This is a genomic window from bacterium, from assembly GCA_023150945.1.
Lineage (GTDB): Bacteria > Zhuqueibacterota > Zhuqueibacteria > Zhuqueibacterales > Zhuqueibacteraceae > Coneutiohabitans.
In genome coordinates this window covers 230686-288356 of record JAKLJX010000006.1, presented here as the reverse complement: position 1 = coordinate 288356, position 57671 = coordinate 230686, and the positions used below count along the sequence as shown (strand labels likewise).

The 57671-nt window shown below is 58.6% G+C and carries 43 protein-coding genes and 2 pseudogenes (2 of these 45 only partly in view); 32 read left to right on the top strand and 13 right to left on the bottom strand.

The genetic code is table 11. The annotated features are described in order from the left end of the window. Window positions 1-227, bottom strand: the beginning of a protein-coding gene (locus L6R21_10710) for a SpoIIE family protein phosphatase (GenBank protein MCK6559657.1). 1417 nt of this gene lie to the left of the window's left edge; the window shows 227 of its 1644 coding nt (coding positions 1-227); its start codon is at window positions 225-227; the stop codon falls past the left edge of the window. Between the two features lie 420 nt (window positions 228-647). On the opposite strand from L6R21_10710, the gene dgt reads away from it, so the two are divergent. Then, window positions 648-2552, top strand: a complete 1905-nt coding sequence (dgt, locus tag L6R21_10705) for a dNTP triphosphohydrolase (GenBank protein MCK6559656.1) — start codon at window positions 648-650, stop codon at window positions 2550-2552. 341 nt (window positions 2553-2893) lie between these two features. Then, window positions 2894-4366, top strand: coding sequence for a tetratricopeptide repeat protein (locus tag L6R21_10700; protein MCK6559655.1), 1473 nt, complete (start codon window positions 2894-2896; stop codon window positions 4364-4366). Window positions 4367-4534: 168 nt separating this feature from the next. Here the strand turns inward: L6R21_10700 and L6R21_10695 are convergent, their stop codons facing one another. After that, window positions 4535-5134 (bottom strand): transposase, encoded by a 600-nt coding sequence (locus L6R21_10695; GenBank protein ID MCK6559654.1) that lies wholly within the window; start codon window positions 5132-5134, stop codon window positions 4535-4537. Between the two features lie 349 nt (window positions 5135-5483). Between L6R21_10695 and L6R21_10690 the strand changes: the two are divergent. The 7 genes and pseudogenes from L6R21_10690 (at window position 5484) to L6R21_10660 (ending at window position 13967) form a co-directional block, all read left to right on the top strand. Next, window positions 5484-5525: pseudogene (locus tag L6R21_10690) on the top strand (hypothetical protein). 1311 nt (window positions 5526-6836) lie between these two features. Next, window positions 6837-7097, top strand: a pseudogene (locus L6R21_10685) (amidohydrolase family protein). A gap of 336 nt (window positions 7098-7433) precedes the next feature. Then, window positions 7434-8438 carry a dTDP-glucose 4,6-dehydratase gene (gene rfbB / locus L6R21_10680; GenBank protein MCK6559653.1) on the top strand — a complete coding sequence of 335 codons (1005 nt, stop codon included), beginning with the start codon at window positions 7434-7436 and terminating at the stop codon, window positions 8436-8438. A 154-nt stretch (window positions 8439-8592) separates the two neighbouring features. Continuing rightward, window positions 8593-9960, top strand: coding sequence for a nucleotide sugar dehydrogenase (locus L6R21_10675; GenBank protein ID MCK6559652.1), 1368 nt, complete (start codon window positions 8593-8595; stop codon window positions 9958-9960). Window positions 9961-10085: 125 nt separating this feature from the next. After that, window positions 10086-12521 (top strand): exopolysaccharide biosynthesis polyprenyl glycosylphosphotransferase, encoded by a 2436-nt coding sequence (locus L6R21_10670; protein MCK6559651.1) that lies wholly within the window; start codon window positions 10086-10088, stop codon window positions 12519-12521. 99 nt (window positions 12522-12620) lie between these two features. Continuing rightward, window positions 12621-13235, top strand: a complete 615-nt coding sequence (locus L6R21_10665; GenBank protein MCK6559650.1) for a Uma2 family endonuclease — start codon at window positions 12621-12623, stop codon at window positions 13233-13235. Between the two features lie 63 nt (window positions 13236-13298). After that, window positions 13299-13967, top strand: a complete 669-nt coding sequence (locus tag L6R21_10660; protein ID MCK6559649.1) for a Uma2 family endonuclease — start codon at window positions 13299-13301, stop codon at window positions 13965-13967. Between the two features lie 90 nt (window positions 13968-14057). On the opposite strand, the gene L6R21_10655 is transcribed toward L6R21_10660, so the two are convergent. From L6R21_10655 to serS, 11 genes are all read right to left on the bottom strand, one after another. Next, window positions 14058-15437, bottom strand: coding sequence for a sugar transferase (locus tag L6R21_10655; GenBank protein ID MCK6559648.1), 1380 nt, complete (start codon window positions 15435-15437; stop codon window positions 14058-14060). 7 nt (window positions 15438-15444) lie between these two features. Then, window positions 15445-16638: a glycosyltransferase family 2 protein gene (locus L6R21_10650; protein ID MCK6559647.1), complete on the bottom strand. Its 1194-nt coding sequence runs from the start codon at window positions 16636-16638 to the stop codon at window positions 15445-15447. Between the two features lie 27 nt (window positions 16639-16665). After that, the gene (locus L6R21_10645) at window positions 16666-17895 is read right to left on the bottom strand and encodes a hypothetical protein (GenBank protein MCK6559646.1); all 1230 of its coding nucleotides are present in this window, start codon (window positions 17893-17895) and stop codon (window positions 16666-16668) included. 20 nt (window positions 17896-17915) lie between these two features. After that, window positions 17916-19016 carry a glycosyltransferase family 4 protein gene (locus L6R21_10640; GenBank protein ID MCK6559645.1) on the bottom strand — a complete coding sequence of 367 codons (1101 nt, stop codon included), beginning with the start codon at window positions 19014-19016 and terminating at the stop codon, window positions 17916-17918. 51 nt (window positions 19017-19067) lie between these two features. Beyond that, window positions 19068-20498 carry an O-antigen ligase family protein gene (locus tag L6R21_10635; GenBank protein MCK6559644.1) on the bottom strand — a complete coding sequence of 477 codons (1431 nt, stop codon included), beginning with the start codon at window positions 20496-20498 and terminating at the stop codon, window positions 19068-19070. After that, window positions 20495-21709, bottom strand: a complete 1215-nt coding sequence (locus L6R21_10630; GenBank protein ID MCK6559643.1) for a Wzz/FepE/Etk N-terminal domain-containing protein — start codon at window positions 21707-21709, stop codon at window positions 20495-20497. Before L6R21_10630 ends, L6R21_10635 begins: the two co-directional genes overlap by 4 nt. Window positions 21710-21717: 8 nt before the next feature. Then, on the bottom strand, window positions 21718-23160 hold the full coding sequence (locus tag L6R21_10625; protein MCK6559642.1) for a polysaccharide export protein: 1443 nt from the start codon (window positions 23158-23160) through the stop codon (window positions 21718-21720). Window positions 23161-23275: 115 nt separating this feature from the next. Further along, window positions 23276-24466 carry a glycosyltransferase family 4 protein gene (locus L6R21_10620; GenBank protein ID MCK6559641.1) on the bottom strand — a complete coding sequence of 397 codons (1191 nt, stop codon included), beginning with the start codon at window positions 24464-24466 and terminating at the stop codon, window positions 23276-23278. Window positions 24467-24474: 8 nt separating this feature from the next. Further along, on the bottom strand, window positions 24475-25614 hold the full coding sequence (wecB, locus tag L6R21_10615) for a UDP-N-acetylglucosamine 2-epimerase (non-hydrolyzing) (GenBank protein ID MCK6559640.1): 1140 nt from the start codon (window positions 25612-25614) through the stop codon (window positions 24475-24477). Between the two features lie 109 nt (window positions 25615-25723). Beyond that, window positions 25724-26683, bottom strand: a complete 960-nt coding sequence (locus L6R21_10610) for a glycosyltransferase family 2 protein (GenBank protein MCK6559639.1) — start codon at window positions 26681-26683, stop codon at window positions 25724-25726. Between the two features lie 46 nt (window positions 26684-26729). Next, window positions 26730-27998 carry a serine--tRNA ligase gene (serS, locus tag L6R21_10605; GenBank protein ID MCK6559638.1) on the bottom strand — a complete coding sequence of 423 codons (1269 nt, stop codon included), beginning with the start codon at window positions 27996-27998 and terminating at the stop codon, window positions 26730-26732. Window positions 27999-28000: 2 nt separating this feature from the next. On the opposite strand from serS, the gene L6R21_10600 reads away from it, so the two are divergent. The 23 genes from L6R21_10600 to dnaN form a co-directional block, all read left to right on the top strand. Continuing rightward, window positions 28001-28336 carry a hypothetical protein gene (locus L6R21_10600; protein MCK6559637.1) on the top strand — a complete coding sequence of 112 codons (336 nt, stop codon included), beginning with the start codon at window positions 28001-28003 and terminating at the stop codon, window positions 28334-28336. A gap of 87 nt (window positions 28337-28423) precedes the next feature. Beyond that, window positions 28424-28567 carry a 50S ribosomal protein L34 gene (rpmH, locus tag L6R21_10595; protein MCK6559636.1) on the top strand — a complete coding sequence of 48 codons (144 nt, stop codon included), beginning with the start codon at window positions 28424-28426 and terminating at the stop codon, window positions 28565-28567. A gap of 64 nt (window positions 28568-28631) precedes the next feature. Next, window positions 28632-28919, top strand: a complete 288-nt coding sequence (gene rnpA, locus L6R21_10590; protein ID MCK6559635.1) for a ribonuclease P protein component — start codon at window positions 28632-28634, stop codon at window positions 28917-28919. 42 nt (window positions 28920-28961) lie between these two features. Beyond that, window positions 28962-29171, top strand: coding sequence for a membrane protein insertion efficiency factor YidD (gene yidD / locus L6R21_10585; GenBank protein ID MCK6559634.1), 210 nt, complete (start codon window positions 28962-28964; stop codon window positions 29169-29171). 60 nt (window positions 29172-29231) lie between these two features. Beyond that, window positions 29232-31025, top strand: coding sequence for a membrane protein insertase YidC (gene yidC / locus L6R21_10580; protein ID MCK6559633.1), 1794 nt, complete (start codon window positions 29232-29234; stop codon window positions 31023-31025). A 141-nt stretch (window positions 31026-31166) separates the two neighbouring features. After that, window positions 31167-32564, top strand: coding sequence for a tRNA uridine-5-carboxymethylaminomethyl(34) synthesis GTPase MnmE (gene mnmE / locus L6R21_10575; GenBank protein MCK6559632.1), 1398 nt, complete (start codon window positions 31167-31169; stop codon window positions 32562-32564). A 490-nt stretch (window positions 32565-33054) separates the two neighbouring features. Continuing rightward, a complete protein-coding gene (locus L6R21_10570; GenBank protein ID MCK6559631.1) occupies window positions 33055-33495 on the top strand; it encodes a hypothetical protein in 441 nt (146 codons plus the stop codon). Between the two features lie 33 nt (window positions 33496-33528). Then, window positions 33529-35454 (top strand): tRNA uridine-5-carboxymethylaminomethyl(34) synthesis enzyme MnmG, encoded by a 1926-nt coding sequence (mnmG, locus tag L6R21_10565; GenBank protein ID MCK6559630.1) that lies wholly within the window; start codon window positions 33529-33531, stop codon window positions 35452-35454. 511 nt (window positions 35455-35965) lie between these two features. Then, the gene (gene rsmG / locus L6R21_10560) at window positions 35966-36607 is read left to right on the top strand and encodes a 16S rRNA (guanine(527)-N(7))-methyltransferase RsmG (protein MCK6559629.1); all 642 of its coding nucleotides are present in this window, start codon (window positions 35966-35968) and stop codon (window positions 36605-36607) included. A 90-nt stretch (window positions 36608-36697) separates the two neighbouring features. Next, a complete protein-coding gene (murQ, locus tag L6R21_10555; protein MCK6559628.1) occupies window positions 36698-37606 on the top strand; it encodes an N-acetylmuramic acid 6-phosphate etherase in 909 nt (302 codons plus the stop codon). A gap of 183 nt (window positions 37607-37789) precedes the next feature. Then, a complete protein-coding gene (mfd, locus tag L6R21_10550; protein ID MCK6559627.1) occupies window positions 37790-41191 on the top strand; it encodes a transcription-repair coupling factor in 3402 nt (1133 codons plus the stop codon). A gap of 137 nt (window positions 41192-41328) precedes the next feature. Next, window positions 41329-42228, top strand: a complete 900-nt coding sequence (locus L6R21_10545) for a peptidyl-prolyl cis-trans isomerase (protein ID MCK6559626.1) — start codon at window positions 41329-41331, stop codon at window positions 42226-42228. 11 nt (window positions 42229-42239) lie between these two features. Beyond that, a complete protein-coding gene (locus L6R21_10540) occupies window positions 42240-43532 on the top strand; it encodes a peptidylprolyl isomerase (protein ID MCK6559625.1) in 1293 nt (430 codons plus the stop codon). Between the two features lie 13 nt (window positions 43533-43545). Beyond that, window positions 43546-44301, top strand: coding sequence for a DUF4159 domain-containing protein (locus L6R21_10535; protein MCK6559624.1), 756 nt, complete (start codon window positions 43546-43548; stop codon window positions 44299-44301). Between the two features lie 149 nt (window positions 44302-44450). Next, window positions 44451-47828: a DUF4175 domain-containing protein gene (locus L6R21_10530; protein ID MCK6559623.1), complete on the top strand. Its 3378-nt coding sequence runs from the start codon at window positions 44451-44453 to the stop codon at window positions 47826-47828. A gap of 119 nt (window positions 47829-47947) precedes the next feature. Next, window positions 47948-49822: a tetratricopeptide repeat protein gene (locus L6R21_10525; GenBank protein MCK6559622.1), complete on the top strand. Its 1875-nt coding sequence runs from the start codon at window positions 47948-47950 to the stop codon at window positions 49820-49822. Window positions 49823-50257: 435 nt separating this feature from the next. Next, window positions 50258-51520 carry an asparagine synthetase B gene (locus tag L6R21_10520; protein ID MCK6559621.1) on the top strand — a complete coding sequence of 421 codons (1263 nt, stop codon included), beginning with the start codon at window positions 50258-50260 and terminating at the stop codon, window positions 51518-51520. Window positions 51521-51612: 92 nt separating this feature from the next. Next, window positions 51613-52659: a 4-hydroxythreonine-4-phosphate dehydrogenase PdxA gene (gene pdxA / locus L6R21_10515; GenBank protein ID MCK6559620.1), complete on the top strand. Its 1047-nt coding sequence runs from the start codon at window positions 51613-51615 to the stop codon at window positions 52657-52659. After that, window positions 52613-53467 carry a class I SAM-dependent methyltransferase gene (locus L6R21_10510; GenBank protein ID MCK6559619.1) on the top strand — a complete coding sequence of 285 codons (855 nt, stop codon included), beginning with the start codon at window positions 52613-52615 and terminating at the stop codon, window positions 53465-53467. The genes pdxA and L6R21_10510 overlap by 47 nt, the downstream gene beginning before the upstream one ends. Beyond that, a complete protein-coding gene (ftsE, locus tag L6R21_10505; protein MCK6559618.1) occupies window positions 53464-54120 on the top strand; it encodes a cell division ATP-binding protein FtsE in 657 nt (218 codons plus the stop codon). The genes L6R21_10510 and ftsE overlap by 4 nt, the downstream gene beginning before the upstream one ends. Further along, on the top strand, window positions 54117-54968 hold the full coding sequence (locus tag L6R21_10500) for an ABC transporter permease (protein ID MCK6559617.1): 852 nt from the start codon (window positions 54117-54119) through the stop codon (window positions 54966-54968). Before ftsE ends, L6R21_10500 begins: the two co-directional genes overlap by 4 nt. Before the next feature lie 596 nt (window positions 54969-55564). Next, window positions 55565-56926: a chromosomal replication initiator protein DnaA gene (gene dnaA / locus L6R21_10495; protein ID MCK6559616.1), complete on the top strand. Its 1362-nt coding sequence runs from the start codon at window positions 55565-55567 to the stop codon at window positions 56924-56926. 527 nt (window positions 56927-57453) lie between these two features. Further along, window positions 57454-57671 carry the beginning of a DNA polymerase III subunit beta gene (dnaN, locus tag L6R21_10490; GenBank protein ID MCK6559615.1) on the top strand. It continues 898 nt past the right edge of the window, so only the first 218 of its 1116 coding nucleotides appear in the window; it begins with the start codon at window positions 57454-57456; its stop codon lies beyond the right edge, outside the window.

The following is a 57671-nucleotide window of genomic DNA, read 5'->3' as shown; positions in this document are numbered from 1 at the left end:
CGCTCGACTTTGCTGTCGTTCACCAGCACGCCATTGCTGCTGCCCAGGTCTTGAATGAAGAACCGGCCGGCACTGAACTCCAGGCGCGCATGGGAGCGCGAAACCGAGGGATCGAGCAGGACGATGGTATTCTCGTAGTGGCGGCCGAGCGTGGCCCCTTCAGCAAAAATGTAGTAGGTGGCGGCCTCCTCCTGCTCCCCGACTTCCTTGAGGGCGGCAAGAAACAACGGCGCCCCGCAGTTGCCGCAATGATGAAACTGAGTTGGGTTTTCGGTTTGACAGTGACTGCAGCGCATGGCATGGCCCTGGTGATTTCGTTGGCAGCGGCTGGGGCATATAAGATAGCCGCGAATTCCAAATCCACAAGATGATTTTCAGGGCGAGGCCGCCGGCTCCAGATTGCACGTGTTTCTGACGGCGGCCTGGTGCGCCCGTCTGCCACAATCCTGAGCGGGGGCCGGCGCTGGTCTGTTCTTTTGAATTTGCCGCAACCAGTTTTCGCGCGCCAGCTTTGTCAGCCTTGCCATACTAAAGCTGGTGTTGTGCGTTTCGTCTGAATCCCGCGAGGCGGTTGGGCCCGATACCGCATGCGAACATCGCGAAGCGGCCACACCTCATTTCTCACCACCACAGGAAGGAGGCCGGCCATGCCGAATTCACAGAAACTGCTGTTGGACTATCGCGAAGGCCGCGAGCAATGGGAATGGGAGAATCTTGCCCCCTATGCCAGCCACAGCTCGGATCATTCTCTGAGCTGGCGGCGATCCGAGGCTGATCCGCACGTGCGCCGCGGCGACACGGTCTTTCCCGCGCGGCCAGCCCTGGTCTTTCCGGGAAGCACCATGAAAGTGTCACGCAGCGGCGATCTCGCCGGCACGCTCAGCCGTTTCAAGACCGCCTTTCAAATCGACATCGAGCGCATCTCCAGCTCCAACGCCTTCCGCCGCTTGGAATATAAGACCCAGGTTTTCGTTACCCACGTCGGCGATCACTTTCGCACCCGCCTGACCCACGTCATCGAGGTGAGTGAAACCGCCCGCATCATCGGCCAGGTTTTGCGCTTGAATGAGGATCTGGTCGAGGCCATTGCTCTCGGGCATGATCTCGGGCATACGCCTTTCGGCCACGTGGGCGAGGAAGCCATCGCGAGAATGTTCATGGAATGCTGGCCCAAGCAGGAACCCTTCCTGCAAAGCAAGTGGGGCGAGTTTGGCCCGGCCTTCTATCACAATGTGCAGAGTGTGCGGGTGGTGGACAAGCTCGAAAGCGGGTACGAGTGGGATCGCCGGCCAGTCTCGGAGGCCGCGGCTTTTGATCCGCCCGACAGCCGCCGCGGGTGGGGAATGGATTTGACCTGGGCGGTGCGCGAGGGTATTCTCAAGCACAGCTCGCGCGGATTGAAAGCAGGGCAATTGCGCATGTACGGCTCACAGTACGTCATGGACGAACTCGAGCCGTTCTCTCCCGCAACCTTGGAGGGCCAGGTGGTCGAATTTGCCGACGAGCTGACTTCCATCATGCACGATCTCGAAGACGGGCTGCGCTATCGCTTGTTCACGCTCGATGAGTTACAGGAGACGCTGCTGCCTCACATCACCGAGAAGAATCTCACCGACTTGCTCGGCCTCTCGCCCCGTTTCGGCATGAGCCTGGATGAAGAATCCCGTTCCCGCCTCGGAAAACTCACGGAAATGTTGCACACGATCGAGAGCCGCAAAGACCGCACGGTCGGCACGCTGCTGGCCCTGCTGCGCACCATCCTGCTTTCCAATTTGATCGAGACCACCTCTCTGCGTTTGACCCAGGCGATGAGTGAAGCCCTGGTCAGCAGCGGGCTGCCGGAACTCACCGCCGAGCCGGCACGCCCCGAGCAGTTTCTGCTCGCTGAAATTCAACTAGGCGCGCCGGAAGCACCCACACCGACTGCTACCAGCTACTGCGCTGAGGCTTGGGATCCGGCGGCGCGTCCACAGGTGACCATGAAGCTGCAGCATTGTCAGCGCAACGCCGACCACAGCTACACGCTGATGCGAGAGGAGCACGGCGAAGACTGGCAGTTGTTCTGGCTGCCGCATGCCGGCCGGCCGGAAGATCGCCGACAGGTGCTGGTGTTGCGCGGTGGCCGGCCGCTCAAAGCGTATCCCCTCGGCCAGATTTGCCTTCGATTCCGCGGCTGCAAGCTGGTGGGCTACAGCCCGGCGGTGTGGGCGCTGCGCAACAGCCTGCGCGAGAAATTCATTCCCGAATACATTCATCACGCTGCCACCGTGGTGCGCATGAACGACAAGGGCAGCAAATACCTGCAGAAGGTCTTCGCCCATTTTGTGGCGTCACCGCACAGCATGCACAGCCACTCGCTGCGGCGCTTTGGGTTGCGACACCCGAATGCGAATGATCCCAAGTTCATTCTGCGCATCGTGGAGCATTTGCAGGGCATGACCGACCGCTATCTGGAACAGGTTTACAGCCATTTGTTTCTGCCGGGCGGGCATCATGTCGAAATGGATGAAGTCTCGCTCGTCGATGATGATCGTCCGTCTTCACGCGCCTGAGCCCAAGACGCAAGTGCAACGAAAGCAATTCGCGCAACCGCGATTCGCCGAATTGCTTGCTTGATGAGATTGCTTTGTCGCGCGCTCGCCAAAGCCGCAAGTGCAGTCCGGAATCGCCGCGCTCGCGTGAGTTGCCGTTCTTGTTCCTCCACTCGTCGGCAAAACTTGAACGATTTGTAGAACCGCCGGGTCACCGTCTATGGTGTTGTTGGGAAACTCTTGCGCACAGAGTAACCCGGCTGGCACCGTGTCGCGATGCGGCATGACCTGCCGCGCTGCCGGCCGTGACAATGCCTCATTTTCCCGTCTCTCTTCACTCATTCATCAAGCTCAGGGAGTTCATGATGAAGCTGCGTTTCTTTCTCCGCACTGCGCGAAGGCTGGCGCTTTCCGCCCTGCTGCTCGCGCTCACCGCCTACGCCTCCGGCAACGGCACCAAAATTCCAATCACCACTTCCTCCGAGGAGGCGCGGCAAGCCTTTCTCAAAGGCCGCGATCTGTTCGAGCGGCTGCAGGGACAGGAGTCGCTGCAACACTTCGATCAGGCCATTGCCAAAGATCCGGACTTCGCCATGGCGTATCTCTACTCCTCCTTCAGCCAGCCGACGGCCAAAGGCTTCTTTGAGCAAATGAACAAGGCCGTGGCTTTGGCCGACAAAGTCTCAGCGGGAGAACGGCTGTGGATTCTGGGTTTTCAGGCGGGGGTGAATGGCGCGCCCATGCAACAGAAGGAACACTATCAGAAACTGGTGGAAGCCTTTCCGCAGGACGAGCGTGCCCACAATCTGCTCGGCGGCTACTATTTCGGCCAGCAGGATTGGGCCGCAGCCATCGCCGAATATCAAAAGGCCACGGCGCTGGCGCCGAACTTCACTCAGCCATACAACCAACTGGGTTATGCCCACCGCTTCATGGAAAACTACGCTGAAGCGGAAAAGGCTTTCAAGAAGTATATCGAACTGATTCCCAATGACCCGAATCCGCGCGATTCCTATGCGGAATTGCTGCAGAAGATGGGCAGGTTCGAAGAGTCGATCAAGCATTATCAGGAGGCGCTGGCGCGCAATCCCAATTTTGCTGCCTCGCACATCGGCATTGCCACCGATCTCAACCTGCTCGGCCGGCATCAAGAGGCGCGGGCCCAGCTTCAGAAGCTCCACGGCATGGCGCGCAACGACGGCGAACGCCGCGCCGCGCTCTTCGCCATGACGGTTTCGTACGTGGATGCCGGCGACTGGAGCAGCGCGCTGAAGGAAATGGACAAGCAGTATGCGATGGGCGAGAAGATCAACGACGCGGCGGCCATGGCCGGCGATTTGGGTGCGATGGGCAACATTCTGTTCGAGGCCGGGAAATATCAGGACGCGCTGGCAACATTCGACAAGTCCCTGCAGGTGATGGCGGCCTCCAGCCTTGCGCCCGAGGTCAAAGAGAATGCGCGACGCATACATCTCTACAACGTGGCGCGGGTGGCGGTGGCGACCGGAGATCTCAAAACAGCGCGGGCCAAATCAGAGGAGTTCCGCACGCAGGCCGAGGGCGCGAAGAATACGTTTCAGATTTGGCTGGCGCATGAGCTGGCCGGGACTATTGCACTTGCGGAGAACGATCCCGGCAAAGCCATTGCGGAGTTCCAGCTCGCCAATCAGCAGAATCCTTACACGCATTTCCGGCTGGCGCAGGCTTACGCCGCGCAGGGCGACAAGGTGAAAGCCAAAGCAGCGTATGCGAAGGCCGCCAATTTCAACGCGTTGAACAACATGAACTACGCCTTCATTCGCACCCAGGCCAAACAGCGGCTGGCGGTGAACTAGGGAAGGAAAGGCGTGTAGTCGCTTGTAGTGATGCCTTCAGGCGTGCGGCTTGAAGTAGCGCCTTCAGGCGTTTGGCTTGGAGCCAGGAGCATGCCTCTCAGAAGGCGTAGCACTTCCTCGTGCCCAAGGCACTATGCCTGAAGGCATTACTACGAACGCTGACAAGCACTAAAAAGTATCCCACTTTTTGCCGTAGTTCCTGAGAGGGTATTTCCTCCAAATCTCCACCAATCGATCACGCCCCATTTCCTCGAGATACCAGCCAAAGCTTGACCACTCCCACGCGTCCATCCGTTTCGTGTAGCCGTGCCGCACCGGATTGTAGTGAATGTAATTCAGAGTCGTGAAGAAGTGCGCTTCCCCGCGGATCATGCGATCATTGAACTTGTACCACACCGTGCGGCCGATTTGGCCGTCTTCCTGGTTCCACCTGCGGGAGGTGGCGCCGTGCAGCCCGTTGAATAGAAAAGACAGCTTCGGGAACATCGGCACATAGGCCAGCAGGTGATAGTGATTCGGCAAAAAGACCCACGCCGCGATTTCAATTCCACTCTCTTGAAGTTTATCCAAAACCCGTTTTTGAAATTCCGTGCGGCGGGCGAGGCTTGCCATGATGGGCCGGTGTTCAAAATTGGCAGCCGAGAGCAGATAGTAGGCTCTTTCCTTGAGCGGATGCGGCGGGGCGTGCAGGGGATACCCTTTGGCGGCGCGCGAACGTACAACTGCTTCACGCTGTTCCGGCGTCATACGGCGGTATTCGTAAGGCATTGCGGTGCTCCCGGGTTTGTAGTAACGCAATGGCTTGTAGTAACGCCTTTAGGCGTCGCGCTTGAGGTCTCGAGTTGGACTCATGGAAAACAGAGAGTCTTTGCGTCATGAGCGCTGAATGCCTGAAGGCATCACTACAAACAAAGCCTTTGCGTCATGAGCGCTGAATGCCTGAAGGCATTACTACAAACAAAGCCTTCACGTCATGAACGCTGAATGCCTGAAGGCATTACTACAAACGCTCAAGATAACAGAGTTTTGGCCACAGGCAACCGCGATTCTGCCAGAAATGCCCTTGCTTCTCCAGCGAGGCGCGGCTATATTGCGCCAATTTCATCACGGAGGAGAGATGGCCAAACAGTATTCCCGGCGGGATTTTTTGAAAACCGGCCTGGCCGGCGCGCTGGCGACTGCGCCGCTGCTCGGCGCGGCCTGCGCTTCCTGGTACGAATTCGATCTGCTGCTGATCGGCGGGCTGCTTTATGACGGCAGCGGCCAAGCCGGCATTCTCAGCGACCTGGGCGTGAAGGACGGCCGCATCGCCGCTTTCGGCGATTTACGCGAGCGCAAAGCCAAACGCTCGCTCGAGGTCACCGGCCTGGCGGTTGCGCCGGGCTTCATCGACTTTCACAGTCACAGCGACGAAGAGTTGCTGCTCGGCGGTGAGGCACAGTCCAAAATCCGGCAGGGCGTCACCACTGAAATTCTCGGGCAGGACGGCGACTCCCTGGCACCGTTGAATGAAAAAATGCGCGCCGAGCTGCACGAAGATCTGAGCAAGCGCTTCGGTCTCGCGGTCGAATGGCGGGATTTCACCGGCTATTTTCGGCGCCTCGAAGCCGGCGGCATGATCACCAACGCCGCCAGCATGGTGGGGCAGGGCACGCTGCGCCAGCTCGCGGTCGGCCTGGAAGGTCGCCCCGCGGCTGCGGAGGAAATCGCGCAGATGCAGGCGCTGCTGCGCACGGCATTGCAGCAGGGCGCCTGCGGCATTTCTTCGGGATTGGAATACACGCCGGGCAGCTTTGCCAGCACCGAGGAAATCATTGCGCTGTGCAAGGCCGCAGCCGGCAGGACGATTTACTCCACCCACATGCGCAACGAAGACGACACCTTGCTGGAGGCGGTGGCGGAGGCAATTCGCATTGCGCAGGATGCGGGCGTCGCGCTCAACATTTCTCACATCAAAGCATCCGGCCACAACAACTGGCACAAGCAGCCGGAGATGCTGGCGAGACTGGCGGCCGCGCGCCAAGCCGGCCTGCGCGTGACCTGCGATCGCTATCCCTACACCGCCTATGCCACCGGACTGGCTTCGTTGTTTCCGTTGTGGAGTCGCGCCGGCGGCAACGAAGCGTTCGTGCAACGTCTGCAAGACGTGCAGGTGCGCACGCAACTGCGGCCGCTCGTGCAATACGAGGCCGACAAGATCGGCGGCTGGCAATCCGTGATGATCTCCAGCCTGCCCAACCATCCGCGCCGCAAGGAGTATGAAGGTATGAATCTTGCCGAATTGGCGCAGGCGGGCGCTGATCCCTTTGACCTGTTGGTGCAGTTCCTCTTCATCGAAAAGGGCGGGGGCGGCATGGTGGGATTCGCCATGCGCGAAGAAGACACGGCCGGGCTTCTGGCCGATTCCTACTGCATGCCCGCCAGCGACGGTTCGGCGTTGGCGGAGCAGGGCGTGTTGCGCAGCGGCAATCCGCATCCGCGCTCGTTCGGCACTTTTCCGCGGGTGTTGGGAAAGTATGTGCGCGAACAGGGCCTCATGACGCTGGGCGAGGCGGTGCGCAAGATGACCGCGCTGCCCGCGCAGACTTTGGGCATGCGTGAACGCGGCGTGCTGAAGCTCGGTTGCTGGGCGGATGTGGTTGTCTTTGATCCCAAGACCGTTGCCGATCGCGCCACGTGGTCAGAACCGCATCAGTATCCGGTTGGCATTCCTTTTGTTATCGTGAACGGCCAACTCGTCATTGACCAGGAAAAATTCACCGGCACGCTGGCGGGAAAAGTGCTGCGTGCGCCGGCTTAACTCGATGATGATAAGAGACCTACAAATCCGGCCGGCAAGCCGCAATTGCGCTTGCCAGGGTTAGCCGGCATGAGACAGTTTCTCATGCTGAAACGGTGAAGCAGCGCCAAGTCATTGACTTTCAGTCGAGTGAATTCCGCAGCCCGGCAGCAAGAGGCCATTGTTGACTTTCGGAACGGCTATGTTTAAATTCGCCATCTTTTTTTCGAGCGCGGCAGCGGGATCGATACCGCAACTTGTGTGGCGAACTCAACCAAGGAAGGGACCATGCGAAAAATCCTCGTGACCGGCGGCGCCGGCTTCATCGGCAGCAATTTCGTCCACTACTTGTTGCGCCGGCATGACGACGTGGAGGTGATCAATCTCGACAAACTCACTTATGCCGGGAATCTCGAGAATCTGCGCGACATCAAAGGCCATCCCAACTATCGCTTCGTGAAGGGCGATATTTGCGACGCCGGCTTGGTGGATGAGCTGATGGACGGCGTCGAGGTGGTGGTGAATTTTGCGGCGGAAAGCCACGTGGACCGCTCCATCGGCGGCCCGGATGCGTTCATTCGCACCGATGTGTTTGGCGCTTTTGTCCTGTTGGACGCCAGCCGCCGGCACGGCGTCAGCAAGTTCATTCAAATTTCCACGGACGAAGTCTACGGCAGCATCGAAAACGGTTCGTTCAAAGAGACCGACGCGTTGATGCCCTCGAGTCCCTACTCGGCCTCGAAAGCGGGCGCCGACCGGCTGGCCTATTCCTACTTTGTCACCTACGGCCTGCCGGTGATCATCACGCGCTGCTCGAACAATTTCGGACCCTATCAATATCCCGAAAAGCTGATCTCGCTGTTCGTCACCAATGCCATCGAGGACAAGCCGCTGCCGATCTACGGCGACGGCAAGAACGTGCGCGATTGGATCTATGTGGAAGATCATTGCGACGCCATTCACTTCTTGCTGGCGCAGGGCCAGCCCGGCGAAGTGTACAACATCGGCGGCGGCAACGAACGCACGAATTTGGAAATCACCGATTTCATTCTGGCCCGGCTGAACAAGCCCGCGACGCTCAAGACTTTTGTCACCGACCGGCTCGGCCATGACCGCCGCTATTCCGTGGACTGCGGCAAGATTGCCGGCCTGGGCTGGCGGCCGCAACACACGCTGGAAGCGGCGCTGGAACATACGATCGATTGGTATGCGCAAAATCGCTGGTGGTGGGAGAAACTGAAAAGCGGCGAATATCTCGAGTTTTACCGAAAAAACTATGGCAAATCATTGTAAGGTTGATTTCGTCCCTGCCTGTTTACACCCCTCGCCCGAGGCACGACTTTATTCCTCCGGATTAAGTTTAACCTGAGCGATGCTTTTATCATTTCCCAAAGCCGCCTGTGGGTAGGCTCGTACTTTGAGGATAACCATTGGAAGGAGTGCACCTGTGACGCTGGAACAGAAGATTGAAAACGGAAGCGCGAAGATCGCCGTCATCGGCTTGGGCTACGTCGGCCTGCCTCTGGCCGTCGAATATGCCGCCGCCGGCTATGACACCGTGGGAATCGATTTGGATGAGCGCAAGATCACCAAGCTCAACAAGGGCCAGAATTACATCGATGACGTGGACAAAGACAAGCTGGCGGAATTGGTGAAGGCCGGCAAGCTGGAAGGCCAGACCGATTTCAAAGGCATCGGCAAGGCGGATGTCATCTTCATCTGCGTGCCCACCCCCTTCACCAACAACAAAGAGCCGGATGTCTCCTACATCGTGAGCGCGGCCAACGGCATCGCCTCCGGCTTGCGCAAGGATCAATTGATCATCCTGAAATCCACCACCTATCCCGAAACCACGGAGAAAGTGGTGCAGCCGATTCTGGAAGCGCAGAAGCTCACCGTGGGCAAGGACTTCTATCTGGCGTTCTCGCCCGAGCGCATCGATCCCGGCAACAAGAGATTCACCACTGCGACCACGCCGGTGGTGGTGGGCGGCGTAACCAAGAAGTGCACGAAGCTGGCGGCAGCGGTTTCGCGCAAGATTGTGACCGACGTGCACGAGCTTTCCAATCCCAAAGCCGCGGAAATGACCAAGTTGCTGGAGAACATCTTCCGCTCGGTCAACATCGCGCTGGTGAACGAGCTGGCGCAGCTCTGCGACCGCATGGAAGGCGTGGACATTTGGGAAGTGGTGCAGGCGGCTTCGACCAAGCCCTTCGGCTTCATGCCCTTCTGGCCCGGACCCGGCATCGGCGGCCATTGCATTCTGGTCGATCCCTACTATCTGAGTTGGAAGGCGCGCGAGTATGACTTTCACACCAGTTTCATCGAGCTGGCGGCGCAGACCAACGAGAACATGCCCTATTACGTGCTGGATTTGATCATCCGCTCGCTCTCGCATCATGGCGTGGCCATCCGCGACGCCAGGATTCTGGTGCTGGGCGCGGCCTTCAAAAAGAATGTGGATGACACGCGCAATTCGCCGGCGGTGAAGTTGATGGAGCTGCTCTACAATCGCGGCGGCCGCCGGATGGAATACAACGATCCCTGGGTGCCCACGCTCAAAGTCAACGGCAAGCTCTATCGCTCGCGCCGGCTCACCGCCAAGCTGATTCAAAGCGCGGATTGCGTGGTGATTGCAACCAACCACGATGCCTATGATTACGACATGATCGTCAAGAATGCCAGGCTGGTGGTGGACACGCGCAATGCCACCAACGGCGCGGTGAACGGCAAGAACTACAAGCGCAAAGTCGTGAAGCTCGGCTGCGGCACCAACTCGATCCCCGATGTGATGCGCCATCACGAGGACCATTGAGAACTGCGGGCCGGCCACCGGCGCAGACGGCTGTACTTCAGCATTGAAAATGAACCACGAATTTCACAGATTGTCGCCGTTCTTTTGGTGAAATTCGTGGTTTTCTTTTTCGGAGTGCGAAGCGCATGGCCTTGCCCAGCCCCAGCCAGCCGTCTGCAGCAGTGCCTGCCCGTGAGGAGGTGCTTCCCCAGGTCGCCATCGTGATCCCCTTGCGGGGCGCCACGCAGTATCTGCCGGCGTGTCTCGCTTCCCTCGCGCGTCAAACCTACCCGCTGCCTCTCATCGAAATCCTGATCATCGCCGAAGCGCCGGACGAGCCGACGCAGAAAGCGATCCGCGCTTTTGCCCGGGCCAATCCGGCGCTGCGCGTGCGCCGCAGCTATGCCAAAACGCGCAAAACCCTGTCCCGCCGCGCCGCTGCCAATTCCCAGGATGTTGTCATTCCGGTCGCGCCCAATGCCGTGCTCGCTGATGATTTCATCGCGCAAAGCGTTGCCGCACTGCAGGCCAGCGGCAGCGCGGGCGTGGGTGGCCGCCTGCACTATCGCGGCGCCGGCCGGCTGCAACAGGCGGCCAGCATTGCCCTGGGTTCGAAATGGGTTTTGCCCACCGGCACGCAGGAGGAAGCACACAGCGGCGTGCGCCGTGAGGCCTTGCTCCATGGCGCCTATCGCCGCGCGGCCTTGAGCGCCGCGGGCGTGCTCGAACACGAAATGCCCGGCCATGAGTACGACACCGCGACGCGCATGGAACAACACGGCTATTCACTCTATTTCTCCCCGCGCATTCAATCGGCCCTCACCATGCGCGCAGACCTTTTCGATTTGCTGGGATGGGCCGGCGTGCACGGCCATGCCTGGGCGATTCGCGCCAAGAAGACCGGCGCGCAATTGCGCGTGCGCTTTCTGCTGCCGGCGCTGCTGCTCCTGGCAGTGGCCACTCTGGCGCTGCTCACGCCGGCCACGGCCTGGGCGGCGGTGGGCGTGCTTGCCCTCGGCGCGGTCTACGCCGCGGCCAATGTCACACTGGCAACGGTGTTGGCGCTGCGCAGCCGGCTGCGGCATCTGCCGGCCTTGCTGCCGGTGCTGGCCGTCATTCATCTCGGCTTTGGCGTCGGTTCGCTGGTGGGATTGATCGCCAGCAAACGCTGGGGCGCCGCCATTCCCAAATGGGTGGAAAAGTCAGCGGTGATCTTGAGCGACTATACCGCCATCACCGCGGCCTTTTTCGCATGGGCGCATCTGCGCTCCGAGCTGGGCCTGTTTGCCATTCTCGATTTTGAGCACGCTTTTTTTCTCGCCAACCTCATCTTTGCCTTCTGGTTCTTGGTGTTTCTGCTCTTCGGCTTGTATGGCGCCTGGAATGCCGCCTCACGGCTGGATGAATCCATCGCCATCGCGAAGATCGTGGGCGGCGGCGTGCTGTTGATCTTTCTGCTGACGCTGGATTGGGAGCGCGACCTGGAGAATCCGATCTCGCGCGGCCGCATGCTGCTGGCGAGCTACTGGCTCCTCGTGGCCGGTGCCGTGATCACCGGCCGCATGATGCTGCGCACGACGCAGCGCCGCCTGCTCGAAAACGGCATCGGCCTGCACCGCACCGTGATTGTGGGCTGGGGGCAAAAGGCGCGCGAGCTGTATCAAAACGTCAGCAAATATCCGGCGCTCGGCTATCGCGTCATCGGCTTCGTCGCGCCCGCCGAGTCCGACAAGCTGCATCGCTTTCACGGGGTGCCGGTGCTGGGCGTGCTTGACCGCCTGGCCGACATTGTGTTGCGCCATCAGGTCGAGGAGATTCTGATCGCGCTGCAGAAGCAGGATCAAGACGCGCTGGTCAAGATCATCGCGCAGACCGACGGTCTGCCGGTGAGCCTCAAGATCATGCCCGATCTCTACAGCATCATCACCGGCCAGGCGCGTACCAATCAGATCTACGGCTTCCCGTTGATCGAGATCCTGCCGCAATACATGCCGGCGTGGGAACGGCTGGCCAAACGCGCGATCGATGTGATCGTCTCCCTGCTGGTGATCGTGCTGGGCCTGCCGCTGTGGCTGCTGCTCGCTTTGGCGATTCGCCTGGATTCGCGCGGCAACACTTTTTACCGGCAGGAGCGGGTGGGTAAGAACGGTCGCATTTTCGAAGTCATCAAATTTCGGTCGATGGTTGCCAACGCCGAGCAGCTCACCGGTCCGAAGTGGGCGGACAAGGATGATCCGCGCATCACGCGGGTGGGCCGGTTCTTGCGTAAATGGCGGTTGGATGAAGTGCCGCAATTTCTCAACGTTCTGCGCGGGGAGATGAGCATTGTGGGGCCGCGGCCGGAGCGGCCGTATTTCGTGGAAAAACTGCGCAAGGAAATTCCGCTCTACACTCGGCGGCTGCGCGTGCGGCCCGGCATCACCGGCTGGGCGCAAATCAAGGGCGCCTATGATGCCACCCTGGAAGACGTGAAACAGAAGCTGCAGTATGATCTGTTTTATCTTGAAAATATGTCGCTGCGCATGGATTTGAAGATCATCCTGCACACCGTCTATGTCATGCTGGCCGGGCGCGGGCAATAGTAGAATTGATCTTGCTTTTGAAAAAACGCATGCCAAAATTGCAGGCCGTAATGGGAATTTAAGAGGTGTGATATGCCATCCGATTTACTCACCAAGCCCATGCCGCGCGCCGTGCCGCCTTCGGAGAAATTCACCTACAGCGAGTTTTGCAGCCGCGTACAAGAGCAGAAGGCCGACTTAATTCGAGGGGAGATTATTATGGCGGCGCCTGCAACCGTCAAACACGAAGAACTTGTCAATTATCTGTCAACGCTTCTTCGCCTCTTCGTCAAGAAGCAAAAGTTGGGGATGGTGATCGGTTCGCGTGTCGCCATGAAACTCGACGACGAAAACGCGCCCGAACCGGATTTGATGTTCATCCGCAACGATCGTTTGCATTTGTTGGGCAACACCGAAATTTTCGGACCGGCGGATGTGGCTATCGAAGTTATCTCCCCCGGCAGCCGGCGGCTGGACACGGTTGACAAGAAGAAATTGTATGCGGAATTTGGGGTGGCGGAATATTGGCTGATCGACATACACAAACAAGAAGCACATTTCTGGCGCAACGAAAACGCGACATGGAAAAATTTGCCGGTGGATAAAAACGGCATTTTTCATTCCGTTGCCATAACAGGCTTTTGGCTGCGCCTCGATTGGCTTTTCGCCGCCGAGCAGCCGGATGAAGTTGAGATTGTGCAGACGATTCTGGCGGAATTGCCGGCGAGAAATTGATTTTACTTTTGAAGGCAGCCTTGCCGGAATTATGGCCCCAAACAGGAGATCAAGAGGTGTGATATGCCGTCCGATTTACTCACCAAGCCCATGCCGCGCGCCGTGCCGCCTTCGGAAAAATTCACCTACAGCGAGTTTTGCAGCCGCGTACAAGAGCAGAAAGCCGCCTTAATTCGAGGGGAGATTATTATGGCGTCGCCTGCAACAATTGGACATGAAGGACTGACGGGGTTTCTGCACTTCATCCTGCATGCCTTCGTCGATGAAAAAAAACTCGGCTTGATTGTTGGCTCGCGCGTGGCCATGAAGCTCGATGACGAGAATGCGCCGGAGCCGGATTTGATGTTCATCCGCAACGATCGTTTGCATTTGTTTGGCAATACGGAAATTTTTGGCCCGGCTGACGCGACGATTGAAATTATTTCTCCCGGAAGCCGCCGCCTGGACGCCGTCGAAAAAAAGAAGCTTTATGCCGAACACGGTGCGCCGGAGTACTGGCTCATCGATCCCCATCGCCAGGAAGCGTATTTTTGGCGAAATGAACAGGGCGAATGGCGTGAAATGCCGGTCGACGCAATCGGAATTTTTCACTCTCGCGTGATTGCAGGATTCTGGCTGCGCGTCGATTGGCTGTTTGCAGCCGAAAGGCCAAGTGCGCTCAGCGTTGCAGGAATGATTCTGGCGGGAGAGCCGGCTGGAAAGGTCATGAGCGGGGACCGAACAACTGGGTAACGCGCGTGGAGGGCGTTGTGCCCGGCGAGGGCTTGGCAGTTGTCCATCGCATGAGAAAGCTGTTCGCCGGGTTGAGGCGGGAAGAATCTGTCAGCTTTTCCGCCGCAACAATCCCGCATAAATCGCATTGAGCGAGATTTTCAAATCCATGCGCAGTGACATGTTCTCGATGTAGAAGAAATCATATGGTAGCATGGCCTTTACAGTTTCGAGCGCAGCGTCGCAGTCACCTTTGAGCTGCGCCCACCCGATGATACCGGGCTTGACATGCAGCCGGCGAAAGTAGAACGGAATGTCGCGCTGCAGCCCGCCAACCAATTCTGGGCGTTCCGCCCGCGGCCCAACCAGGCTCATTTCACCCTTCAAGACATTCCACAATTGCGGCACGCCCTCCAGGTGCAGCCGCCGAATGGCTCTGCCCACTTTGCCTTCCTGCGGTGTCCCAACATTCTCGCGCGAGCCGTTTTTTGCCGTGCGAAGAAGATAGCGTTTGAATCGCCGACCACGCAGCCCCACCCGCCACTGCTCGCAGAAAACCGGCTGCCGCGTTTCCGCCCAAATCGCCAACAGGGCTGGCAGCCAGAAGGGCAGAAGCAGCACCAGCCCCGCCGCGGCAATGACGACGTCTGCCAGCCGCTTCACATGGCGTTCCCAAGCGGCCATCGGCTCGGGCATCACGTCGATAAGCGGAAAACCATAAATCTGATTGGTACGCGCCTGGCCGATGATCACGTCAACCAGCGCCGGTACGATCTTGCAGCGAACCGGCACGGCCTCGCAAACGCGCAGCACCGCGGCAACGTGCTCCCTCGAATCGCCGTCAAATGCAATCAGCACTTCCGTGATGTTGTTTTGCTGCAGCAGCGCGGGCAGATCAGGCAGTGATCCCAGAACGGGACAGGCGCGGTAAACCTCCGGCGCCGGCGGCGGCTGCAGGTCAATGAATCCCAGCACCTCATAACCCAGGGCGGGTGATTTGCGCAAATGATCGAACAGCTCGCGCGCCCGGCGGCCCCAGCCGGCGATCACCGTTCTGCGCACACCAATGCCGGCTTCCAGCAGGGTGCGTTGAAAGGTCCGCAAGAGCAAGCGCCCGCCGCTCACCGCCACGATCATCAGCAGCCAGTAGGACAGAATCATTGCGCGGCTGGAGGATAGGGGATTGGAAAAATCCTGATGCGGCTCAAAGGTGGCAAGAAAGATCAGCAGCACGCCCAGCGAAACCACTTTGGCAACACCAAGGAACTCGTCGACGCGGGACTGGGCATACCAAGAGCGATAGAGACCGAAGAAGACGAACAACGCCAGCCAAAAGAGGAAGATCACTGTGGCATTGAGCAGAAATTGCTGCGGCTCGGGTTCGGCGTAGAAACCGTGGCGTTGGCGCAGCGCCGCCCAGGCTCCAAAGGCGAGGTGAGTGGCGAGGCCGTCGGAGAGGAAGAGCAGAGCCTTTTCCAGCGGCTTGGACATGACCGTCTCATCGTTCGACCCGCGCCCATGCTGGCCTCTGCGAATTGGTGAGGAACTTGAAGAAGCCAATCAACAGCGCGAGATTGACCACGACGAAATAATAGGGATAGATGAGCACCGGCACGTGGAGGCCCAATGCGTCCAGCAGCCAGGCGCACAACGCCGCACCATAGAATGCCATCTGCAGACCGAACAGCAGGTTGTAATGCGGCTCGCCCAGCAGACTTATATTAGCGGCAAGCATCGCCAGCAGCAGAAACGGCGCGAACCACCTGATGATTTTGTGGGACCACAGCCCGAAGGCGACAAATCCGCGCGTCGGGCTGAGCAGAGGCAGAATCTCGCGAATGCCATGAAAATTGGCGGCGCCAATGCGAACCTTGCGCCGGAACTCGGCGCGCAGGCTCGGCGCCGCTGATTCGTATACCACCGCATCCTTGTCGTAGACGATGTCATAACCGCGCTGTACGATGTGCAAGGGAATGAGGAAGTCATCCATCACCGCCTTGCTTGTGGGCAGGGGATGGTAAAGCTCCCGCCGAATCGCATAAATAGCGCCATTCGCACCGAAAACCGTCTTGATTTTTCCTTCCAGGTACTTGAGGTAGTTCTCATAATCCCAATAAAAGCGCTCGCCCTCTGCCTCACTTAGGCCGTTTCGGTTGAGCAGCACGAGCCGGCCGCACACGCCGCCCACCTGCGCGTCGGCGAAATAGGGCACCAGCCGCCGAATGGCGTCCCGCCGATACATGGTGTTGGCATCCGAAAAGACCAGGATCTCACCGCGCGCTTCGCCGGCCAGGGCATTCAGCACGGCGGCCTTGCCGCGGCGCGAGGCATAGGGAAACACGCGAATCGTCGCGCCGGCATGCGCCGCCATGATCGCATTCGTGCCGTCGTTGGAGCCATCCGAGCCGATCAGGATTTCGAGCTTTTCGCGCGGATAGTCCAGGGCCAGGCAGTTGCTGATTTTTTCTGCAAGGACCGCCTCTTCATTGAATGCCGCCACCAGCATGGACACGGCGGGCAGGTGATTCTCATCACACGAACGGGGCTTGCGCAGAAAAATGGAAAGACCGAACATGAGGGCGGGATAGCCGACGTAGGTAAAGAGAATGAGAAAGGCGCTCAGCCAGAACGTGTATTCGACCCAGGTCATTGATTGGATGGTGTTGGTCAGACGATTGCGATCCGCAGGCAAACAGGTATCGGAAGATTGCCCAGGGCACTATCCCGGCGCGCGGCGGGCAATCAGGCGGCCGCGCCGGCGCTCGAAATAAATGATGCCCGAGGCCAGGAACACGCGAATCATCCAGATGATGATCGTCGTCAGCGCCGCGCCGCGCAGCTCCCAACGGGAAATCAACACAAACCCCGCCGCGATATTCAACACCATCACCGCCACATTGCCATAAAGAAGCTGTTGCAGACAGCGCGCAGGCAAACGCCCGCTGATGATGGTGTAGGGTATGACGTACAAAATGCTGAGGAAGCCGCTCATCGCGAGATAGGGAATCAGGTAGACGCCCGCGTCATACTTACCCTGGTACAGCAGCGCCACCAGAGAGGGGCCGAACAAAACGTAGGCGAGCGCGAGCACGATGCCGCCAGCCACCACTGCGCCTGCAAGCAGCAGCATTTGTCTGGCGTTGAGGCGGTGCACGTCGGGCAACAAAACGAATTCGATGGACTGCGTAGCCAGTTCGAACAGGCGCATGACCGCACTGATTGCAAAATAGAGGCCCAGTGCCTCCAACGAAACCAGTTTCGGAATCAACAGGCGATCGCTGTAGATGATCACCAGCAGGGACAGGTGCGTGCCGAGCAGCATGGCGCCTTCCTTCCAAATGTATTTGGGGAAGGGCGTCCGGCCCGTGCCGAAGTATTTCACGGAAATCACCGCGGACACCAGCGCATAGCCGGCGGTGATCAGCATGACCGTCCACAGCACGTTCGCCAGTGTGAAGCGCGCGAGGGCGATGAGCACGACAAAACCGGCGAGCAGAAAGAGATTGACGCCGCGAAAGATGACGATCGAGACGGCGTAAATTCCCTGCGCCCGCAGAACGCCCGGCAGCAAGTCCGTAACGGCATTGGCAAAAGTCACAACGACGAGAAACAGCACGGCCAGCCCGGTCAACGCGTAGATCTTCGCTGCGATCGCGGTGGCCAAAACAATCAACGCCGCGCTGACGGCCAGAATTTCGGTGACGCCCCGGGTGCAGTTGAAGGATTTCACCTCCCGGCCGCTCAGAAAGCGCACCAACGCGGTCTGCTGGCCGACCAGGCTCAACGGATAGACAAAGCCGGAAATCGCCAGCAGCAAAGAATAGACGCCCAACTCGGCTTCGGAAACATAGGGAACGAGAATGATGTTCTTGAACAAACCGCAGCCCAAGATCAGGCCATTGAAGAGAATGACGAACAGCGCATTCTTGTAGAGATTTTCGAGCTTCATGAAATGGGCGCGCAAAACGGTTAGGTGGCGGCTTCCGCAAAAAGATCGAGCGTTTCCGCGGCTGCCGTCCGCCAGGCGAATTTGCGGCATTGCGCCTGGCCGCGCTCCCGCAGCTCTTGCCGCAGCGAAGCTTCCCGTATCAAGCTGGCCATGGCGCGGCTCAGCGCCAGGGTGTCATGGGGATCGACCAAGAGCGCAGCATCTCCTGCGACTTCCGGAAGCGACGAGGAGTTGCCGGTAATCACCGGCGTCCCACACGCCATGGCTTCCAACACCGGCAGTCCGAAGCCTTCATACATCGACGGGTAAACGAACAACTCGGCCAGGTTGTACAGAGCCACGAGATCCTCATCCGTCACGTATCCGAAATACTTGACGTGTTCGGCAAGCTGCAGCTCGGTCACCCATTGTTCCAGCTCGTGGTGCTCGAACAGGTTCAAGCCACACAGCACGAGCCGGTGCGGGATCTTCCCTGCCCGTTGCAACTGGGCAAAGGCCTGCAACAGGCGCTTGACGTTGCGCCGGTGATGCAGAGACCCGACATAAAGAATGAAGGGCAGGGCAAGCCCGAGGCGCGCGCCGGCTGCAACGAGATCCTCCGCCGGCAGCTCGCGAAAGATCGGATCAACTCCTTCGTAGATGACTTTCACCTTGCGAGGTGAAACGCCGGTCAGGGTGAGAATGTCTTTGCGGGTCGCTTCTGAAACTGCGATGATACGGCTGGCAAAACGCGCGGAGTAGCGCACGATAGTGGCAAAGCGCCAGCGCTCGAGCCGCGTCGTCCACTGGGGATAACGCGTGTAGATCATATCATGAATCGTGACCACCGCGTGCGCGGGATTGCAGACCGGCGTGCTGTAACTTGGGACGAAAAACAGATCCATGTGTGCGCGCTTTTGCTCGATCGGCATGAGAACCTGTTTCCACAACCAGGGATGGCCGGTGAGAATCTTGGTACGCAACGTCGCGGCACGCTGCGGCACCGGAATGGGCCGGTCGGTGTAAAGAGTAAAGACAAAATCCGGCCGCAAGTCGGGAAAGTGCTGGAGCAGATTCAACAGATAGCGGCCCACGCCGGTGGTGACGTTGGCCAGGTCGCGGGCGTCAATGGCGATTTGCATGTTTCGCGCGGGAGCAAGAACAGTGTCTTGGTTCAGATTCCGATCACCAATTCATTCCGAGGCGCCGGGCAGACTGCGTTGCGGGCCTCCGGAGGTGGTGGCCGCCTCGCGCTGCAGGAGCTTGTGAAAGCCGCTGAGCACGCCCAGGATAAAGAAAAAGAAAACCGCCGTGACCGGCGTGTACAGTGAAGCCTCGGTCAATCCCATAAAGAGCCAGAGGCTCACCACCCCGGCATACCCCAACAACAGAAACCGGTAGCGATGCTGGGCCGTGTGGCGCAGCATCGCAGCGATGCCGGCATAGATGCTGATCAGAAGGATCACCAACGCGAGGAATCCAACCAGCCCGGTCTCCGCCAGAGTTTGCAGATAGATATTGTGCACATAAAGATTCTCGCCGCCCAGGGCGCGAATGATCGGAAAGTTGGGTGTCAAGGCATTCAGCACGAGAAAGTTGTCGAATCCGATTCCCAGCAGCGGGTTAGCCAGAAACAGATTCCACGCCGATTGCCACAAGAGGACGCGAAAAGCGATGCTGCCGACACTGACATTGGCGCTTTGAATATCGGTCGCGATGCGGGCCTTGAGCATGGCATTGAAGGCGTCGGTGGCGACAAACACAAAGGCCAGCAGCACCGTCACGCCGACGCCGATGCCGCCGGCAAGCAGATACCGCTTTGGAATCCTGGAAAAGAAGGCACTGAGCAGTATCAGAAAAAGGAAGGCGAGCCAGGCGGCGCGAGTCAGCGTGAGAAACAGCGCCACCAGCAGGGTGATCAGTGCAACAACGAGAAATCCCCGCAATCGGCGAAACGGCGGACTAAAAAAGGCGCCGGCAGCCAGAGCGAATCCCTGAACAAAGTAGTGGCCAGAGTACGTCGGGGTCTCGACAAACAGGCTGGTGGCGCGCACTCCGTAGCTGAGGTGGTGGAAAATGGCGTAGAGTGCATTGAGCGCCAGCACCACGATCAGAATCAGGGTTAAATAATGCAGGCTGCGGAAAGAAGAGAGAGTGAAATGGGTCAGGGCGAAGACCATGACCCCCAGCACGAGATTCAGCCCGAAAAGGCGATAGCCGTTGAATGCCGGCTTCCCCCAAAACAGGGAGGCCAGAATCACGCCGAGAAAGAGAAGCAACTCCCGGGTGAAAAGGCGCTCGCGCCATTGCGTGAAGCCCTCGACAAAAGAACGCATGAGCGCCAGGCTGAGCACCAGCACGAAAGCGCCGATCACCGCCCAGAGTCCGAGATAGTTGTAAAGCAACTCAACGGCGAAAACGAAAAGCAGAAGCAGCAGGCATTCCAGGAAATTGGGGATCACCAGGACGAAACCCAGCGCAATGAGAGCCAGTGCGGCAATCGCGTGAAGAAGTAAGGGCTCGCCGGCGAACGCGGACAGCGCACCGAGGATGAGGTTGAACCCCGTGAAAATCAGAATGGCTGCTCTTTCATGCGGCAGCCATTGCCACCACCGGGTCGTCATCGGGAAGTCCTGTGCTGTCGGCGGAATGAGAAGGCCCGGGTCAGTGCCAGCAATTTGTCATGTTGCTCGGCATCGCGCTGCTTGAGGTTTTCCAGATACTCGCGATAGAAAACATAAAGCAGACAGAAGATCAGGCTGACCGCGACGATTCCCAGCACGATGAAAGCGCGTTTCGGTTTGTATTTATAGGTGGGCGGGATGGCGCGATCAATGACTTTGAGAACTGGAATCGTCTTGTCCTCTTGAATCTTGGCCTGCTCGTAGAGAGGTACCAGCATTTCATACAGCCGGTTTTGCACCTCGGTTTCCCGCAGCGCACGAAAATATTGCAGGGCGAGTGCCGGAATTTTCCGAATCGGCAGGAGAACTTCATACCCGTTCTGGACCTGGGTGTTTTCGGCATAGAACTTTTCGTACTCGTGTTGCATCGCAGACAGTCGGGTATTGAGCTTGCTCAGCGAGACGTTGCTCGGCAGGGCATTCTTCGCGAGGATGTTGCGCTCCATCTCCAGGGCCAGGATGTCAGCCTTGAGTTGGGCCGCCGCTTCGATAGTGGCTTTCGATTGCGCGGAAATCTCGATCGCGCCGTATTTTTCCTGAAACGCGCGCAGGGAATCCTCGGCGGCCTGCAAATCCTGCTGGTTCTGTGCCACCCTTTTCTCCAGGAAGATGCGGTTGTTGCGCGCCTTCTTGGTGTTGAGCTCGATGATGCGCGCTTCCAGCAGACTCAGAAAATCGTTGGCCATGTCTGCAGCGCGCTGCGGGCTCTTATCAATCACGCTGAGCGACACGGAACTGATGGTCGAAACGCCAATGCCGACTTGATACTCCGGCGCGGTCACGACGTTGGCATCCAGTTCTTTGAGCGTATGTTCGAGATATTTTTCCTCATACACCTTCATGAGGTCATATTTCGCGATGATTTGCTCGCGCAGCTCCCGGCTCTTGAGAATGGCCAAACAGGCCTCTCCGGAAATGTCGCTGGCGCCCAGCACATCAAAGGAGAAGTTTTGAATGAGCGCACTCAGGCCCGAGCTTTGTGAGGGCGGCAAAAAAGTGGCCGTCGCCCGGTAGTACTTCGGCAGCACCAAACTGAGGGTGACACCCAGGGCCAGAGCAATCAGGAAATTCGTCAAGATAACTTTGCGCCATTTGACCAAAATCAGAAGGTAATCGAGCAGGCCGGCTTCCCGGTTGTTTTGTTCGTTCATGTTCCGCATCACTTGTTCAGACTCTGAATGACGGCAAAGGAGACAATCAACGAGGCGGCTGAGCTAAAAATCTGAAAAATATCCTTGAGATTCTCCTTGCTCGTGCCGGCGACAACGACACGATCACCACGCTCGACGATGACATCCTTGCCCCGCTCTTCCATGCCCGTGCTCGCCCGGATGACCTTGATCTTGTCCGCACTGCCGGATTCACTCGTGCGACCGGCATTGTTGGCATACTCAATCGCCTTGACGTTGGGAAAATAGGCTTGCGGACCGGGCCGCAAGACATATCCTTCCACAAAGACTTCATCCTGGATGAGCACCAGACTGATCCGGTCTCCGCTCTTCAGCTCGATCCCGGCAATGCCATTTCCGGAAGCCAGCAGGTCATGGGAAAGCAAACGGTTTTCGCGCACGATCCTGATGTTGCGCAGGTCCGCGCGACGGCTCAAGGCCCGATTGGTCTGCAGAAAGGAGAGCAGGGTCTCACCCGGACGAATGGGATGAACGCCATTCGATTCCAAATCGCTTTCAACGATGACATAGTCATGCGAGGGATCGATGGGCACCACACAGATCATGTCCCCGCTCTGCAGCGGGAGGTTGTCAGCAAAAGATCCGGTGGCATAGAATCGCTGCAAATCGAGGACGGCGGTGGACTGGTCGGCATGCCGCACTTCGACCCGGCGCATGTCTGCCCACTCGACCGGGCCGCCGGCAAGCTCGATGATGTCCGAGACGCGATCCTGCTCCTGCGCAAAATAGGTTCCGGGCTTTGCGACCTGGCCGGTCACGTACACGCGGAAGCGGCGCAACTGCACCAGATCCAGCGTAAATGTCACATTTCGATAGCTGCTTGCCACGGCAGTCTTGAGGCGGTCGCGAGCCTCGGCAAGGGTCTTGCCAGCGATTTCGATGACGCCGATCGTCGGAATGGATATTGTTCCTTCCGGCAATACCGGAATCGTGTAGCCGGCCTCAAGATCTCCCCAGAGCGCCAGGTGCAGGGCATCACCGGGACCAAGCACGTATGCCTGCGCATCGACCGGCTGTGACAACAAGGGCTGATCGTAGGCGCTGACGAGATTCTTGCCTTGTCTGATGTCATCGGACAACCGGTCCCGGTACTGAATGCTGCGCAGCCTGTCCTTCAGGATCTGTTCATCTTCCGACTGGCGCGCGCGGGAAGAGACAGCCTCTTCGCTCTGACCGAACGCCGCACGCATGGGCAACTGCAGGATGGCGACGAGGATCAGCGTGATCAGTCGCGCCCTGCCGAAGCGGCGCCTCCTGAGTGGAACGAGCACAGGCGGAAACTCGTGACGCCTCAGGAGTGTGTGCTGCAAACGAATCATTGGTTTCACCTTTGTCGATTGTTGTCGCATAATACGCGATTTCACGAAACATTCGCAAGCGAAAATAACGGCGGGCGGGCTCGCGCCGGACAAGAAGCGGGATCTGAGGCCACGAATTCGTCGAGATCGCTGCGACGCAGCCGTCCGGTCCGAGGCTGGTGGCGTACGCAGTCGAACCAATCCAGGCGCAGTTGGCCCGTGGCCGGTGTCAGCTTCGGCTCGCCATGAGATCCGCGTAAACACGCTGCAGGGTCGCGGTCGAGGCTTTCCAATTATATCGACGCAACACTGCCTGCCGGCCATTCTCACCATAAGGCTCGTTGCTGGTGACGAGGCGCTGCATCGCTTCCGCAAAACTTTCAGCAGAATCGGAGGCAAACACTTCGCCGCATCGGCATTCCCGCACGATGCGCGCCAGTGGCTTGGCGTCTGAGACCACGACCGGCTTGCCCAGGGCCATGTAGTCGAACAGTTTGTTGGGCAGCGTGTGGTCAATGTAGGGATTGGCAGGCTGCGGCACGATGCACACAGCAGCGGCCGCGATGTAGGAGGGAAAGCGGGTGTGCTCAACCCAACCCGTGACCTCCACCATCTGCTGAAGGTTTCTGGCCGCGATCATCTGCCTAAGCTCGGCCTCATAGGGCCCGCCGCCGACGATGACGAGCCGTACGCCCGCAAGCTGCGAGGCGAGTCGCGCCATCGCCTCGACCGGCGCTGCCAGACCGCGCTCATGGCCGACCATGCCGGTGTAGACAATGGCAAAGTGCTGCTGGTAGCGTGCGACAATTTCAGGATCAACCGGCTGGGCCAGCAGATGGTCGACGTCCGCGGTGTTGTGCAAAACCGCGATACGCTCGGCCGGCGCCCCCATCATTTGCGCATAATCGGCCGCTTCCTCGGCAACCACGATCACCCGATCCGCGCGCCGCATACACCAGCGATCAAGCATCTCCGCCGCGCGGGCATTGCGTACGACACGATTGAACAGACCGCGCAGTTTCCAGCTTCGCAGGGCATAAGGATAAGGCTCATACATGTCGTAAATCACCGGCAGCCCGAAGCGATCACCTGCGATAATCGCCAGAGGCGCCATTGTCAAGTTCACCGCCTGAATGAGATCGAAGCGGTGGGCGGCGACAAAGCGCAGAAACTGCTTGATCCAGACTGGATTCCAGAAGATCGGCAGCGTGGCCAGCCGGCTGAAACTTCGAGTGTGCTGCGCCGCGTGCCGGACTCGCTGGATGTGCACGCCCTCGCGTGTTTCCCGCTCCGGCCGTTCGGGAACGCGATGGTCGCAAAACAGGAAGACCTCGTGCTCCTGTTCGCGCAGAAAACGCATGGTGCGGGCCAGCCGCGGCTCCGGGGGAAAGTCGCCCTGAAACAGTAGACAGATTCGCATGGTAGCGATCAAGGACTCACAAAGTCTGCCGGTCGTTCCGGCGCCGCGCCAAACGCGTACAAGATCGCGTTGCGGATGCGTTCGGCCGCCCGGCCATCGCCATAGGGATTCGCGTGCTGCGTTGAGGCGCGATAATAGGCCGGTTCATCCAGCAATCGCCGGGCTTCGGCCAGAATGCCGGCGACCGTACTACCCACCAATTTGAGATTGCCGTGCACCAACCCCTCCGGGCGTTCAGTGGTTTCCCGCATAACCAACACGGGTTTACCGAGCGTCGGCGCCTCTTCCTGCACCCCGCCGGAATCGGTGAGAATGAAATAGCAACGACTCAGCAAGTTGATGAAGGTACGGTAGTCGAGCGGCGGGATAAGATGAATGCGTGGATGCCCGCCCAGGCGGTGGTTGAAGGCCTGCTGCACGTTGGGATTCAAGTGCACGGGAAACACAAACTGCAAATCTGGATAGAGGGCGGCAAGCTGCAGAATTGCTTCGGCAATCTGCGCGAACGCCTGGCCCCAGTTCTCGCGGCGATGCGCAGTGATCACGATCAGGCGCTGCGCCGGTGTGACCAGGTGTGTCAGGCCGACCGGCGCAAAATCGAAATTCTCGCGGCGAATGGCGAGTACGGCATCGACCGCGGTGTTGCCGGTTACGAAAATGTTATCCGCCGCGATGCCTTCGCGCAGCAGGTTGTCACGCGCGGCGGTGGTCGGTGCAAAATGCAGGTCCGCGAGAACCGAGGTGAGACGGCGGTTGAGTTCCTCGGGAAAAGGACTGTATTTGCGATGCGTGCGCAGGCCGGCCTCGACATGCGCCGTCTTGATCTTTTTGTAGAATCCTGCCAGCGCCCCCAGAAAAGTGGAGGTCGTATCGCCCTGCACCAGGATGAGATCGGGCTGGTACTGCTCGAGCACCGGTTCCAAGCGCTGAATCGTCTTTTGCGTCGTCAAGAAAAGGCTCTGATTGTCTTCCATGATATCCAGGTCGATATCCGGCGTGATCGCAAAGACTTTCAGCATTTGATCGAGCATGGCCCGATGTTGCGCCGTGACTGTAACGGTGCAGCGGAACCGCGCCGGATCGGACTTTAGGGTTGCGATGACTGGCGCAAGTTTGATGGTTTCCGGTCGGGTGCCGAAGATCGCCATGACGTGAAGAGAACTCAACAAAGAGGCTCCAAGTAATCCAATCAAGGTTGGGAGTCAGGTCGCCAGTAGGTGAGGACCGACATCTCTCAGAAGAAGCGGCGGACGTGCCTCACGGCTCCTGCCCGAGCACATACCATCGAAAGGCCGCCCAGCTCGCGCGTCGCCGTTTGTGGGGATCCCGGCCGTTCGCGCAAGGGTGCAATGCTGGCAGCCATGCCGCCACGCACCAAATTCCGCTGCGCAGCAATGCGCCGAGCGCCAGCACCAACCGGGCGCTGGCCTGCAGGAGTCTTCCGTGATACTTGCTGTAGAACCGAAACCGGCTCTGGTGAAGCTGCACGAACATGCGGGGCGAAATGGGATCACTGCTCTGGCCGCCATAGTGCACGATCTGCGCCGCCGGTGTGAAGTAGACGAGCCATCCGGCTTGTTTCGCGCGATAACACCAATCCATTTCCTCGCCATAAAAGTAGAAGGCTTCGTCCAAGCCGCCGATCGCATCATACACTGCGCGGCGAACCAGGAGAAAGGCGCCTTTCACATAACCGACTTCCGCTGCGCGGTCATAGCTGAAGTAGGTCAGATGCATTCGCCCGAAAACGCGGCTACGTGGAAACAGCTTTTCCAACAACAGCGCTTCAAAGAGAAAATCCTGCCATCTCGGGAAACTCTCGCATGAGGGTTGGAGGCTGCCATCAGGGTTGAGAAGTTTGCAGCCCACGATACCGGCTTCGGGATGGGCTTCGAGAAACGCAATGCTGTGCTGCAGAGCGTTGGGTTTGATCTCGGTATCCGAATTCAACAAGAGCAGGTAACGGCCGTTCGCGACCTGCAGACCTTGATTAACAGCTTTGGCAAAGCCGACATTGTCGCGGTTTTGGATCAGCCGCACCTGCGGAAAGTCTGCGCGCGTCATTCTGACGCTGTCGTCGCCGGAGGCGTTGTCAATGACAATGATCTCCAGATCGAGACGACCGCGGAGCTGCAAAATCGAGGTCAGACATTGCCGCAAGAGTTCGCGCGTGTTGTGGTTGGCAATGATGATCGACAGCGTCACGGTATCAGCCATTTCGTCCAAAATGCAGGTGGGGCCGCCGGGCCGGCAATTCGATACGCTACTTCAAAACGCTGCAGCCCATGAAATCGCGCAGCACTTCGGGCACCAAGATGGTGCCCTCTTCGGTTTGATAATTCTCCATGATGCCGATGATGGTGCGCGGCAGCGCCAGACCCGAGGCGTTGAGCGTGTGCACGAATTGTGGCTTGGCGCCCGCCTCCGGCCGGAAGCGAATGTTGGCCCGCCGTGCCTGAAAGTCCTCGAAGTTCGAGCAGGACGAAACCTCCAGCCACTGCCTGCCTCCAGGCGCCCAGACTTCGAGATCGTAGCACTTCGCGGCGGCAAAGCTCATGTCGCCGCTGCACAGCAACAACACCCGATACGGCAGGCCGAGCAGTTGCAGGACTTCCTCGGCGTTCTGCAGCAGTTTCTCGTGTTCCTCGTAGCTCGTTTCCGGCCGCACAAACTTCACCATCTCCACCTTGTCAAATTGGTGCAAGCGCATCAGGCCTTTGGTATCCTTGCCGTAGGCGCCAGCCTCGCGGCGGAAGCAGGGCGTGTACGCGGTGTAGTAAATCGGCAGGCTTTCGCCCGGCAACAACTCGCCGGCGAGCAGATTGGTCACCGGCACTTCGGCGGTGGGAATCAGGAACAGGTCATCCGCTTCGATGCGGTACATGTCGTCTTCCAACTTCGGCAATTGGCCGGTGCCGAACATGGCCTGGCGGTTGACCGCAAACGGCGGCAGCACTTCGGTGTAGCCGTGCTTTTCGACATGCAGGTCGAGCATGAAATTGATCAGCGCGCGCGCCAGCTTGGCGCCCTTGCCGTGGAAATTGACCCAAAAAGATCCGGAGACCTTAGCACCGCCGGCAAAGTCGATCAAACGCAGCGACTCATTCAACGCCCAATGCGGCTTGGCTTCGAAATCGAATTTCGGCAGCTCGCCCCATTGCCGCACAACGACGTTGTCGGCGGGGCTGTTGCCTTCCGGCACGCTGGCATGCGGCAAATTGGGAATGCGAATTTGCAGTTGGTAGAGTTTGTCCTCCACCTGCTTGAGGTCCGCGTCCAGCGCTTTGATTTGCTCGGAAACCTGTTTCATTTCCGCCATTTGATCGGCGGCTTCCCGGCCCTGCTTTTTGGCCCGGCCGATTTCCTCCGAAACGCGATTGCGCCGCGCCTTCAACTCTTCACCGCGAATCAGGAACTGGCGGCGCTGTTCTTCGAGCCGGGGAAATTCCGAAAGATCAAGATTGACGTTTTTCTTGCGCACACCGGCTTCGACTACGGCGAAATGCTCGCGGATGAATTTGAGATCAAGCATGAATGTCGTCCTTCTTGCAATGGTTCGATACTGCCGGCCAGAGAAATCCACCGGCGCAGAACAGCGGCGAACGCATTCGCGGTGAATCCAACCCCGAAATCTGTGAAATTCGAAGGCCAAAAGTATCGAAGTATGGCTTCAAATGCAAGCTGTTCGTGCGGGCCGCAACGTTCGACGGCAGTGCCTGGTTTGCAGGAATTGGCGCTGACGGGGCAATGACACCGGTTGCCGGTGCCGCTCGGCTGAGTTTGGGCCGCAAGCGGTGCTTGACCTTGTCGAGTAGAACCAACGACTTGAACCGTGCAAGCAACCTCGGGGTCCGGCTAAAAACTCCTTGACTTTTCGGGGAGAATAGTCTAAGTTTGCTGCCTGTTTGCCAAAAACGAGTCGTGCGGTAGCCGGATGAATCAGCAGAAAGTGAAAAGATGAAAAGAACCTATCAGCCTCATAATCGCAAGCGCAAAGCCAAACACGGCTTCCGCGAGCGCATGTCTACCAAAAATGGCCGGAACGTTCTCAAGCGCCGCCGCGCCAAAGGCAGAAAGCGCCTCACCGTCAGTGACGAATGAAGCGCGGCGCCGGCATGGCCTTCCCAAAGCAGAAATTCTGCGCGGGACCAAACGATTTCAGGAGTTGTTTGAAACGGGCCGGCACCAGCGCGGACAGTTGGTGGACATGGTCTGGATGAAAGCCGGCCGCCGGCAGGTGGCATTCGCCACCAGCAGGCGGGTGAAGCGTGCGGTGCAGCGCAATGCGATCAAGCGCCGCCTGCGCGAAGCCTACCGCCTCGAGCAGCACGCATTTGCTGCCGGCGCCGCCATCATCTTCATCGGACATGCGCGGATTTTGGAGGCTGACTTTGAGGCTGTGCGAGCCGGGATGCGCAAGCTGGCGCGCGTCCTTTCCGCCGCCGGCAATTGATGAACACATGGTCTTGCCCACCGTTCTTGAGCCGTTCCTGCAATGAAGACTATCCTGGTGTTGCTGATTCGCGTTTACCAACGTTGGCTTTCACCCGCTCTCCCGCCCTCTTGCCGTTTTTATCCGAGCTGCTCAGAGTACGCCTGCCAAGCCATCCTCAAGCATGGCGCGCTCAAGGGCGTTTACCTTGGTGCCCGGCGCATCCTGCGCTGCCACCCTTGGCACGCAGGCGGCTATGACCCCGTGCCCTAGACTTTTCCGCCTCAACCAATCCCTGCGGTTGTATCGATTATTATAAGTTAGGATGTAAAGATGCAATTCGACAAAAGAACACTGCTGGCTTCGCTACTGATCGTACTGGTTTTCGTTTTCATTCAAAGCAATTTCTACGAGCGGCTCTATGGCCGGTTGTTTGGCCGCGCTGTGCCGGCGGCTCCCGCCACCACCAAATCCGCAACGCCGGTCGATTCCACCGCGGCGCCCGCCTTCACGCCCGACGCCGGTGACACCCTGGTGAGCGCGCCCCCCAGCCGGGCCGACGATTGGCAAAAAGAAAAGCAACTCGAGCGTGCCGTTGTCGTGGAGACGCCTTTGTATCGTGGCGTGCTCTCGACCTTGGGCGGCACGATAAAGGAATGGCAATTCAAAAAGTATTCCTATCACAACGGCGCGCCCATCGTCATTGTCCAGCAAGGCTCGGACAACCTTGCGGTGATTTTGCCCGGCGAAACGGACAGTCTCAACACCAGCCAGTACAACTTCGATTGCAAGGACGCTGCAATTCAACTGCAAACGGGTGAAAAGCGTACTCTGGTGTTCGAGCGCGAGATCGCTCCGGGCCGACGCGTGCGCAAGACCTATGAATTCTCCGCTGACGATTACACCATCGGCCTGCGCCTCGAGCTTGAAAACGTGAATGATCTCGTGGCGGGCTACAATTACAGCCTGCGCTGGCAATCAGGACTGGCCACGACAGAACCTAGCCTGAAAACCGACATGACAGAAGCGCGCGCCTACACGTCCATCGGTGAGGACATTCTGGATTTGGACGTCGGCGACAAACCGCACAAAGAACTCAAAGAAGACGAACGCGACATCGCCTGGGCGGCCACGCGCACGAAGTATTTCACCTGCGCCCTCGTGCCCGGTTCACAACTGGCGCGCGGCGTCGTATTGTCCGGCAGCTCGACCTACGTGCCCAGCCAGGAGGCCCACCTCAAGAGTTATCAGATGGACTTGAAAATGCCGCTGACGCGGCAAAGCGCCACGGTGCACGATTTCAAAGTCTATCTCGGCCCGATTGATTACGACCGCCTCGAAGCCCTGGGCATTCAGCGGCTGATGAACCTGGGCTGGAGCATCATCCGGCCGTTCAGTTGGATGGTGCTGAAGTCGCTGCAGTGGATGCACAACTTTGTGCCGAACTATGGCATCGTCATCATCATCTTCGCGTTTCTGATCAAGATCATCCTGCATCCGCTCACCAAAAAGACCAATGAGTCGATGAAGCAGATGCAGGTCTTGCAGCCCAAGATGAAGGAACTGCAGGAAAAGTATTCGAAGGATGCGCAGCGCCTGAACGAAGAGATGATGAAGCTCTATCGTGAATACGGCGTCAATCCGTTGGGTGGCTGCCTGCCGCTGCTGCTGCAGATGCCTCTGCTCTTTGCGATGTTTACCGTGTTTGGCGCCACCATCGAGTTTCGCCAGGCGCCATTCGTGGGGTGGATTCAGGACCTGTCGGCACCGGACACGATTTTCCACCTGCCCTTCTCGCTGCCGCTGTACGGCAACCAGGTGGCGCTGCTGCCCCTGCTGATGGGCATCACCATGTTCATCCAGCAAAAGATGTCGATCACCGATCCCAAGCAAAAGGCGATGATCTACCTCATGCCGATCATGTTCACATTGATGTTCAACAATTTTCCCTCGGGTTTGAATCTTTACTACGCCCTGTTCAACGTGCTCAGCATTCTGCAGCAGAAATACATGACCAAGCCGCCGGAGAATCTCGAAGAACGCCGCAAGAAGATGAAGGAACTGGCACAGATGAAGCGGGGCGGCTTGCATGCGGCGCTCTCACGCAAGCGTTTGATGAAAAAGTAAGAAATCCGTTTGGCCTTTGCCGCTGCCGGCTCGCCGAGATCCCACATCGAATGCGAAGCGGATTCCGCTTCGTTTCGCTGTGGGATTTCAATTTGCAGCGCATCCCCCAAGCCCTGGCCGCGCGCCGGGCGGTTTCGATCTATGGCTGCTCCCGAACAAGACACCATTGCCGCCATTGCTACTGCCGCGGGACGCGGCAGCTTGGCCGGCCTGCGCCTCTCCGGTCCCGCCGCCTTTGCGTCCCTGAGCCGCCTTCTGCCGAAAGGCAAGAAGTTGGCGGCGTTCCTGCCGCGGCGCTCATCTCTCACCTGGCTGTGCGATCTCTCCGGCAATCGCCTCGATCAAGTCACGGTCGTGTGCTATCCCGCTCCGCATTCCTACACCGGTGAAGACGTTGTTGAAATATTCTGCCACGGCGGCAACCTGGCTCCGGCCCTGATCCTTGAACAACTGTGCGCCGCCGGCTGCCGCTTGGCGGAACCGGGCGAGTTCACCAAGCGCGCGGTGCTCAATCACAAGCTCGATCTGATTCAAGCGGAGTCCATCGCCGAAATCGTCGCCGCCGAGTCGCCGGCTTATTTGCAGAATGTGCTGTCGCATCTCGAAGGCGCATTCTCACGCCAGGTCAGTGAATTGCGGCAGCGGTTGCTGCACACCTGCGCGCTGCTCGAACTGGGTTTGGATTTCAGCGAGGAAGATGTCGAGTTCGCCGATCGCGCGCAATTGCACTCGGAATTGACACAGCTCGACGCCATGATCACCCGCTTGCTCACCGGTTTCGAGCGCGGCCAAGCCTTGAAGGAGGGCTGGAAGCTCGCCATCATCGGCAAGCCGAATGTCGGCAAATCGAGTCTCATGAATGCGCTGCTGCGGCATGATCGCGTCATCGTCAGTCCGATCCCCGGCACCACGCGCGACACGGTGGAGGAGAGAATCCGGCTGGGCGGGCATTTGTTTCGCCTCATCGACACGGCCGGCATTCGCCAGCACGGCGATGCCCTCGAACAGATCGGCATTGCGCGCTCGCGCCGGGCCGCGCAGGAGGCGGACCTCATCGTCTTTGTCACCGACGGCGCGGCCGCCGCCGATCATGAAGATGAAGCCATTGCCGCAGCCTGCCGCGCACGCGCCGCCACCGGCTCTTTATTAGGAATCCTACATATAAGCAATAAAGCGGATCTGCCCGACTCCCCGCGGGCATTTCAGTTCGAGGCTGACGACGCGGTGATGATCAAAACTTCGGCCATCACCGGCGCCGGCATCGAGGCGCTCGAAAACGCCCTGGTCCACTTGGTGGCGGAAAATGCCTCCGCGGACAAGAGCGGCGTGGGCTACGTCAATCTCCGCCAGCGGCTTTGTTTGGAGAAAGCGCGCACGGCGTTGCATGCCGCAGTGCAATCGCTGCACGACAATCTCTCCGCAGAATTTATCGCGGTGGATCTGCGCGAGGTGATTTACCAGTTGGGAGCCTTGATCGGAGAGGTGACCACCGAGGATATTTTGGGAGAGATCTTCGCGAATTTCTGTATTGGAAAATAGCCGCGCTCAACTCGCAGCGACGCGAACTGCAAAAGCAAATCGGCCCAAAGCTGTGAGCTTTTCAGGGATGCAAATCATCGTCCTACTGCCAGGCCGGTCAAGATCGCGGGGACATTTCCCAAAATCAGCCGCGCTGCCCGGCGGCGAGGCTGCACTCAGAAACGCAAACGCTTCATTGAAAAGTCGCTGCGAATTCCTTATCTTTGCACTCGCTTGCGCCGGCAAAACGCCGGCTGGGATAATTTCGAAGGTCGCTTTTTTCCAGGCACGTGTTTCGATTCACGAGTCTGAATGCATCTGAAATTCTCGCCGCCAACGCCGCCAACGCCGCCTCGTGCTCGACATTACCCGGCGGCGTGTGCAGCCCGGCGCGGGCAGCAGCATGGCGTTTCTCACTCAGAGGACGACCATCATGAGTTGGCCAAATCTTATCGCTGCACACACGCCACTGGAGTTTGCTGTCGCGGATGCTGTTGCGACACGCCTGTCTATGCCGGAACGTCTGACCCAAGACATTGACATCGTCATCTCAGTTGCAGAGGCGGAAGAGGCGCGCCGCAAACTCGCCGAGGCCGGATTCGAGCACAAAGGTGATTTGGCCATTGGTGGATCAACTTGGCGGGCGCCAGACGGCAATTTGGTGGCTGTTCTCGAAGGTTATGAATCATGGTGGCCGGAGGCCATTTCTGCCGCGCAGGCGAATCGTGACGCACTGGGATTGCCGATTTTGCCGCTCGCCTACCTTGTGTTGATGAGATTGCGTGCCGGCCGCTTGCAAGACTTGGCCGGTGCCTCGCGCATGCTGGGCCAGGCTGACGAAAATGCCATCGCAAGCGTAAGGGCGCTGTTCGATCGCGAGTCGCCGGAAGAACGAAACGATTTGGAGAGCATCATCCAACTCGAAAAACTGGAGTATCAATCACCGAAGTGAAGGGGAATTCCTGTCTCGGGAGAACGGATTTCGATGTCTGATTTGATTTATGACGTCATCGTCATCGGTGCCGGCCATGCCGGCATTGAAGCTGCACTTGCCGCCGCACGCATGGGCTGCCGCACGCTGCTCATGACCATGAATGTTTCGACCATCGGGCAGATGTCGTGCAATCCGGCCATCGGCGGTGTGGCCAAGGGCCAGCTCGTGCGCGAGCTGGATGCCATGGGCGGAGAGATGGGCTTGGCGATCGATGATGCCGGCATTCAATTCCGCATGCTGAATAAAGGCAAAGGGCCGGCGGTCTGGTCGCCGCGCGCACAGGCTGATCGCGTGCAGTATGCGGCCCGCGTGCGACTGGCGTGCGAGCGCCAGGAGCATCTCGATATTCGCCAGGACATGGCAACCGGCCTAGTAATTGAAAACGGCAAGGCCGTGGCGGTGGAAACCATGCTGGGCGGGAAGATCGCATGCCGCAATGCGGTGATCACTGCCGGCACGTTTCTCAACGGTGTCATTCACATCGGATTGAAGACCTACGAAGCGGGCCGCGCCGGCGAGTTTGCCGCCAAAGGTTTGACCGAATCTTTGCTCGCGCACGGGATTGAAACCGACCGCCTGAAAACAGGAACGCCGCCACGGCTGAACGGCCGCACGATCGACTATTCCAAAACCGAGATGCAACCCGGTGACGAGCCGCCCCCACCGTTTTCGTTTTGGCACGACAAACTTGCAGTCGAGCAGATGCCGTGCTATCTCACCTACACCAACGAAGCGACGCATGCCGCTTTGCGCTCGGGCCTGGATCGCTCGCCGATGTATACCGGCCGCATCAAGGGCGTGGGACCGAGGTATTGCCCTTCCATTGAAGACAAAATCACCCGCTTTGCGGACAAGCCCCGGCACCAAATTTTCCTGGAGCCTGAGGGTCGCAACACAACCGAAGTCTATATCAACGGCTTCTCGACCAGCCTGCCGGAGGAAGTTCAGACCGCGGCGATTCGCACCATTCCGGGACTAGAGCAAGTGCAAATCACCCGCATGGGCTATGCGGTCGAATACGACTTCTTTCAGCCGACGCAGCTTTATCCCTGGCTGGAATCCAAAAAGATCAGTCATCTCTTTTTTGCGGGACAAGTGAACGGCACTACCGGTTATGAAGAAGCGGCAGTGCAAGGCTTCATGGCTGGAGTGAATGCCGCGCTGAAGAGCAGGGGAGAAACGCCCTTCATACTCAGTCGCAGCGAAGCTTACATCGGCGTACTGATCGACGATCTGGTGACCAAGGGCACGATCGAACCATACCGCATGTTCACGAGCCGGGCGGAATACCGGCTGTTGCTCCGACAGGATAACGCTGATCTGCGCCTGTCGAAATATGGCCGGCGACTCGGGCTGCTGAGTGAAGCGCAATATCTCACGGTGGAGCGAAAACAGCAAGTCGTGACCGAGACCATGGCCGCGCTCAGAGAGATTCAGGTCGAACCGGCAGAAATCAATGATCGGTTGCGCGAACGGGGCACGACCCCGATTCAACAAAAAGAGAGCCTGCTCAAACTCCTTCGGCGCGCGGAGATCAGCTTGCCCGATCTGCGCGGCTTGGGCCGACTCGAGCTTTGGGAAAACTGGTTGGATTCCTTTTGGCAGAAAGTTGCGGAGCAGGTGGAAACCGAAGTCAAGTATGCCGGTTTTATCGATCGGCAGCGCGAGGCCATTGCGCGCTTTGAGAATTTGGAAGACAAACGGCTGCCGCACAATCTTGATTATAGCAAGTTGATTGCGCTTTCAACCGAAGCGCGGGAAAAACTGAATCGCATCAAGCCCACCTCATTTGGGCAGGCTGCGCGCATCTCTGGTGTTTCGCCGGCGGACATCACCGCGCTGCTGGTCTATGCCAAGAAGGGTTTCAAGCATGTTTCACGTGAAACACCGGCAGAGATCGAGATGATGGAAGAATGAAAATAGAGGCCGCGCCTTTGCCTGATTGGTCAATTGAGAACTATAGAAACATTTCGCGCCAACGGTGAGGTCGGCTGGGTTGACAGGATGAACAGGACTTGCGGAATTGTTGAATCGGCAAAAATCAAATCCTGTGAATCCTGAAAAGGATGTCGAAACGGCTTTGCCCGGAGTCGTTTCACCTGAAACGCTGTGGCAGTCTTCACAAAGCCACGACCCGTGATTCGAGGCTGGCTGGGTCGACAGGACGAACAGGATTTGTGGGATTGGGGAGTCGGCAAGAATCAGATCGTGTGAATCGTGAAAGTCCTGTCGCAACCTTTGGGCGGAATTGTTTCACGTGAAACGTCCGGCCGCCTTCTCCCAAGCGTCCGGCTTGAGGATGGCACGGGCTGAAACGAGGAGCAAGAATGGAGAGAAACAGCACTCAGATTGTCTCTTCCGTTCGATTCATTCAAACTGCTTTTCGTGTTGCGGCGCAAGGTAATCGAGACTAAACCTCGGAAACAATTTGAACGATCTTTTCTCTTCCTTGCCAGGCGGCTTTCCGCTCAGCGCCAACCAGTTCGCGCAGATTGAGCAATACCTCCGACTGTTGCTGGAATGGAACCCGCGCGCGAGCCTGGTTTCCAAGTCCGATGAAAACGAAGCGCGCTTGATCAAGCGCCATATCGTCGAATCGCTCGGGCTGGTTGGGACTGGCTTGATCTCTCAAAACGCGACCGTTCTCGATCTCGGCAGTGGTGGAGGATTTCCCGGCCTGCCGCTCAAAATTGCCCGGCCCGATCTCATGATCACTCTGCTCGATTCGCGGCGCATGAAGTTTCTATTTCTGCAGGAGGCCATTCGCACTTTGGCGCTGGAGAACGCTACCGCAGTCTGTGCGCGCGCCGACGCGCTTGGTGCCGAATTCCGTGCCCGGTTTGATTTTGTTGTCGTGCGCGCTGTCGCCAGCCTGGCAAAACTCTGGCAATGGTCGTTGCCGGTTCTGAAAAGCGGCGGCTGCCTGCTCGCGCAAAAGGGCGGAGAACTCGAAGCGGAGTTCAAAGAACTATCGGCGGCCTTCCCAGGTCTCGTGGTGAGCCAGTCAAGATACCCGGCGGAATGGGAAATCGACCCTTCCCGCTTTGTGGTGGTCATCAGAAAACAATGAGATTGACGCAGTCCCACCGCCGGCTTCACTGGCCGGAAATAAATGTGCCCGCATGGCGCACACAACATTGAGCAAGGAGAGGGAAGGAATATGAGCAGGCAGATTTTCGATGAGATCAAAGACCTGGTCACCGAGACACGCAACCCGCGCACGATGGACATTGATGCTAAAGATACGGCAGAGATTCTGCACCTTATCAATCAAGAAGACAGATTGATTCCGGAAATCGTGGCGCAGGAGATTCCCTATCTGACCCAGGCAGTCGAACTGGTCGTGGCGGCCTTCAAGAACGGTGGCCGGCTCTTCTACATTGGCGCCGGCACCAGCGGCCGGCTCGGCATTTTGGACGCTTCCGAATGCCCGCCGACCTACGGCACTGACCCGGAGATGATTCAGGGCATCATTGCCGGCGGATTCAAAGCGCTGGTGCGTTCGCAAGAAGGTGCTGAGGATATCCGCGAGAATGGCAAGGCGGACTTGCGCGAGGCGGGATTCAATCACAAAGACGTCGTGTTCGGCATTGCCGCCAGCCGCAGAACTCCTTATGTCCTCGGCGCGCTGGAGTATGCCCGGGAGCTCGGCGCCAAGACCATCTACCTGACCTGCAATCCGCGCGAAGAAATCACGATTCCGGTTGATGTCGCCCTCTGTCCCGTGGTCGGGCCGGAAGTGATCATGGGCTCGACGCGCATGAAGGCCGGCACTGCCACCAAGCTCGTGCTCAACATGGTGACCACCACCGCCATGATTCGCCTGGGAAAAGTCTACGGCAACATGATGGTCGACTTGCGCATGACTTCGAAGAAGCTGGAAGAGCGTTCCAAGCGCGTGGTGATGATGGTAGCCGGCACGACTTATGAAGAGGCCGCCGCGGTGCTCGAGCAGGCCGGCGGTCACGTGAAGACCGCCCTGGTGATGGTGCTGGCGAATGTCTCGGTCGAAGAAGCGCGCGTCCGGTTGGAAAAGGCCAACGGCTTCATTCGCGGCGCGATTGCATGACCGCCGGCGGAATGCCGCGGCAGCCGGCGGCGTCATGATGCGCGCGAAGAAAAATCAATTCGCGTGATGCGGCCGCGTTGCAACCAAGACCCGCCGCCGCGATCCAGGGGCAGGCGATATTTGCGCGTACTGACGAAACAACAGAAACAGCTTTGAACAGAATTCTCTGAAATAGTTCACTCGATGTCTTCCTCTGCACTCGAACAAATCAAAGCGCTCATCTCTTCATCCCAACCATTTGAAGAGATGATGACCAAGCTCACGGCCGGGAACCATCTCACCTTGCGCAACGTGGTGGGATCGCTGCCGGCGGTGTTGGTTGCGCTGCTGCAGAGGCAAAGTAACTCGCCGTTTCTCTGCGTGCTGCCGCATTCAGACCAGGCGGAATTGCTGCGGGACGAGCTGGCCGAGCTGTTGGCCACCGGCGAAGCGATCTACTTTCCTGCCACCAAAATGCTGCCGTGGGGCCATCCTGATCCGCAGCCGCTGTCACAGCAGATCGAAGCGATCGAACATCTCATTGAATACAACGGCAGGAGGGAGCTCGGCAAAGCGCGGCCGCCGGTGGTGCTCACTTCCGCCGCCGCCGTGCTGGAAACCCTGCTGTCCCCGCAGACCCTGCACACCAAGAAAATCGAATTGCGGCCGGGCGACGAGCTGCCCTTCGAGACACTGGTGTCGCAGTTGATCGATTTGGGTTTCCAACGCCAAGCCCTGGTCGAGCAACCCGGTGAGTTGGCGGTGCGCGGCGGCATCATTGATCTCTTTCCGTTGTCCCGTACACAGCCGGTGCGCATCGAGTTCTGGGGCGACCGCATCGAATCCCTGCGGGAATTCGATCCCACGACGCAGCGCTCGGAAAACGAAATTGCCAGAACGATTCTGCTGCCGCAGAATATCGTGGCGCTGGCCGGCAACGGCAGAGATACTGAGGATTCCTCAACATCTCGCCGCACCCCGCCGCACACGCTACTCAACTATCTGCCCGAAAACAGCGTGGTGTGTTTCTTCCAGCCGGCGCGGATTCTCGCGGCGCTCTCCGGCAATCAGGCCGGACCCAACAGCGAGGAGGAAGAGGATGAATGGCTCACCTCCGCAGCCGCCGAGGAAGGCGATGAACAGAGCTGGTCCGCGTTCGTGGCGCACTTTCAGCGCTTCCGCCACCTGACCTTCGGCCAGTCACATCACGGCAGCGAGGGCGAAGTCATTGATTGGCACGCCACGCCGCAGCCCGCGCTGCACGGCGATCTCAAAGCGCTGCGCCGCGCTCTCGCAGCGTTCACAGAAAGAAACGGTGCCAGCCCGCGGCCACGGATTTTCTTCGTTTGTGAATCGCCGACGCAGGCCGAGCGCATTGCCGAACTGCTGGGGGAAAGCGAGCTGGCGGACGTCGCGATCAATGTGCTCACCGGTCCGATCCACGGCGGCTTCAGCCTGCCGCAACTGCAGCTCATCGTCTACACCGATCACGAGTTCTACGGTCGCGTGCGCCGCCTGCGCAAACGCCGCAAGCAACGCGCGGGCCTCACCTTTCGCCAACTCAAGGCGCTCAAGCGCGGGGACTATGTGGTGCACGTCGATCACGGCATCGGCATCTATCACTGCCTCGAACACATCAAGATCGGCGTGCATGAGCAAGAATGCATCGTCATCCACTATCTGGACCGCGACAAGCTCTACGTGCCGCTGGACAAGATGGATCGCGTGCAGAAATACACCGCGCGGGAAGCTGCGGCGCCCAAGATTCACAAGCTCGGCTCGCCGGATTGGGAGAGGCTCAAGGCCCGCACCAAGAAACGCATCAAGGACATCGCCCGCGACCTCATCGAACTCTATGCGCAACGGCAGGCGCAAGAGGGCCACGCCTTCTCCACCGACACCATTTGGCAGCGCGATCTGGAGGCCTCCTTCGAATACGAAGACACTCCCGATCAAGCCACCGCAGTGGTGCAGGTGAAGGCCGACATGGAAAGCGAGCGGCCGATGGATCGTCTGGTCTGCGGCGACGTCGGCTACGGCAAAACCGAAGTCGCCATTCGCGCTGCTTTCAAGGCGGTGCAGGACAGTAAGCAGGTGGCGGTGCTGGTGCCGACCACCCTGCTCGCACAACAGCACTACAACACTTTTCGCAATCGCTTGCAGCGCTACCCGGTGGTCGTGGACGTTCTTTCCCGCTTCCGCTCCGCGGCAGAACAAAAGAAGACCGTCGAACGTCTTAAGCAGGGAGAAATCGACGTCATCATCGGCACGCATCGCCTGCTGTCCAAAGACGTCGCCTTCAAAGACCTGGGCCTGCTGGTCGTGGACGAGGAGCAGCGCTTCGGCGTGCGTCACAAGGAAATGCTCAAGAAGCTGCGCGTGAATGTCGACGTGCTCACCCTTTCCGCTACGCCCATACCGCGCACACTGCACATGGCGCTCACCGGCGTGCGCGACATGTCCAACATCAACACGCCGCCGCGCGACCGCCTGCCGATCCACACCGAAGTCGTGCAATTCAACCGCGACCTCGTGCGCCAGGCGATCATGCGCGAAATCCACCGCGGCGGCCAAGCGTTCTTCGTGCACAACCGGGTCAGCTCGATTCACCGCTTCGCCGGTTTGCTGCGCGCGTTGGTGCCGGAGGTGGAAATCGGCATCGCGCACGGCCAGATGCGCGAGCATGAGCTGGAAGAGGTGATGTTGAATTTCATTCAGCGGCGCTATCATGTGCTGGTGGCGACGATGATCATCGAATCCGGACTGGATTTGCCCAATGTCAACACCATGATCATCAACCGGGCGGACCGCTTCGGGCTGGCGCAGCTCTATCAACTGCGTGGCCGCGTCGGCCGCAGCCATCACAAGGCCTACTGCTATCTCTTGGTGCCGCCGATCAGCAGCCTGTCAAACGAGGCGATCAAACGTCTGGAGACAATCGAGGAGTTCACCGATCTCGGCAGCGGCTTTCAAATCGCGATGCGCGATCTGGAAATCCGCGGGGCCGGCAACCTGCTGGGCGCAGAGCAGAGCGGCATGATTGACGCCATCGGTTTCGACCTTTACACTCGCATTCTGGACGAGGCCGTGCGCGAGGCCCGCCACGAAGCCCAGCCCGGGCAAGTGGCTCCCTTTGTGGAAAGGGAACCGTGCCGCGTCGATCTGGAGGCCGACGCCTATCTGCCCGAGGACTATGTCGATCTGCCGGAGGAACGCGTCGCCATCTATCGCCGCCTGGCGGAAGCCACTGCCATGGAAGAAATCGAAGCGATTTCCGACGAGCTTGCCGACCGCTTTGGCAAGCTGCCCGCGGCTGCGCGCAATCTGCTCGGTCTGGCAAGTTTGAAAATCCTTGGAACAGCGTTGGGTTTGAAGAGTTTGCGAGTAGTGGCCAAAGAAAGCCGCGCCGTCTTTTCCAATGCCGCATACCCGGAGCCGGGCAAAGGTTTCAAGGAATGGATCGGCACGCTGCTCAACCGCGCGCCATACCCGATCGAATTCTTCGAGAACGGCGGCATCGGTTTTCGCATGACCGTGCCGCAGGGTCAGGCTGCCATGCCCATGACCGTCAAGTTGCTGCTCGGGATGCACCGTGAGTGGAAGTAACAAACGCAGCTCGGGATAAACCGGCGCAAGGAATGGCGACGCGGTCAATTGCCGCGTCCCGCCCTGTTGCAGGAGAGGCCCGGCTTCCTAGATATAAGTACTGCAATGGTTGTGAATCATCTTTGAAAGAAGAAAACGTGAAGCGAAGAACCTCAAGCCGGCTGGGCCTGGTTCTGCTGATGGCGGCGGCTTCCTTTCAGTTCGCCTGCTCCGGCAAAGAAAACCAGGCCGCGCCCGATTCCGCTGACGTGATCGTGCGCGTCGGAGACGCCACGCTCACGCTGCAGCAAATCGTGGCGGAGATCCCGCCGGCCATGCGCAGCAGCATCAGCAAAGACCAATTACATGGTTACATTTCCAACTGGATCACCACCCAGCTTCTCTATCAAGAAGCGAAACGTCAGGGTCTGGACAAGAAACCGGAAGTGCAGGCGCGGCTGCAGCACGTCGAGCGTGAACTGCTGGGCGAAGCCCTGATCGATCAGGAAATCGGCAACCGCGACTGGACGATCAGTGACAGTGAGATTCAACAATTCTATCGCGACAACGGCGAGAGCTTCAAACGCAGTGAGGCGGAAATTCAGCTCTGGCACATTGCCGTGCCGAGCCAGCAAACGGCGGACTCGCTGCGGCGGGTGTTGACCAGCGGCACCTTGTTCAGCCGGGTGGCGCAGGAGCGTGCGCAAGCGCAGGGCCGTCCCAACTCCTGGGAGATTCACTTGCCGGAATCGGAAGTACCGGAGGCCGCAAAAGAAATTCTCAAACTGCGGCCCGGTGCCCTGAGTGCGCCGGTGGCGCTGGACAATGCCTATCACGTCTTCTATGTCGTCGACCGCTTCCGGCCGGAAAGCCTGCGCCCGCTGGCGCAGGTGCGCGATGAAATCCAGGCGCTGCTCAAAGCGCGCAAGCAGGAAGAGCGCCATCGCGCCCTGCTCGCCGAGTTGACCAACAGCACCACCATCGAACAGAACTATCAACTACTCGAGGGCCTGGCGGTTGACTCTCTGATGTCCCCAACCCGCAACCCCAGGCCATAACGGAGGAGAACATGTTTCGCCGTGTGTCAACGGTTGTTCTTTTGCTTTTGCTGCTCGCCATCCAACACAGCCCAGCGCAGGAAGTGCTGGATCGCATCGTGGCGGTGGTGGATGACAAGATCATTCTGCAATCAGAGCTGAGCCAGTATGCCTACCAGCTCGCCATTCAACTCGGCCTTGATCCGCGCCGGGAACCGGCCAAATTTGCCGCGCTGCAAAAGAACGCCCTGGCGAGCCTGGTCGATCAGAAGGTCCTGCTCACCAAAGCCCAGGAAGACAGCGTGGTGGTGGACGAGCGCCAGGTTGACCAGTTGCTGGAAGACCGCATCAAAAACATCACGCAACAACTGGGCTCGGAAGAGAAGGTGGAGGAATACTTCGGCCAGCCCATGCGCAAAATCCGGCGCACCCTGCGCCGCGACATTTCCGAAGGCCTGTTGGTGCGCAACCTGCAACAACAGCGGTATCGGGACATCAAGATTTCGCGCCGCGAGGTGGAAAATTTCTACCAAACCATGAAGGACAGCCTGCCCGGCATCAAAGAGTCGGTCAAGCTCAGCCACATCCTGATGAACATCCAGGCCGGTGACGAGGCCGTGGCCGCCGCTCGAGAAAAAGCGGAAGGCCTGCTCAAGCGCATTCGCGCCGGCGAAAACTTTGCGCAGCTTGCCGGCCAGTATTCCGAAGACCCCGGCTCCTCCAAGCGCGGCGGCGAACTCGGTTTCATTCAGCGCGGTGATTTCGTGCGCGAATTCGAAGAGACCGCCTTTGCCTTGCAGCCCGGCGAAATCTCCGGGTTGGTGCAATCGCAATTCGGCTTCCACATCATTCAAATGATCGATCGCCGCGGCGAGAAGATCAATGTGCGGCACATTCTCATCCGCGTTGCCATGAGCACGGACGATGAGAGCCGAACGCGCGCCAAGCTGCAGTCCCTGCGCGAGGAACTGGCCGCCGGCAAGATCACTTTCGAAGAGGCCGCCAGACAATATTCGAATGATCTCACCACCAACGAAAAAGACGGCGACCTGGGCTGGTTCGAGATCGACCAACTGCAGGTTCCGGAATTCGCGCAAGTGTCCAAATCCCTCAAGCCCGGAGAGATTTCGGAACCGATCAAGACGCAGTTCGGCTATCACCTCGTGCGCCTGGATGCGCGCCGCGAACCGCGCCAGTTCAATCTGAAAGAGGACTGGGAGCAAATCCAGGACATGGCGCTCAACTACAAAGCCGAGCACGAATTCCGCAAGTGGGTGGAGGAGTACAAGAAAGAGTTGTACATCAAAATCACCGATGAGAGCTGAGACGAAAAAGCGAATGGCGCGCCACACCCAAGCGGATCCCGCCGCACCAGCGAGGGCTGCCGGCAAAGCAACATCCCCGCGGAACAAATTGCGCGGCCGGTTCCCGGCTGCCGCGCTCGTGCTGCTGGCGGCGAGCCTGTGCGCACCGGCGCTTCAGGCTCAGCCGCAGCTCAAGAGCGAATTCACGATTGCGCGCATCAAGTATCGTGGCGGCGGGGATTGGTATAGCGATCCCTCCATCATTCCGAACTTGCTCCGCTTCCTGGCGCAAAACACCACGATCATCACCGGCAAGGATGAACGCCAGGTCGAGCTGACCGATCACGAACTCTTCGCGTATCCAGTCGTTTACCTGACCGGTCACGGCCGGATTCAGTTTTCTCCGGAGGAAGCGCAGCAACTGCGGCTCTATCTGACCAGCGGCGGTTTTCTCTATGCCGACGATGACTATGGCATGGACAAATATTTCCGCGAAGAAATGGCCAAAGTCTTCCCGGAGAAGAAATGGGTCGAGCTGCCCTTCAGCCATCCGATTTATCATTGCCACTTCGAATTCTCCGGCGGCGTGCCGAAGACGCACGAGCATGACGGCGGCCCGCCCAAAGCCTTTGGCTTATTTCACGAAGGCCGCTTGATTGCCTACTACACCTGGAATACCAACATCTCCGACGGCTGGGCTGATCCCGAAGTGCACGGAGATCCGCCCGAGGTGCGTGAGCAGGCGCTGCGCATGGGCGCGAACATCGTGGTGTATGCGTTGCTGAATTGATGCGACCCAAGAGAACTGTATTGTTCAATCAGCTTCACTCTTGCATGGGCAATTTGGAGCAGACCCATCAAAAACAAATGAGTGCTCGTCGCAGAAGATTTGAGAACCCACTAATTTCGACAAGTTCGCCTCAGTTACTTTGACTTCATATGTCCATCCACGCAACCTATCTCGAGCTCATGCGCCGCCTGCGCGAGCTGGGGCGGCAGGAAAGCCGTCAGCACTGGCTTGGCCGCCTCGGACTGTTGATCACAGCACTCGCGGGCGTTGCGCTGTTGGCACCGCTGCTGGCGCACGGCGTTGCCGCCAGCGTCTCACTTCGCTGGCTGCTGGCGCTCGCGAGTCTGGCTGTCGTGGGCTATGCCGCCTGGCGACTTGTGCTGCAGCCGATTTTGGCCGGCTTGGCGCAATCGGCGAACGCACAATCCCATGAGCTTGCCCTGCGTGTCGGCAAACTGCAACCGGAGGGCCAAGATCGCTTCGCCAATGCTTTGCAAGTCTATGCCGACGCCGCGCCGGCCGAAACCAGTGCCGTGCGCCAAGCGCTCGCCGCGGCGGCGCTGCAGCAGGCCGCCGAACAAGTCAACACGCTCGATTTCGCCAAGATCATCGATCGCGTCACACCGCGTAAAAGAATGCGGACTGGACTTGGCGCCTTTGTGCTCTGCATGCTCACCTGGGGCGCCGCGCCGCAATTCATGTCCACCGGCGCGACCGTCGTCCTCAATCCCCATCGCCAAATCATTGAAACCGCCACCCAATTCTCCGTCACGCCCGGCGACGTGGACATCGTGAAGGGCGAAGATTTGATTGTCACCGCCCATCTCAATCACCTGAGCGCGGAAGCGCTGCAACTGGAGTGGCGATTCGACGGCGCCGAGGCCGCCCATCAAGTCGCCATGAAAAACACCGGCAATCTGGCGTACATGCACCGAATCGAACGAGTACGTGCGAGCCTGGCTTACCGCGTGCAGCTCGGCGGCGAAAACAGCCGCTGGTACAACGTCACCGTGATCGAACCGCCGCTGATTCGCTCGATGCAAGTTACCGTCAACCCTCCTGACTACACCCGGCGGCCGCCGCAAGTGCTCGCGGAAAACCTCGGCGATGTCGTGGCACTGCCCGGCGCGCGCGTCTCGCTGCAGCTCAAAGCCAACAAAGAGCTGCGCGCTGCCGCACTACAATTCAGTTGGAATGCCACCTTCCCGCTGCAGCACGCCGGGGAAGTGGCGAGCGGCGAATTCAAGATCGATCGACCCGGCAGCTACACGATTGTGCTGGAAGATGTCAAGGGCTTGCACAATTTCGATCCCATTCAATATCGCATCGAACTGGAAACCGATCAAACGCCGAGCGTGCGTATCGCCTTCCCGGGCCAGGATGTCGATCTCGATGAAAGCATGCAACTGCCGCTCACCGTGCTTGCGGAAGATGACTATGGTTTTTCCTCCGCGGAAATCGTGTACGAACACGTGCCGAGTCTCGGCGGCGAAAGCAGAAGCGGGAGCTGGCCGCTGCCCTTCAACGAGCGGCATCAGCCGCGACTCACACTGCAGGCAATTTGGGATTTCACTACGCTCAATATGCAGCCGGATGATATCGTGCGTTATTTTGCGCGCGTGCGCGACAACGACGTGGTGCGCGGCCCGAAAGTCGCGCAAAGCCAAACCTACCAGGTCCGCTTTCCCTCCCTTTATGAAATCTATCAGGAAGTGGCGGCTGCACAGAGCGAAACCGCGCAGGACATGCAAGAGCTTTATCAGCAGGCCCAACAGGCCAAAGAGAAGCTCGACGAGCTGGCGCAGCAACTGAAGAAGGATCCGAATCTCGATTGGGAGCAACGGCAGAAGCTCAGCGAAACCGCGGGCGCGACCGAGCAGATGCGCGAAAACCTGCGGCAGATGCAGGAGCGCCTCGACGAGATGATCGACACCATGGAGCGCAACGATCTCTTGAGCCTGGAGACCCTCAACAAGTATCTCGAACTGCAAAAGCTGCTGCAGGAGATCGATTCCCCTGAGCTGCAAAAGGCCCTGGCTGAGCTGCGCAAGGCGATGGAAACGCTCGACCCGCAGAAGCTGGAAGAAGCGATGAAGGACTTCCAATTCTCGCAGGAGGAATTCTTGAAGGGCCTGGAGCGCACGGTCAACCTGCTCAAGCAACTGCAGGCGGAACAGAAGCTCGATGAAGCGCTCAAAAAGACGGCGGAGCTGCTGGAGCGGCAGCAGGAAGTCAACGAAGAGGCAGCAAAGAATCCTGACACGCAAACGCGCGAGCAAATGGCGGCGCAGGAAAAGGGCCTGCAGCAGGACAGCGAGTCGCTGATGCAATCGCTGCCGGAGCTCTCTTCACTGTTGAATGAACTGCAGCAGCAATCACCGGCGCAGAAGGTCGAGTCGGCGGCGCAGATGATGCAGTCGGAAAACCTCTCCGGCGAGATGCAGCAGATGTCGGAGAGCCTGCAACAAGGGCAGATGACGCAGGCGCAGCAGCAAGGCCGGCGCGCGGCGCAAACGCTGCAGCGCATGCGCGAGTCGCTGGCCGGCGCACAAAAAGAAATGCGCGAGAGTCAGCAGCGCTATGCCATGCAGGCCTTGCAGCGCAGTTCGCTGGACCTGCTGGCGCTCTCCAAGCGCCAGGAGCAGCTCGGCGGCGAATCCGGCAATGCACAAAGCGACGGCATGCAATTCAATCATAATGCCGATCAGCAGCAGGAATTGCTCTCCGGCCTCAGCCGCGTGGCGGAACAGCTTTATCAAACTTCGCAGAAAAGCTTCGCGGTCACGCCCGAGGTGGCGCGCGCCGTTGGCCAGGCCATGAACAATATGCAAAACGCCTTGCAGCAACTCGAACAACGCAACGGCCGGCAGGCGGCCAACTCCCAACGCCAGGCAATGCAGGGGCTGGATCGCGCGGTCGCCGGCTTGCGCGCAGCGATGCAACAGATGAGCGGGCAGCAGGGCATGGGGATGGGCATGGAGCAATTCATGCAACGCTTGCTCGGCCTTTCCGGTCAGCAGCAGGGCATCAATCAGCAGACCGAGGGACTCACCGAGCAGGGCATGAGCGCGTTGCAACGCCAGGCGGCGATGGCGCGCATGGCCGCGGAACAAGCCGCCGTGCAAAAAAGTCTCGAACAATTGATGCAGGAATTCGGCAATCGCGGCGAGATTTTGGGCCGCCTCGACCAGACCGCAAGCGACATGGAAGAAGTGGTGAAAGACCTGCAACAGCAACGCGTCAATCGCCAGACCTTGGAACGCCAGCAGCAAATCCTCTCGCGCATGCTGGATGCGCAACGTTCGATGCGCGAGCGCGATCACAGCAAGGAACGCCAGGCCGAACGCGCGAAAAACTACCGCAGCCTTGATCCCGGCGTCCTGCCCGGCGACCTCGGCGAACGCAAAACGCGAATGCAGGAGGATTTGATGAATGCCCTGCGCGAGAAATATTCCCGCGATTACCGTGAGCTGATTCAAAAGTACTTCGAAGCCCTGACCCGGCAGGAAGAGGGGGAGAAGAAGTGAAGCCTGCCCTGTGCCCGCAGTTTGAACAAGCACCCCCGTCCGTCGACCGCACCTTGGCACGACGAGAACGCACTCTGATGATCACAGGAAAATCATGCCGCCCGCCGGCAACACCGGCCGTGGAATTAGCCCAAGCAAGCGATTTCTCCCCGGGACCGGCGCGGCGGCGCGGCGGCGTGTTGTTGTTTCTCACCTTGGTATTTGCGCTTCCGCTCGCCGCGCAAAATCCCCAACTCAACGCGGCCCGGCTCAATCAAGCCCAGACGTACGAGCGCGTCGGCCAGTACGATCGGGCGGCGGAGCTTTACCAATCCTTGTTCGACAGCGACCCGCGCAACGGCATTTATTATCAAGGTTTGAAACGCAGCTTGTTGAGCTTGCGGCGCTATGATGCGCTGCTGGCTGCCATCAACCGGCGCCTGACAATCATCAACGATCTCAATACTCGCATCGATCTCGGGGTCGTGCTTTACAATCAAAATCAACAGGAGGCGGCGCGGAAGTACTGGGACGATCTGCTTGCCAGTTTTCCCTCCACCGGCACCTACGCGGCAGTGGCCGCTGCAATGAAAGAAACGCGCGCCCTTGATGAGGCTCTGCAGGTTTACCAGAACGGCCGCAAGCGCTTTGGCCAGGAATCGCTCTTCGCGGTGGAACTGGCTGAGCTGCATCTTGCCAGGCTCGATTACGAGGCCGCCGCTACGGAATACTTGCGCCATCTGCAGGCCGATGTCCGCCAGTTGCCGTTTGTGCAGCGCCGTCTCATCGAGTTGGTGAGAGAATCCAGCGAGGCTGCGGCACAAGTCGAGAAGGCAATCAGCGCCCGCCTCCGCGAGAGCGCGAACGCCATCGAGCTGCGGCGCCTGCTGGCCGCGGTTCTGCTGGAAAACCGCCACTATGCCGCCGCGCTGGCAGAATACCAAGCGTTGGAGCAGCGCGCCACGGCGCAGGCCCAAGCCGGCACCGAGATCTTCAATTTTGCCGAACAAGCGCGCCTGGCAGGCGCGTGGGAACATGCGGCGCAAGCATTTGAAATGATTCTGACCGACAATCGCAAATCGCCCTTCACCAACCCGGCTGCGCTGGGGCTGGCAGAATGCCATGAGCAGTTGGGGCAATACCGCCAGGCGCTGGATGCCCTGCAATCGCTGATCACGAAACTGGGTGAGAACAGCCGTAACCCGTGGGTGACGCGTGCGCTGTGGCAGCAGGCGGAGATCTATTTCACTCACCTCAAGGACATGCCGGCGGCGATCAGCACGTACAGGAAAATCTACGAAAGCGCCGCCGACCCCAACGCCAAAGAACGCCTCGAGGCCATTTTCCGCCTGGGCGACTGTCATGTCGCCCTGGGTGACCTGGAGCAGGCGAAAAAATGGTACGAGACGGCGCGGCGCTTCGGCGCCAATCGTCCCCTTGTCGAAGACAAGATCAAATTCTCGCTCAGCCGGCTGGAGTTCTACCGCGGCAACTTCCGCGCGGCCAAGAATACCCTCGAGGGCGTGGCCGCCTCGCCGACGCGCAGTAACGAGCAGGAGAGCATGGTGAATGACGCACTCGAACTGCTGCTCTTGATCGATGCGAATCTCGCGGACAGCTTGACCGCGCTGCGGAGTTACGCACGCGCTGAGTTTCTCGCCGTCAAGGGCAAACTGGGTGCGGCCATCGACACGCTGCACGCATTGGTCGCGACCAATCCCAATGCCCTCATTGTTCCCCAGGCGATGTACAATATCGCACGCTGGCAGATCGACGCAGGCCAGTATCCCCAGGCGGCTGCCATGTTGCAGGCACTTCTGGCCCAGCATGGCGAGAGTATCGTCGCGGATCGGGCGCTCTTTCGCCTGGCGGAATTGCATGCGAACCAACTCAACGATTACGCCCAGGCGCAAAAGCTGTATGAGAAACTGCTGGAAAGCTATCCGCAAAGCCTGTATCTCGAAGAAGCGCGGCGCCGCGTACGCAGCCTGTCGGACAAGTTGAAACCGATGTAGCCGGCCAGTGGTGAGTTCGGCTTGTCGATGCCCAACCCGGACGAGCCGAAACCCACGAGGGCCAAAACACCTGCAAAAACGGGAAGTTGCCAGGGCCGGCAGAGAAATGATTCGCGTTTTCTCATTCATGATTGCAAGCAGCGAATGAAGGATGGAAAGCGAGTCAAAAGAATGTCGGCACCTCTGCTCGCGCGAATGGAGATGGCCGTCGGCTGCTTCAAAGTGAATTTGTTGTCAGGGAAGCACTGAAGTATTTCTTCCAACTGATAGAGACAACCCAACTGATACAAGTTTCATCCCGCGGTTGGGATATTGCTATCAGTTGGTGCTTCTTTTTGAATGAAGATTCAACCGCGTTACGGGGTAAGCTTTTACCTTGTACCTTGACCATAACAAGGTAGCATCACCCAACAATACCCGTGGAGTACAAGAAGCATGCGCAAAATCTTCGGCGCTGTTTGCAGCCTATTGTTGCTCTCGCCGCCTGCTTTCGCACAAAAGACGCTCATCCCGATGGATTTGCAGCAGCCCGATCATCTCAAGGCCTATGGCATCGCCTATTGGGCGCTCGATCGCGGCATCAATGTGGAATGGTTGCTCAATTATCGCGGCGGCTCCTTCATGCTGGACCAATACAGCGAAGTCGAGCGCGAATGCCGCGTGCGGGGGGTGGGCTTCGCAAGCATCGGCGGCGGCCAAGCAGCACAAGTCTACGCCGAGATTGAAGGCGCCAACATGGAAGTCGTGTTGCTCGAAAAGGCGCCGGCAATTGCCATCTACACGCCGCCCAACAAACAGGTGTGGGACGACGCAGTGACACTGGCGCTGGATTACGCCGAAATCCCCTTCACCACATTGTGGGATGAAGAGGTGCTGGCTGGCAAACTCGAGGAGTACGACTGGTTGCATTTGCATCACGAAGACTTCTCCGGCCAATACGGCCGGTTCTATGCGAGCTATCACAACGCCACGTGGTATCAGGAGGAAGTGATCAAGAACGAAGCCGTGGCCAAAAAGCTCGGCTACAAGAAGGTATCAGAATTGAAGAAAGCGGTGGCGCGTACGATCAAGGACTATGCCGCTCGCGGCGGCTTTCTCTTTGCCATGTGCTCGGCCACCGACACCATCGATCTGGCGCTGGCCGCACAAAACACCGACATCTGCGCGGCCATCTTCGACTATGACCCGCCGGCGCCCAATTGCCAGCAGGAACTCGATTACAGCCAAACGCTGGCCTTCACTGATTTCCAGCTCGAAATGAACCCGATGGTGTATGAGTTTTCGGATATCGACTATCCGCCCAGCTACAACCCCGCGCTGCGCAGCGCCGAGGCCGATTTCTTCACGCTCTTCGAGTTTTCGGCCAAGTACGATCCCGTTCCCACCATGCTCACTCAAAACCACGTTTCGGTGGTGAAGGGATTCATGGGACAGACGACCGGATTCAAACGCGAGTTGATCAAGAAGCAGGTCACCATTCTCGCTGATGTGCCGGGCACGCCGCAGGTGAAGTATCTCCACGGCAACCTCGGTCGCGGCACCTTTACTTTCTTTGGCGGACACGACCCGGAAGATTATCAGCACATGGTCTATGATCCGCCCACCCAGCTTTCGCTGCACAAGAACTCTCCGGGCTACCGTCTGATTCTGAACAATATTCTCTTTCCGGCGGCGAAGAAGAAAAAACGGAAAACGTGATTGCCCCGGCGCAGCCCGGAATTCAGCATTGCATCAATGCCAATGTGTGCTATATTCGTGGTCGGGCTGTGCGCATCGAAAGTCTTCAAACCATGGCGCATCCGGAAACAAAAACCATCGCGCTGACGCTGGGTGACATCAACGGCATTGGTCCGGAGGTGATTCTCAAAGCACTGGCGCAATGGTCCCCGCCGCCGCAGGTTCGGGTCGCCCTCGTTGGGCCCGCGTCTGCACTACGTTTCTGGCAGGCCAAGCTGCAGTTGGAGCAAAGCATCCCTCTCATTTCAAGTGTCGCAGATTGGGAGGCGCCGGCTGCGGTGGCGTTGGTGCAAGCTGACTTCGGCGAGCCGGCGATAGCAATCGGCAGTTGGAGCAAAGCTTCGGGAGCCGCCGCGGCGCAGGCCCTGCTCTACGCGATCGCGTGGGCGAACAAAGGAATGGTGCAGGCCATCGTCACCGGGCCGATCGCCAAAGTGGCCCTGGCGGCCGCGGGCTACAACTATCCCGGCCAAACGGAATTCATTGCGGAGCGCCTCGGCGCCGGGAACTTTGCGATGGTGCTGATGGCGGGCCGTTTTCGCGTGGCGCTGGTCACCACGCATTTGCCGCTGCGCGAGATTGCCCCGGCAGTGACCGCCGCGAGGATTCTAACAAAGCTGCGCGTGCTGCAGCAGGAATTGCAGCAGCGCTTTGGCATTGCCACTCCCAAAATTGCAGTCACGGGCCTGAATCCGCACGCCGGGGAATCCGGCTTGCTGGGCGACGAGGAAGAGATGCAGATCAAACCGGCGATTGCGCAAGCGCAGCAGGAGGGCATTGCGGCGAGCGGGCCTTATCCCGCCGATGCGCTGTTTGGCCGGTATGCGAGTCAGCTTCAGGCAGCAGAGAGTGGCGGAGCACTATCATTCGATGCTTTTTTGGCGATGTATCACGACCAGGGCCTGATCCCGCTGAAGATGCAGGGCTTTGGCCGCGCAGTGAACTACACCGCCGGTTTGCCGGTGATTCGCACTTCGCCGGATCACGGCACCGCGTTTGATATTGCCGGCCAGGGCATCGCCAGTCCAACCAGTATGATTGAGGCACTGCAACTTGCTGTGGATATCATCACCGCGCGCGGCGGAAGTCGAACCGTATAGTTGTGTCGCGGAATTCTACGATCACCTCATGCGGCACGTCAACTATCCGCGCTGGGCGGATTATGTCATGGCGCTTTTTGCGCTGGCGGATCATCCGGAATCCGCAGCGCCGGCACAGCGCGGCAGCGGCCGGCGCGTTTCGCACGTGCTGGAGCTGGCCTGTGGCACGGGCCAATTGCTGACCGAACTGGCACGCAGCGGATATCAAGTCTATGGCTGTGATCGCGCCCAGGCCATGGTAGCCGCGGCACGGCGGCGGCTGTTGCAGCACGGTTTGCCGGCGAGCGTCTGGTGCGCGGACATGCGGGCAGTCGTCACCCAGATTGAAGTCGACGCTGTCCTGTGCCTGTATGACAGCATCAACTACTGCCTGCAGGAGGAGGACTTGCAACACCTCTTCATCGGCGTCGGGCAACTGGTCCGCAGCGGTGGTCTGTTCATCTTCGACATTTGCACGCAACACAACTGCCGCCGGAACTTCCGCGATTATGTCGAGAAGGATGCCACCGCGGATTTTTCCTACACCCGCCATGCTTATTACAAGCCCTACCAGCGGCTGCAATACAACGAGTTCATCATTGTCGACGAAGCCAATCGCGACCGGGTCCTGCGCGAGAAACACCTTCAACGCATCTATACCATCAAGGAAATCCGCGCGCAAGTCGCTGCCAGCGGCCGGTGGCGTGAGGTCGCTTGCTACAGTGGCATGTCACGGCGGCCCGGCAGCGAGAAGGCGGAACGAGTGCATTTTGTGCTGAAACGAATCCCGGGATCCGAACCGGCTGCTAGCGGGAGTGACCCACGATGAATCTTGTCCGGCTCTCCAATGTGGCCCTGCAGTATCCCGGCGGCGACGGTTTGAAATCGGTGAATCTCACTGTGCGCAAAGGCGAATTCGTCTTTCTGGTCGGCCCCACCGGTGCTGGCAAGAGTACGGTCTTGCGCATGATCTATATGGCGGAGAAACCCAGCGATGGCACGGTGGTGGTGGGGCGGTTCAATTCCAAAACCATCACGTCCGGCCAGATTCCGCTGTTGCGGCGCCAGCTCGGCATCGTGTTTCAAAATTTTCGTCTGCTGGAAGACCGCAACGTCTATGACAACGTCGCCTTTGCCTTGATCGTCACCGGATGCAAGCAGCGCGAGATCAAACGCAACGTACTGCGCGTGCTGGCGAACGTCGGCCTGAGCCACAAGCGCTACAGCATGCCGCATGAACTTTCCGGCGGTGAACAGCAGCGCGTGGCCATCGCGCGCGCGCTGGTGAACAATCCCTTCGTCCTGCTGGCGGACGAGCCAACCGGCAATCTCGATCCCGTAGCCACCGCCGGCATCATGGAGCTGCTCGACAAAATCAACGCGCGCGGCACCGCAATTCTCATGGCGACGCACCACTACAACCTGGTGGAAGGCGTCGGCAAGCGCGTGGTGCGCATCGAAGGAGGAGTGACGATCAATTGAGCTGGTGGTACTGCTTCAAAGAAGGCATCGACGGGCTGGCGCGCGCGAAAATGGCGGCGCTGATCGCCGCGCTCACGGTGGCGGTCGCGCTCATTCTCATCGGCATATTCACGATCACGACTTTCAACCTGGTCGAAATCGTGGCTTCGCTGCGCAGTCGCATCGAGTTGGAAATCTTCGTCGACAACAGCCGCGAGGAGGCCGGCATCCAACGCCTGCGCCGGCAGATCGAAACCATGCCGGGAGTGGCGCGGGCGCGCTACATCTCGCGGGAAGAGGCCGCGGAAATCTTCCGAAAGGAGTTCGGAGAGGATTTCATCGATCTGCTCGCTTCCAATCCGCTTCCCCCTTCCTTTCAAATCGCCCTGCAAAAGAGCCATCAGCATGCCCTGGCCGCGCAACAATTGGCAAGTAAGCTGCGCGCGCTGGAGGGCGTGGAAGAGGTCGTGTATCGCCGCGATTTCGTGATGCGGCTGGAACGCTATCTCGACTTTGCCATGATCGCCAGTCTGGTTGTCGGGCTGATCGTCGGCTTGGGATCGATTTTCGTCGTCATCAATCACGTTCGGCTGGTGGCCTATGCCAAGCGCCATCTCATCGAAACCATGCAACTGGTGGGCGCCAGCCGCTTTTTCGTGCGCGGTCCATTCGTCATTCAGGGGTTCATTCAAGGAATGCTGGGTGGAGGAGTGGCCGCTGCTTTCTTCTTTCTGCTCCAAAAGCTCTTCCTCGTGGCGTATCCTGACCTCGTGCGCACACCGGTGTGGTTCCTGCCGGCATTGATCGGTGGCGGGGTGCTGCTCGGGCTGGTAGCCGCGCATCTGGGCGTGAGAAAATACCTGGAATAGCGGAAACTCCCGCGGCCACAAGCAGCGGCGCTTCCGGCTGTGTCGGTCTGCTCTCACCCTCACTGGTCTAACTGCGCTTTCAGACCGCAAATCTTCAGTGACATTTCCTGCCGATCGGCGGTGCGTAGCGCGCTCGCCCGCTTCGCCAACTCCATCTCTGCCAATCGAAGATCACATGACTGCTGCAGCGACGACAGTCGCGCCGAAAGAAGTCCTTGCTGTCACAAGGTGTTTCACTTTTCTTTAAACAAATTTAATTTCTGCTTGACAATCAGAGGCCTTTTTCTATATTGCCGCAGCCAAAAAAGAAATGACCCTGGTGGAGAAAATGTGGATAACTCATCGGAGTTGCTTCTAAGGACGGACTAAACTCAGATTTTGCTGGCTACTTTCATCTTCTCCCCAAGAAACCGTGTCTTCTGGGCGTAATCATGTTATAAGTTATAGAGTTGCGCTAGCCGGGGCTACGCAATTCGTTTTTCCGAAGACAAAGCCAGATTTTCAATTCATAGATTTAGCAGCCTTGGACAACCTTTTATCCACAGCGGCTGTGGATAACCTGTGATTATCTCAACTCGGCGAGGTCATTCCCACCTATGCTACAGCAACAGTCAGCAGAGCAGACCTGGTCAGAATGCCTATCTGTCATTCGCGAGCACCTACCCGATTCCACCTTTGGCACCTGGTTCGAAAGCACACGGGGAAAAGAGTTTGACAACAAAACGATCACCGTACAGATTCCCAACGACTTTGTCTACCAATGGCTGGAAGGCCACTATCGCGAACTCGTGCACAAGGCGGTCTTTCAGGTCACGGGGGAGGAGTACAAAGTCGTGTACGACATTGTCAGACCAGAAGCAACCGAAGCACAAGTCAGCGACAAGCAGCCGGAGGGTATCTCCGCGCCCCAGGCCCGCCTGACGCATGATCCTGCCACGCAACTCAGTCCACATTACAAATTCCAAAATTTCGTCGAGGGCTCGAGCAACCAATTTGCCAAGGCGGCTGCCGTTGCCGTGGCGGAGGCGCCGGGGAAAACCTCGTTCAATCCGCTGGTGGTATACGGGGGGGTGGGGCTGGGCAAAACGCATCTGATCCAGGCGATTGGCAACTTGTCGCTGGAGCGCGGCACCGTGGGCCGCGCCTTGTACGTTTCCAGCGAAAGATTCACCAACGAATTCATCAGCTCCATTCAAAACAACAAAACCACTGAGTTCAGCTCCAACTACCGCAACGTCGATTTGCTCATTGTCGATGACATTCAGTTCTTCATGAACAAGGAGCGGACGCAGGAGGAATTTTTCCATACCTTCAACGCGCTTTACCAAAAGGGAAAACAGATTGTCCTCTCTTCGGATCGTCAGCCCAAAGAAATCAGCGGCATCGAAGATCGCCTGCTCTCCCGTTTTCAATGGGGCCTGGTAGTGGACATTCAACCGCCCGATTTGGAAACGCGCATCGCCATTTTGCAGCGCAAAGCCGAGGAAAATTCCATCGATCTGCCCAGCGACGTCATTCAACTCATCGCACACAACGTCACCAGTAACATTCGCGAGTTGGAAGGCTCGCTGATCCGGCTGCTGGCCTTTGCCTCGGTCCAGAAGCTCGACATCACTCTGGCGCTGGCCAAACATGTGTTGAAGGATATGTTCATACAAAAGTACCGCAATCTTACCGTCGAAGACATTCAAAAGGAAGTGTGCGAATACTACAAGCTGCCCGAGGACATGATGCGGGCCAAGACGCGCAAGAAGGAAGTGGCGCTGGCGCGGCAGATTGCGATGTATCTGGCCAAAAAGTTGACCAAACATTCGCTCAAAACCATCGGCCTGCATTTCGGCGGGCGGGATCACACCACCGTCATCCATGCCATTGAGCAGGTCGAAACCATGATGGAAGCGGACTCGCAAATCAAATCCGAGGTCGAGGTGCTCAAACAAAGACTGAGCGCCTCCTGAGCAGCCGTTTGCCACTTCCCGCCTTTTTCCATGCGCTCCACAACGCGACGCCCTGCGCGCCTGCCGTCCGCGCGGCGGCGCGAGCGATTATTTCCCGGCCCCTGTTGTTTGACCAATCCACAATACTGCGATTCTCCGGCGTCGCAATGGCGTGCCCTGCGCGCGCCAATTGTGCCGTCTGCTTCGCAAAAAAACGTTCGGGCGTGCCAATGTGGCATCTGGATAACTTTGTTGAAAACGTGTTAATTCTGGTGAATTGCATGTTGATAAGATCACCGAAGGAACGGAAGTCTCACGTCGATTCAACCTGCCAACATGTTATCCCCACAGGACTCACACACCAACGTCACCACAGGCGCGTGATTTAGAAGACTCAACTCGAAAGAATCACAACAATCTATCGCGGAGATGACGAAACGTTATCCACATATCCACCGCCCCTACTAGAGACGATAAAGAATCATCTTGATATTAAAGCCAATAAATCGTATTTTTTGATATTCTTGAACCAATTCGGGTGACGGCCAATGAAATTCACGATTCCTCAGAGTGCCCTCTATCAAGCACTCCAGCGCATGATTTCAATCATTCCGCTGAAGACCACGATTCCAATTCTGACCAACATTCTGTTTGACCTGCGCGGGAACCGGTTGCAGCTCACCGGAACCGACCTCGAAGTTTCCATCATCACGGGCCTCGATGTCATTGGCGAGAAAGATGGCTCCGCAGCGTTTCCTGCCAAGCG

Coding starts and splice junctions, on each gene's coding strand:
- dgt (MCK6559656.1), top strand. CDS start 648: ATGCCGAATTCACAGAAACTGCTGTTGGACTATCGCGAAGGCCGCGAG.
- L6R21_10700 (MCK6559655.1), top strand. CDS start 2,894: ATGATGAAGCTGCGTTTCTTTCTCCGCACTGCGCGAAGGCTGGCGCTT.
- L6R21_10695 (MCK6559654.1), bottom strand. CDS start 5,134: ATGCCTTACGAATACCGCCGTATGACGCCGGAACAGCGTGAAGCAGTT.
- rfbB (MCK6559653.1), top strand. CDS start 7,434: ATGCGAAAAATCCTCGTGACCGGCGGCGCCGGCTTCATCGGCAGCAAT.
- L6R21_10670 (MCK6559651.1), top strand. CDS start 10,086: ATGGCCTTGCCCAGCCCCAGCCAGCCGTCTGCAGCAGTGCCTGCCCGT.
- L6R21_10665 (MCK6559650.1), top strand. CDS start 12,621: ATGCCGCGCGCCGTGCCGCCTTCGGAGAAATTCACCTACAGCGAGTTT.
- L6R21_10660 (MCK6559649.1), top strand. CDS start 13,299: ATGCCGTCCGATTTACTCACCAAGCCCATGCCGCGCGCCGTGCCGCCT.
- L6R21_10655 (MCK6559648.1), bottom strand. CDS start 15,437: ATGTCCAAGCCGCTGGAAAAGGCTCTGCTCTTCCTCTCCGACGGCCTC.
- L6R21_10645 (MCK6559646.1), bottom strand. CDS start 17,895: ATGAAGCTCGAAAATCTCTACAAGAATGCGCTGTTCGTCATTCTCTTC.
- L6R21_10640 (MCK6559645.1), bottom strand. CDS start 19,016: ATGCAAATCGCCATTGACGCCCGCGACCTGGCCAACGTCACCACCGGC.
- L6R21_10635 (MCK6559644.1), bottom strand. CDS start 20,498: ATGACGACCCGGTGGTGGCAATGGCTGCCGCATGAAAGAGCAGCCATT.
- L6R21_10630 (MCK6559643.1), bottom strand. CDS start 21,709: ATGAACGAACAAAACAACCGGGAAGCCGGCCTGCTCGATTACCTTCTG.
- L6R21_10620 (MCK6559641.1), bottom strand. CDS start 24,466: ATGCGAATCTGTCTACTGTTTCAGGGCGACTTTCCCCCGGAGCCGCGG.
- wecB (MCK6559640.1), bottom strand. CDS start 25,614: ATGGCGATCTTCGGCACCCGACCGGAAACCATCAAACTTGCGCCAGTC.
- L6R21_10610 (MCK6559639.1), bottom strand. CDS start 26,683: ATGGCTGATACCGTGACGCTGTCGATCATCATTGCCAACCACAACACG.
- serS (MCK6559638.1), bottom strand. CDS start 27,998: ATGCTTGATCTCAAATTCATCCGCGAGCATTTCGCCGTAGTCGAAGCC.
- L6R21_10600 (MCK6559637.1), top strand. CDS start 28,001: ATGTCGTCCTTCTTGCAATGGTTCGATACTGCCGGCCAGAGAAATCCA.
- rpmH (MCK6559636.1), top strand. CDS start 28,424: ATGAAAAGAACCTATCAGCCTCATAATCGCAAGCGCAAAGCCAAACAC.
- yidD (MCK6559634.1), top strand. CDS start 28,962: ATGAAGACTATCCTGGTGTTGCTGATTCGCGTTTACCAACGTTGGCTT.
- yidC (MCK6559633.1), top strand. CDS start 29,232: ATGCAATTCGACAAAAGAACACTGCTGGCTTCGCTACTGATCGTACTG.
- mnmE (MCK6559632.1), top strand. CDS start 31,167: ATGGCTGCTCCCGAACAAGACACCATTGCCGCCATTGCTACTGCCGCG.
- L6R21_10570 (MCK6559631.1), top strand. CDS start 33,055: ATGCCGGAACGTCTGACCCAAGACATTGACATCGTCATCTCAGTTGCA.
- mnmG (MCK6559630.1), top strand. CDS start 33,529: ATGTCTGATTTGATTTATGACGTCATCGTCATCGGTGCCGGCCATGCC.
- murQ (MCK6559628.1), top strand. CDS start 36,698: ATGAGCAGGCAGATTTTCGATGAGATCAAAGACCTGGTCACCGAGACA.
- mfd (MCK6559627.1), top strand. CDS start 37,790: ATGTCTTCCTCTGCACTCGAACAAATCAAAGCGCTCATCTCTTCATCC.
- L6R21_10540 (MCK6559625.1), top strand. CDS start 42,240: ATGTTTCGCCGTGTGTCAACGGTTGTTCTTTTGCTTTTGCTGCTCGCC.
- L6R21_10535 (MCK6559624.1), top strand. CDS start 43,546: ATGGCGCGCCACACCCAAGCGGATCCCGCCGCACCAGCGAGGGCTGCC.
- L6R21_10530 (MCK6559623.1), top strand. CDS start 44,451: ATGTCCATCCACGCAACCTATCTCGAGCTCATGCGCCGCCTGCGCGAG.
- L6R21_10520 (MCK6559621.1), top strand. CDS start 50,258: ATGCGCAAAATCTTCGGCGCTGTTTGCAGCCTATTGTTGCTCTCGCCG.
- pdxA (MCK6559620.1), top strand. CDS start 51,613: ATGGCGCATCCGGAAACAAAAACCATCGCGCTGACGCTGGGTGACATC.
- ftsE (MCK6559618.1), top strand. CDS start 53,464: ATGAATCTTGTCCGGCTCTCCAATGTGGCCCTGCAGTATCCCGGCGGC.
- dnaA (MCK6559616.1), top strand. CDS start 55,565: ATGCTACAGCAACAGTCAGCAGAGCAGACCTGGTCAGAATGCCTATCT.